Here is a 57,671-nt window from a genome sequence, read left to right on the forward strand (position 1 = left end):
TCGATTCCGACCTAATTATTAACCTGTAACGCACTATTAAATTAGACAGCAAAAAAACTAGCCATCAATCAAGATGATTAGTTTTTTAATCTGCTTTAAAAAATGCCATAAAGCTTACATTACGATTCGATATAAAGTCGAGACCCTAATTCATAGGCCTCCATCCCCTCTACCTGTCTATTTCTAAAAATAATCTCAACATGTTCTAATTGAGTCACTTGAACCTCATAAGTGTCTTGAATCGGGGTAATTATTATTTCACCAAGATAGTTCCCCTGATCATCGTACACCTCAGAGCTAGTCCTCTGTTCCAACTCAAATACATGAGCGGTAATTTTTTTACCATAGTCGTATTGAGCTGTCTGGTCTATCTGACCTTCAATAATAATACTATTTTGGCGAGCAAGTAGCGGAAGAGAAAAATAATCATGTTCTTCTTGATACCATTTACCACCTTCATAAACCTTATTGGTTAAATAGTTCGTCCATCGACCTGCAGGTAAATAGAAGGAGACCTGCCCGTTTTCATTGAAAATTGGAGCCACCATCAATGATTCACCAAGCATGTATTGCTTATCAATTGTATGAACCGTGTAATCCTCTTCAAACTCCAACACTAATGGCCTCATCATCGGTACACCTGTTTTGTGCGTCATAACTGCTTCTTTATATATGTAAGGCATCAATCTATTTTTTAATTTTGAAAACTTCTGAGTCACTAGAGCCGATTCTTCGCCAAAGTTCCAAGGAACACGGTACTCAATATTTCCATGATAACGACTATGAGTAGATAGAAGCCCGAATTGAGTCCAACGTTTGTAAAGATCATGGCTCGTATTTTCTTCAAATCCCCCAATATCATGGCTCCAAAAACCGAAGCCTGAAAGCACAAATGACAAGCCACCGCGTAAAGACTCCGCCATCGAAGAGTACTGAGATAAATTATCTCCACCCCAATGTACAGGAAATTTCTGTGAACCAACAGAGGCCGATCTTGCAAATAGTACCGCCTGTCCTTCGCCCTTGAGTTCCTCTAAAAGTTCGAACACAACTTGATTATATAAATACGCATAATAATTGTGCATTTTTTCAGGGTCAGAGCCATCAAAATAAACAGCATCAGTCGGGATTCGTTCACCAAAATCAGTTTTAAACGAGTCAACACCTAACTCAATTAAGCCTCTAAGCTGTTCTTTATACCAAGCTCGCGCCTCAGGATTGGTAAAATCAATAATCCCTTGACCCGCTTGCCACAAATCCCACTGCCAAACTTCCCCTTTTTGATTTTTAACAAAATAACCTTTTTCTTTACATTCGTTAAAAACTTTCGCTTTTTGGCCAATGTACGGATTGATCCACAGACAAATCTTTAATCCCTTGTCATGAATTCTCTGAAGCAAGCCAGCTGGATCTGGAAACATCTTTTGATCCCACTCAAAGCCGCACCACTCAAATTCTTTCATCCAAAAACAATCAAAGTGAAACACATCAAAAGGAATATCTCTCGCCTGCATCTCGTCGATAAATTGCATGACTGTTTTTTCACTGTAATCAGTTGTAAAAGAAGTTGATAGCCATAGTCCAAATGACCAAGCTGGTGGTAACGCTGGTTTCCCTGTTAAGTCCGTGTATTTTTCAAGAACCTCTTTCATCGTTGGACCATAAATAATAAAATACTCTAACACTTCTCCCTCAACACTGAACTGTGTTCGCGAAACATTTTCCGATGCTACTTCAAACGATACTTTTTCAGGATGATTGACCAAAACACCATAACCTTGATTAGTAATGTAAAAAGGAACGTTCTTATACGCTTTTTCGCTCCCTGTCCCCCCATCTTCATTCCAACTATCTACTGATTGACCATTTTTTGTGAATGGCGTAAATTTTTCTCCCATGCCATACACAAACTCGTAAGGATCTAGCGATAATTGTTCCCGCATATAATGCTTGCCATCATCAGTCGTTATTTCTGCTTGCGCCCGAGGTTTAGATGACGTTAGTAAGCGATTATCACCATAAAATTCAAGTTTAAATGGCCCCTCCTTTGGGACGACCGCTTCTAAATTGCCAGATTTAAATCGGTAATCATCGGCAACTGTAATCTCTCCCTCTGCTTGTTCCTCCTTAAGCTCAAATTTAGGAAATGACGGTGTGACATCATGGTGTACTAAGCTCACTTTGATAATATCAGCTTGCGGAGATTCCAGTCTCATTGTTGTCATGCCAAGATTTAATGTATCTCCTCTTCGCTCAACTTTTTTATAAGGTAAAAATAACTCTAGCATGTGGTCTTCAATTCGGTAATCACAGCATTCTTGAGGATGATTAAGTGTGACCCCGTCCTTCGTTAACCAGTATCCTTCAGTAAATTTCATAAGTTCCTCCTATTTGACTGCTCCATCAGAGATGCCTTTGACGACATGCTTTTGAAGCAGTATGAATAATACAATAATTGGGATAATAACAATCACCAAAGCCGCCAAAGCTAAGTGCCATTGCTTGTTAAACTCCCCAAAGAAATAAAACATTTTTAAAGGAATTGTGTACATTCCTTCTTTGTTAACGCTTAGTGATGGCAACAGGTAATCATTCCAAAACCATAGTGAATTTAACACAATAATTGTCACCGTCGTCGGCTTCAGCAATGGGAAAATAATTTTCCAATAAATTTTCAGTGTACTTGCGCCGTCAATCAATGCTGCCTCATCCAACGATTTTGGTATTCCCCTTAGCGCACCATAGTACATAAATGTTGCCATACTAGTCGCCAACCCTAGATACATGACCATTAACCCAGGCTGATTAAGCATCTTCACTTTACCAAAAAGTGAAATCAACGGAATCATTATCCCTTGAAAAGGAATCAATAATCCTACAGCAATAATGAAATAAATGAGACTACTTAACCTGCTTGTGTTTCGCGATAAGGCGTAGGCTGCAAGTGATGAAACAAGAATAATTAACAGTAATGAACCAATCGTAATCAACAAAGAATTAGCTGCACTGCGGATAAAATCAAGTTTCTCTAAAGCTGTCGTATAGTTACTGAACTCTAAACTTTGAGGTAAATTCAAGGTGTTTTGAAAAATTTCAGTCTTAGTTTTAAATGAATTAATAATAATTAAGAAAAAAGGATAAAACCACAGTGCTGAAAACAATAATCCAACAACTATCACGGTTATTTTTTTAGCGTTTCTTTTTGTTTTCATTAGGCACTTATCTCCTTTTTTCGAGTAATTGAAATTTGTACAATTGAGATAATCACAATAATCACTAAGAAAATGATTGCTTTAGATTGGGCAAAACCCATTTTTCTCATAGCAAAGGCTTCGTTATAGATGTTCATTGCCGTCATTTGGGTAGAGTTAAATGGCCCGCCTTGAGTTAAAGCCAAATTTTGATCATAAATTTTAAACGCATTAGACAGTGTTAAGAATAATGTGACTGTGAAGGCTGGCATTAACATTGGTAATTTAATCTTGAAAAAGGTTTGTATAGGAGAGGCACCATCCATATCTGCTGCTTCTAATATTTCTTCTGGGATATTATTTAAAAATGAGACATATATCAGCATCATGTAGCCACTCATCTGCCAGACGAAGAGCATAACCAATCCCCAAAAACCTGTTTCAGGCGTACTCAACCACCCTTTAAAGAAACCTAGGCCGGTCAAATCACCAATACTTTCAAAAGCCTTATTAAAAATAAATTGCCAAATAAATCCTAGAATAATCCCGCCAATCAAGTTAGGCATAAAGAATACCGTTCGGAAAAAGGTTGTCCACCTTCCTAATTTTTGTGTCACCAATGTTGCGAGTAATAGCGCGATACTATTAATCAAAATAATACTCACAAGTGAAAATTTTGCTGTAAATATCAAGCTATCAATAAACCCTTTATCTTGAAAAGCCCGTAAATAATTCTGTAAGCCAATAAAGTTCCCCACTGTATTGCCATTCCAATCTGTCAGCGAATAGTACGAGCCAACTATTAGTGGAATAAACAGAACCAGTGTCAAACTGATTAATGCTGGTAACAGTAGTAACCAAAAAGATTTCGATTTATTTGTTAACATACGTCTCCTCCTCATTTGTAATTATCGTTCGCTTTCCATTAAATAGGTAGCCAACTTTCAAAAGGATCAGGACAAAAGTCAGCCCAATAATCAGCTATTGCTCGACTTTTGTCACACCACCAATTTTCTCTACTTACGCTCATCTTTCCAAGTCGTTGTAACTGTTTTAGTGAAATCCTTCCACGATAATTGGTCCGCTGTATAACCTTGGACTTGAACACCAATGACATTTTGACCAAATCCATCAGGATAAGAATTATGTACCCATGGCACTGTTTTACCATCAGCCAGATAGGTATAAATCTGATTTGAAAGAGGATCAGTTATGCTGTCGCTTGAAAAATTGGTGTAGGCAGGGATAAAGTCAAAGTCATTAATAATCGCATCCATAGCCTCCTCATTTGTATACATCCACGTTAAGAAATCAATCGAAGCATCAATTTTCTTTTGATCCTTGTCCTTGTTAACACCCCAGTACCATGCAGGTCCCGCAACAATTTTACCTTCTGATTCTTTTTCAACAAACATCGGTACCACAGCCAATTTTTCTTTTGCAAAAGTTTTATCAAGACTAGTTAATGTTGGCACAATCCAGTTCCCTTGATGAATAATTGCCGCCTTCCCTCCTGCAAATAATTCTTCCACAGATGTGCTATAATCCATAGATTCTAAGGGGGAAGCATTGTATTTTGCCGCCAGATCAAGATAGCCTTTCATCTGATTCCCATAGGTAAAAGCAAGTTCAGAAGCTTTATAGGTTTCAACCAAGCTATCATTGAACTCTGGGCCAATAAAGTTGGAACTAAACTGACTAGTTACCCATGTTTCTCCGCCACTAAAAGCAAAAACACCAGATAAGCCAAGCTCTTCTTTCTCCGCATCTAATTTTTTAACAGCGGTTTCAAAATCAGAAAAGGATTGAATTTTTTCACTATCAATTCCTGCTTTTGCAAAAATTTCTTTATTCACTAACCAGCCATAGCCTTCAATATTCATTGGCACGCCTAGTATCTTATCGCTCAGGGTGGCACCTTCTAAGGTTCCCTCCATGGCATTTTCAGCTAATTCTGTTTCGCTCAAATCGTATAATTTATGCTCCCAAGTTTGAGTATCAGATAAGCCACCAAGCATGAAAATATCTGGTTCATCTCCTGATGAGAACTTAGATTGCATCGCAGCTGTGGCATCTGTGCCACCACCAACCGTTGTCATATTGATTTTTATATCTGAATGACTTGCTTCGAATTTTTCAACAAGATCATCCATTTGCTCGGCAGTCTCTGTCTTGATATTAAAAACTTCAATGGTTGTTTTCGCTTCGCCAGATTCATCTCCAGAGCTGCCACACCCTGTCAAACTTAGCATTCCTAAGAGAGTCACCGACACTAATAGTAATTTTTTCATCTTTTATCCTCCAATAGTTTTATTCTTGAATACACTTTCATTATAGTGGGAATTAAGCTATAATGTATTCGCAATATTAATCTAAATACACGAAAATATTGATATTTACTCAGAAAGGATGCTCATAATAATGAATTCAGAACCATTTACACCTAACCCCAGCGAAAAAGATATTGACCCTTCCCTAAACGAAATAACCGAACATGGGAATAGTCTTTTTCCTTTTGCCGTGCATTTTACCACTCATAATTCTCAACGTAAATTTATGATTCATACTCATTGGCATCGTGAAATGGAAATACTTTATATTTCTCGTGGTCAGATGGAAGTCCTTATTGAAGGCAATCATTTCATTGCTCAGGAAGGCGATATCCTGTTCATCCCGCCAAATTTATTACATGGCGCCATTAATTATCAGCAATCTTCCTGCTCCTTTTTTGCGATTGTATTTGATTCTTTTTTTATTGAAAGTCACAGCTCAGATTTAATCCAACAATCATATATTGATCCGATAATTAAACATCCCGCGCAACATATCGTTCATGCAACTCATGACATTCCTAACATTAATTCATTAAGAGGATACATCGCTGAATTGGTTGATGTTTTTGCGTTAAAAAAAGAGTATTTTGAGCTGAATCTAAAAGCAACTATGCTCTTGTTTTTTCAAGCCCTCTATACGGAAAAAGAATTACTCTTTCACTTTGATCAAGCTGATGAAATTAGAAATGATATGACTTCCTATAAGTGCAAGAAAATATTACTTTTTATCGAAGAAAACTACAACACACATATCACTCTTGAAACAATCAGCACTCACATCGGCTTCAGTCAGGAACATTTTTGTCGCTTTTTCAAGAAAAATTTTCGCCTCTCCTTTTTCACTTACCTAAATAAAATGCGCATAATGAAAGCAGAGTATTTACTCTTAAATACATCTCTAAAAATTATTGATATTGCCTTTGAAAGTGGCTTTGAGGATGCCAACTACTTTGCCACTGTTTTTAAAAAAGAAATCGGCCTGACTCCCACTGCCTATCGAAAAAGTCCAAATGATCTCACACTTCTGTAATTTTCTTAATTAATAAACAGTTAAGACTTAGTTAAGAGTTTATTTGAATCAAACTTGTTAAAGTATCCCTATCAACTTAAAAGGGGAGACAAAAAATGAAATTATTAGCGAAAGATAAACAGAATCAATTGAGAGTCATTTGGGGGATTCTATACGGGTTGCTCACGCTCATTACAACGATTGGAATTTCCTTCGCAATTGGCTTTTTTCTATTCGATAAAAGCGAAAATGTTGTCAATATAATGATGGGTATCCTAGGTTCATCTATCGCAATCGCGATGACTTACTTTTTCTTAAAAAAAGGAAAATTTACCAATAAGCTCACTCAATTTGACTATTACAGTAAAAAAGGGATTAAAAAAATGCTGATTGGCAGTCTATTTGGCCTATTACTTTCGCTACCTCCTATTGGTGTGTTACTTCTGTCTAACGATGTCACCATCAATTACCATGGGATTTCATTGTTCACTTTAGTATCAGGAATTTTGACTTTTATCGGGATGGGAACACTAGAAGAATGCATTTTTCGTGGTGTAATAGAAGCAACGCTTACCAAATTTAACTCCTTGTTAACAATTTTACTATCAGCTTTGATTTTCACCTTTTCTCATACGAGATTATGGTCAAATTTTGATTGGTTAGACTTTTTTTCATTAATAAGTGCGGGTATCTGTTTTAGTGTTATTTTAAAAGTAACCAAAAGCTTTTCCTTCACTACTGGCTGTCACTTTGCTTATAATATTACCTCGGCTGTTATTATGGGCGTAGATAGCTCTGACACCGTCTTTTCTACAACTTATGTTGGGACCTATTCAGAAATATTTTTAACTATTCTCACTATTGCTATGTGTCTCATTTTCACTATTGGGTTTAGTTTATACGAAAGAAAAAGCCTTAACTCACAGAACAGAGTTGATTTACCAACTCCTACTGGAAAGTTATTGCCTGAATAAACTAAGCAAAACACTAAATAGAGAGAGGAGAAGTCTCACTATTTAGTGTTTCATTATATATTAAAAAAAACTTTGGCACGTTCTCCTCATCGTGCAACAGATTTAATGGAGAGAATTGCTAATCCGCCAATCATGGCGCAAACGAAAGAAAAGATAAAAATAGCTGAAAAACCAACTTGAGAGATTAAAAAGGCCGCCATCACAGGCGCAATTGCTTGTGTCACAGTGTTGCCTAAATTGTATATACCTAAAAAGAAGCCCACCCGTTCTTTATCAGGAATTACTTTCAAATTAAGTAAATTATCCAATGAGTTCCAAATTCCCATACCTAACCCTGCCATAAAAGCATAAACAGCAACTCCCACATCATTTTGTAAAAAGAATAAACTAAGCGCACCAACTCCGATAAAAATGGTGGACAATCCAACTGGAAATTTCAACAGGTTAAACTTATCAGAGATAGGCCCTGCAATTATCCCCATAACAATCCCAAATACTAACATAATGGTATTAATCAATTGTATAGAATGCTGAGTTGTTGCAGTATCTTTGTTTAGAAAATCAGTCATGATAAACAATAAATAACCTGTCACAGCAAAGTTCGCAACACCTTGGAATAACTTGCCAATCAACGCTAGATAGTAGTCGCGACCAATTGACCACTTAGGAAAAATTGACATTGATTGTTTGAGCGACAACTTATCAGTTGCCACTGCCTCTGACACTGTCTCTCTTTCCCCAACATTGGACGGTTCTCTGACAATCACCGCTGCAATAAGTGTCCCGATGAACGTAATCACACCAAATACGATAAACCCTAAGCGATATTGACCTAAAAAAGCGGCACCTAAGATAGTAAAACCATTGTTTCCAAGCGCCATACCTAAGCCACCATACGCACCTGAAGCCGTTCCTTTCCCACTTTCAGGAGCTAGATCTAACCAAGCTACCATTGGGGCCACGATAAAATTCAATGAGATTTGACTCAACGTCCAACAGATCAACAATAACGGAATTGTGGTTGTCATTGAAGCGAAAATAAGTGAGAGCATAAAAGCAAAGGCTCCTGAAACTAGCCACGGTGTCCGTTTACCAAATCGCGATCTAGTCCGATCAGATAAGTAACCGGCTAGCATGTTAGAAATCGCTGCAACTATCATTCCCACTGTTGAAAACAAAGCAAGTAAATTTATTTTATTATCCGCATCTAAATTTTGAATCATCGAAGGTAAAAATAGACTTGATGCGACAATGTAAGGTCCTAGCCATGATGCTGGCCCTATGATTAATCCAGGTACTAAACGTTTTAACGGTATCTCTTTCACTTTAAACATCCTCCTTGAAAACTAGTTATTTTTTTGTAAATAATAATCAAAATCTGCATAAGAATCATGTTGATGAGCATCAACTGATCCAATAAAATTAAATAGTCCCGTAAAGCCACCGATTTCTCCTGGAGCACCATTTACACCTTCATCTGACAAATACCTCACATCAATGTCATTGACCATATCTTGCCAATCTTCACTCTCGGATAATCGGTAATAAAGAGTCGCCATCCCATTTTTATAACGAATTTTTAATTCGACTCTACCTTCTGGTACTGGGCAAAGAGTCTCAACATATTCAATTCGTTCACCAAGCTTAGCCTGTAAGATAGTTAGGACAGACGAATCCGTACGTTCAGAATAAGTCACATGAAGATACAACCAATTATTAGAATCGTAATACAAGCCTAGCCCTGCTGTTTCAGAATAATGGTTCGGCTGAAACTCAACTTTTGTCTGAATATGATAGTCAAATGAAGTTGCACGTACTGCCAGAATGGCTGGATTAATTTGAGAGAAAAAGGAGTTATTTCCATAAATTCGTAGAAAGCCAGGTCGTTCACTTGTATTAACCCATTTAACCTCTTGGCTTCGGTACGGGGTCATCAAATGAGGATCATAGCTAGCACCATCAAACGTATCATACACGTCATGCGTCACTAGCCTAGATAAAGCCATTCCTTTCATCCCTTCAACTTCCATTTTGGCCAAGTTTGAGCCATCTGCCATTTCTAACCATCCATCTTCTCGCCAGTGCATTTTTTGAATAGATGTTTCTCTTCCCAAAGGGTTCAGCAATGTTCCTTCAAGAGGTCGTGACATCAGATGAGCAAGATACCACTCACCAGTTTGAGTTTCTACTAAAGAACCATGCCCCGCCTTTTGCATAATCGAATTCGGATTATACATCTCAAAATGACCAGCGTCTGGATCACCCAGAGAAAAAAGATGACGAGGTGAAGAAGTAATAATTGGTTCGCCAGAAGGATGAGGCTCATATGGCCCAAAAATTGACTTCGATCGTCCAATTTCGACTCCATGAGCATAACCAGTCCCACCTGCAGCTATTATCAAATAATAATACCCATTTCGCTTATATATTTGAGGAGCTTCGGCGCATCCTCTTGTTGTAAATCCGTGAGTGACTCGGTGCCAATTTCCGATAATCCCCCCTCTAACCAAATCAACTTCAGCAATAACAATATGACCAGGTGCTTGATACCCTTGACGCGTCTCCCATTCAAGAATAGCTAAATAATGCTTCCCATCTTCATCATGATAAATAGCAGGATCAAAGCCAATTGACGTTAGATAAATTGGCGCTGACCAGGGCCCGTTAATAGTTGGAGCTGATAAAACATAGGAATCTGAATTAAACTCCCTACCAGCCATATTGGTCATATGAGAATACGCTAGCCAATAAGTTTTAGTTACCGAGTCATAAGATAAGTGCGGAGCCCAAATGCCTGCTGGCGTATTAGTTCCACGTAAATCAACCTGTCCCTCTTTTAAAGCAAAATCTATCAACTCCCAGTTGGCCAAGTCCTTTGATTGGAATAATTGAATTGCTGGATTCCAATGAAACGTAGATGTGGCAATATAGTACACATCCTCAACACGAATAATTGAGGGATCAGGGGCCATCCCTGGAATAATCGGGTTCTTGATTGTTGTCATTTATTTTCTCCTTCTTCCTTTTGTAGTGATTTCTCTTTTACAATTAACCATCTTTTTTCGTAAAAACACTTACTAATGACGGGACTCCTAACTAAATACACTCATAAAAAAGTTAGGCGTTTTCATTTTATACTTGCTACCTTTTTGCTAATAAACTAGTTGAGATCACCTTCTTTGAAATCGGTTTCTTTTAATGAGTTTATTATAGGTAAAATAATTGGTATAATATATATCAAAAAGCATAATATTTTTACCATTTTTCGTAAAAAGGAGAGCATCTGATGAATGAAAAACCTGCATGGCTCGAAAAAATTGCTAATCTTCCTGATATAAATGCAAATATAAAATCCTTCGGCGGTCATAAACAAAAAGTGTCTCATCAATGGGTAGCAAAGCAAGAAACTCACTTTGCTTTTGAGATTATGATGATCCTTGACGGCACTCAACAAACCATTTTTGATGGCAGAGAATGTCACTTTTCTCAAGGGGATATTATCTTGATTCCACCTGGGATTGCTCATGAAAATAAATGTATTTCTCATGAAGGAATGGAGTATTTCTGTGTGCACTTTGATATTGACGATCCAACGGTTCAACAGCTGCTACTTATGTACTGCCCCGTTTTATTGGATAAAAAAAATCCTGTTTATGACAAAATTGAAACCATACTTTATACCTATGTTGAACTACTCGCCTTTGAAACTTACACAATTAAAGAGAAACTTTTGGTAGAAAAACTATTAATTGAACTGATCAGTTTTTTCTTAGAATATGCTGAACATGAGAAAGGGAAAATTACTAATTCAGATAACTCGACACTTATTTTGGCAAAAACTATCGCCGATACTATCCAAGGCAACTTTAGAAAATTTACAGAAGTCCCTATCGAACGTCATCGCTATCTTTTATCAATGGATAAAATAGCTGACTCATTGAATATCAGTAAGAGTAGTATGCTAAAAACATTTAAAAAAGTGTATCACATCAGTCCAAAACAATATCTAGATAAGTTAAAATATAACGAAGCTAAATTTTTACTTCACCAACCCAAATTATCAGTTGGCGAAATCGCCGAAATTATTGGGTATCAAAATGCGTCACACTTTTCTAGGCAATTTAAATATTGGAGTAGCGTATCACCTAAAGATTACCGAAAAAACTAAGCTCTTCACTCATTTTTGACTCCACACAAGCAAAAAAACCAGAACAATCAGCTATTCCGATTGTTCTGGTTCTTTGATTATTCTGATTATAACATTACGCTCACTCTACCCTCATTCCCATAGGATGTCCCTCACAGAACTGAATTAAATCCCATAAGTTGCCGTATAAATCTTTAAAAACTGCGACCATTCCGTATTCTGCTTGTTTTGGTTCTCTAACAAACTCGATTCCTTTTTCAACCATCTCCACATAATCTCGATCAAAATCATCTGTAGCTAAAAATAGAAACACCCTACCACCCGCTTGATTGCCGACAAACGGCTCTTGTGCTGGCTTTGAAGCTTTGGCTAGCAACAGGGGTGTTCCATTTGTCCCTGGCGGAGAAACAACAACCCAACGTTTGTCTTGCTCCGGTTGATACGTATCTTCTAACAAGATAAAATTAAGCTTTTTAGTATAAAAATCAATAGCTTCGTCGTAATCAGTTACGACTAAAGCTATATGTACTATTGCCTGTTTCATTCCCAACACTCCATCCTTATAGTTAAGCTGCCATGTCCCTTTATTTGAAACCTAGTTCGACTCCCTCACCACCATTTATAACTAACTAAATTAAAATAAAAAAAAAACGTTCACAAAGATTAGTTTTGTGTTATCATATTAAGTATCTTACCCACTCATACTTGGTAAGGGACACTTTTTATGTACTTTAACGTCATTTTTTAATCTCCTTAAATAAACTATCCTGAGCCAATTTAACTATAGAAAAATAATTTCTTTTCCTTTTTCATTATTTAAAGCTCTTCACCGTATTTATTAAGAGTTGCGCTGTAGCCATCCCAGCAATTTATTTCAATGAACTCTCCCAAAATAGTAACTGGCTGCCGGTCGTCCTCGGTCACAAAAATATCACTAGCTCCATATCGCCACTCACGTTCAAAATTAGAAGACAACTTAACCAATTCAAGCTCCCCATAAATCAAATAGCCCTCAGCAAACGGCATGATTTCATAAAATATTCCCCATTCAGAAAACGCTGGATGAATCATTACTTCATATGTTGACAAATTAAGCGTTAAAACCGAACAGCCAAAAAGAAAAATAAACTGGGTATCACTTAACACAACACTGCCGTATGTAAAAAATGGCGCAACTATCAGAACGCTCTTCTCATTTCCACAACTATCAGAAATAACCAGTCGCCACGCAGTGTAGTTATCATTTTTCCGATACTGATTTGGGTTTATCACACAATCTACTGGCCTATTATCGGTTGACTCAAGTGTATATGTTTGATCATTTTCTAACCTAACTACATAGTCTTGATTGGCTAAACGACTCATCACACCTCTCCTTTATCCCATATTTTAATTAATTTTCTTACCAATAGTCATATTTTTACGCCATTGAGGTGCTTCACCAATATCTGCCCAATATTCCTCTAACCGGTGAATCTTATCACCTTTTAGTGTAATAAATGATGTGACAAAAAAGGCCAACTCTTTCGTAAAGACCTTTGACACAGCTACTATTTCCTCTTCTAACTGTATCATCTTAACCACTGCGCCCTCCCATTTTCCCGGGTATTGACACGTTGCTCTGATGTAATCCGACACAGTAAATTGTTCATCAGTACATGGCCATAAAATTTCTGCTTCCAAAGTAAAAAAATCTCCTAATAGCGTTTCATTTTGTTTAACTACACACGCTATAAACTGCTGTGTAAATTCTTGATGAGACATATTTATCCAATTCCTCCCATACTTTAGTTTGTGTTCCCCATTATCTAGAGAATTGAAGTCCACAATCGGCTAACACTGCCTCCATCTTTGGAAGTGATGCTGGTCCAACCCCATGAAAAGCTAGAACCTCCTTTTTAGATAGCCTAGCTAATTTTTCAAATGAATCAATACCATTGTGAAGCAACGCACTTCTCGCAGGTTTTGATAAAGTCGCTAAAAATTGGTCGTATGTCATAAAATTATTCCCCTTCTCTTTAATTTTCATCCATCACTATCTACTTACCCATTATGCTATAAAACGAATAAATCAAACGAATAAATTACTCACTCAGATACTAGCGCCACCTCCGCCGCTACTGCCGCCTCCTCCTGAATAGTCGCTTCCACCTGAAGACCAATCTCCACTGCCACTTGATCTCGAACCCCTAGTCCCATCAGAGTCCCCTCGACTAAAAATCGCACCAATAACAGAGAAAAGAATATAAACACCAAAATCTACCATTAAAATAAATTTTAACACCATTAAAAATACTGTCACAATAGATGGAACTGTCGCCAGTACACTGCTTTTAACTAACGGATGGCTTAATGGCAAGTCACTTAAACTTTCTTTGCCGTCCTCTAGCCGAATCATAGTAGTTAATTCCTGAAAAACAGCTAATAAACCTGCTGTCACCTGTTTTTTATCCTGACTCTTAAGCTTAGCTTGTTGGCTCCTTAACAATTGGCCAGCTAGGCTATCCGTTATAAGCCCTTCTAAACCATATCCTACTTCAATTCTTACATTGTGACTACCACCATTTCGAGCAAATAGTACTAGCAGGCCATTATCAAACTCTTTTTGCCCAATTTGCCAATGATTAAACGTATCAGCTACATACCGATCAAAGTCAGCCCCACTTTCATCAATTAACGCTAATACAACTTGCGGCTTTTCTTGTGTCAACATGAATTGACGGTTAGTTGTCATAACTAAATTTTTTTGTTCCTCATTTAACCAGCCAAGCTCATCCATCACATAAAACTCACTCGATCTATCAGGCAACGCTTTGCCATCCCTTAAAATAAGTGATGAAGAAACAGCGGGTAACTTGTGGACAGGATTAAGAAAAGTTAACTCAGTCAAACTCTCTTCTGTTCTAAAACGGACAATATCACTGATTGTTAAGGACGAATTATCAATCATCGCCTTTCCGATATTGGCTACATATAGACCAACGGTTCCTCCTAAAATAAAAAGAATATGTAGCCCAACAACCACTTTTATTGCCACATTAATTAGACGCTTTTTCCATCGCTTATTTTCTTTTTTTGTCAGCTTCTCGTCTTGCTTTTTAGCTAGTTGCTTTTCCTGTTCTCGTTTGCGCCGTTTCAATAACACTTGCTGATAGCTACTCTCAGCATACTCACTATCACTATCTATCAAATACCCGGCCGCTACTATAGCATCCATGGCAAACATTCCTAAGCCGATTCCCAGCATCCCCAACGGAAAAACCAAAATAACTTCCTGCTCAGCTAAAACCACCCAACCTTGACACCAAATAAAAGCCGATAAAAAAATAAGACTCTTAATTGTCACAGCAGAATAATTAAGATATTTAATCACTTTATCAGTCAGTTTATCCCGATAAACAGCGATTACTCCCTTTAAGACTAAAATAATAACCATCCCTAACAGCAACCAGATTAAGACTTTCTCCACTGCTTTTCCACTATCTAGATAATCGGCCAACCAAAATATTGCTCCCAGAATTAAATAAACACTTAGTAAAAGTGTGCTTCCAAGACTTATCAAAGCGGCTCGTTTAAATCCCGTTTGTTGATAGAGACGCTTACGAATTAATTGGCCTAAACTAATTAAACTAACAACATAACCTAAGATCGTTAGGATATTATGCAAACCGCCCACGACTGGACTACCATTAGTTTCTGCAAAATGCGTCGATTCATACGCTACAAAAACAAGAGCCACAACCAATCCTAACCATAACCATAAATTGCTCGCCAATAATGAGCCTCAACATGCTCATTTCGCCATTTTTGATAGTTTGATATTGGTAGCTTTTTTTTATCTACATGACTTTTTTTTGTTTTATTATTTTTACTCATAACTCACACCAACCACTTCTTTTTTGAACCTATTTTGAACGAAAACGACATGAACCTCTATTTATTCCCCCAAACTACCTCTTCATCACAAAATGACAATTCTTTGATTGTGTTATTATATCATGCTTGCTATAGCGAATGAAAACTTTCTAATAACCACTGACCTTTCAACAAAAACTGTTCAATTTTCATTTCATAAAACCAACAAACAAACTAATCTATCGACAAACAAACATTTACCCTCTTTTTTTACACTTAATATACATATTTTGGTATTGATTGTTTTACCTATCTACCTTACAATTAACTTAACGCTATTTCTACAGTAGCGATCCAATCTCCTCCCTTGCCAACCTCAATGTGCAAGGGTGTTTTGATTTGAGCTTAATAAGGGAAACATAACTTTCAATTTATGCAAAATTTACTTAAAAAAATGATTCGTTACATGACAAGTTCCTGTGATATATTAAGAATATAATTTTGTCTATGAAGTAATTCCCTAGATACTATTTTTCCTAACAACACACTTCATAACTAATTATTTTGCGGGCGAGACAATTGTCTCGCCTTCTTTGGTTTAACCAACCATCAAGTAAAACCGAGATATTTCCTCCTAAATTTAACCTATTTATCCAAACTAAAGTAGCTCTACTTAAAAAATGGCAAAACAAGGAAAAACTCATTAACCAAAACACATAAAAATGGTTGACATTGGCTATTTTAACAGCTATCATAAACAAAACATTACTCTATTATAGCGAAAATCAAGGAGGAATAAGATGACAAGAGCACCATTCAAAAATGATAGTGTCGGTAGTTTTTTACGACCAGAAGTTTTAAAAACTGCCCGAGAGCACTATAAAAACCAGCTAATTTCATACGATGAATTAAGGGCCATTGAAGATGAGGCAATCATTGACTTAATAGAAAAACAAAAAAAATATGGTCTGAAATCAGTCACTGATGGGGAATTTAGACGCCGTTGGTGGCATTTGGATTACATTGTTAACTTGAAAGGTATCACTAAACTCTCTTTAGGCGATGCCACCATTTTCCAAGGGGTCAAAGCTAAAGATGTTGAAAGCTATTACGTTAGTGGCAAAGTTGAATTTGATGCTAATCATCCTTTTTTAGCAGATTTCAAATTTGTTAAAGAACATGCTGGTGAGGCACTGGCTAAGCAAACAATTCCGGGACCATGTATGATCTATTTCTCTGGGGCTTTAGCTTCGAAAGACTACCTAGCTAATCCAACTTATAGTAGCTTAAGCGACTTAGAAAACGATATCGTCCAAACGTATCAAGACGCGATTCAAGCTTTTTATGATGCAGGCTGTCGCTATTTACAATTAGATGACACTGCTTGGGGAGCTTTAACTGACTCAAAATACGACGCTCTATTAGCTGCCGCGGGTCTCGAGCCAAAAGCATTGCTAGAAAAATTTGAAGAATTGACTCGTCGTTCATTAGCCAATAAGCCTGCTGATCTTGCAGTGACCTTCCATACTTGTCGCGGCAATTTCCAATCCTCTTGGTTATATGAAGGTAGTTTTGATCTGATTCTCGAGCATTTATTTAGCATAGAAGAGTTTGATGGTTTCTTTATTGAATACGATTCAGAGCGAGCAGGAGATTTCAAGCCCTTAAATAGCCTCCGTAAGCAAAAAATCGTTCTAGGCTTAGTCACCTCCAAAACACCTGAATTAGAAACAATGACTGACTTAATCGCACGTGTTAAAGAAGCCAATCAATTCGTACCTTTAGAACAAATTTGTGTCTCTCCTCAGTGTGGCTTCGCCTCAACCGAGGAAGGCAACCACTTAACAGAAGACGAACAGTGGGCAAAAGTCCAACTCTGTACTGACTTAGCTAAAGAAATTGAAAAACTTTAAAACTAGGGCGTGACTTTTTGTCACGCTCTAGTTTTGCTTCATATATATTGTACGATAAACACGCTGCAAGAGTTAAGGTATCAAAGTTAACGTAGTGCTCGGAGTAAAACGACTTTTGTCACGGCTCCTTTACTTTCATGACTCAATCGACCTGCCTAGATAAGAGACTTACCTAAAAATGTCATATTATTCCATTCTTCAAAACCGTTCTTTGTGTAGAAATTCACTATATTAGTTATTCTATCAGTTAATAGGTACATGTTATTGACGTCACTATCCTTCAACACACCCTCTAATTCAGCTAGTAATTGACTACCGATACCACTGTGTTGTTTCGTAAAAATAACCCCCATTTCCTTGATGCGAAAATAAGAATCTCCATGCACATCTTCTCGAATCCCCAAAACAAAGCCACATGCTTCTGAATCTATCGAGCAAATCAAACCGTAAAAACCCTCTGAATGAATCAATTGTTTCATCTTATTCGCTGCTGCTTTTAATGTCCATTGATTATGCCAAGGCGGCCCATTAAAGACTGATACATATAATTCTGATAACTCTAAGACATCCAATATACTGATTTCATTAACATCCAATTTCCCGCCCCCTTGTTCATTTTTAACGCTATACAACGATATGATAGCGTTATCATTATAAATCCATAACTTATTATAATAATATATGTTTTCATTGTCAATATAGACACTTTTATTCAGACTAAAAACAAAATAGAAGGGGACAAAAGTCCTCCCCTTCGTTTCACAAATGCAATACAATTCTTACTCTAAACTAAATCACATAGGGGGTTCAGTCGATTGTTCCTGAGCCGCAGTTGGAACCGCCCCGGCCAATTTTTCCCTAACCTTTAGTGGCAACTCTTCTTGTGACACCTCTTCCCATGTTTTGACAAACTTCCCTTTAGCCTCTAATTTTAGAAAAGCCCCTTCTCTCAGCTCATCTCCAGCATAGAATGACACTTTATAACTACTTCCGTCTTCTTTATAAGCATCCTGATAATACATGTAACCACCTGGCTCTTGCTTAGTTCCATGCTCATTCGCCGTTAACACATAAACATCCTCCTTTGAAACAAAGGGATTAAATCGATCTATTTGTTGAGCCAAATCATTGTCAGTTGTTTGCTCATCTGGAAGCAATGCCTTTCCAATAACCAAAACGGCGACCCCTAATACGATGATTGATACAACAGCTTTAATTAATTTCATTTTTATTTCTCCTTCTATCACTTGATATATTTATTATTAACTATCTCCCTTTTCTTTTCATCAAGCCAGAGGCGGACGCTAAAATCCACCTAGAGTCTTAATCATCAACGCTATCAAGAGATGACAGGGCTCTCTTTTTTGGCGCCTTACAATAATGTTAGTTTTTCGTTATATTAAACACACCTAACCCATTTAAAACATTAAAATTCCACACATATAAAACGTTATATTAAAACGTTTTTTGAATAAAAAAAGACCGCCTCCTTTGCAAGAGAAACGGTACTTATAAATTTTTATTAATGTGAATCCTGAATTCGTTTAAACATCTTTTCCATATCAGTATTATTAAAATGAATCAACACAGGCCGACCATGAGGACAATTAAACGGATTCTCACATTTGGCCAAATCCTCTAATAAAATCCGTGCTTGCTCATCATTTAAATAATGATTGGCCTTAATCGATTGCTTACAGCTCATCATAATCGCTGTATCTTCGCGAAACTTCGCAACACTAGCTTGACCAGTCGTTAAAACTAAATCAATCATTTCGCGAATAATCGTCTCCTCTTTCCCACTTGGATACCACGTAGGATGAGCCCTAACAATAAAACTGTTCTGACCAAAGGACTCCAAGTGAATCCCAACTGATGCCAGATTATCCGTTTGTTCTTGAATTTTCAGCACATCACTATTAGGATAATCCAAAACAATCGGGACCAACAACTCCTGTAAATCTGTCCCTACCTCACCAATTTTTTCACGAAAATACTCATACTTAATCCGTTCCTGAGCCGCATGCTGATCGATGATATACAGCCCTTCAACGCTTTGAGCAAATAGATAAGTTCCGTGCATTTGCCCAAAATACTCTAACTCTGGGAAACGCCCGTTTGACGTATCTTGAGTCTCCAAGTCTAACTCTAGAGTTTCTTCCACTTCTGGACCAAAAGGCAGATCAAATTTCTGATTATCTACATGCCCTAAATCGACAATTTTAGCAGGTGACTCTGCTTCAAGAACTGCTGTTGACTCTGATACCACTGTCACATCCTCCTGTGGTCTATTAGCTGGCGTCCCACTCTCTAACTGAACAGGAGCTTCAACAGCCTTAGACTCCTTATCAGGGACATAGAAGCGCCCTTCTGCAGCATCATAGGCTAATCCTTGCTCTTTAAAACTTGGGGGACGATGACTTTGATGACGGCTAATGCCCGTACTCTCAATCGCTGTCGTCTCCAATGGCATCCGAATTTGCTCTAATTTCTTTTCCTTCGGCGCTTGACGATTAAATCCTAGATTATTTGCAGCATTAGGAATTAGCTGTTGTTCCCCTAAAGCTTCTTGAATCGCTCTAACAATCAATGCCATCAGCTCTTTTTCTTTACTCAACCGAACCTCTTGCTTAGTAGGATGAACATTCACATCCACTAACAGTGGGTCCATCTCAATTTTAATCACCGCTAAAGGAAAACGCCCTACCATCAACTTCGAGCCATACCCCTCAACAATTGCCTTATTTAATAAGTAATTACGAATATATCGACCATTAATAATGATTGATAAATAGTTACGACTTGCACGTGTTAATTCAGGTAATGACACAAAACCAGAAACATTAAAATCCAGATCCTCCTGCCCAATCTGCATCATCTTTTTCGCCGTTCCCACACCATAAATCCCGGCTATCGCCTGTTTAATATCACCATTTCCTGTTGTACTTAACATTTTATTGCCATCATGTACCAACCTAAAGGCAATTTGAGGATGACTCATCGCCAATCGATTAATAATATCTCCCACATTAGCTAACTCGGTTTGAATTGTTTTAACATACTTCAACCGAGCAGGAGTATTAAAAAACAGGTTTTCAACCGTGATTTTTGTCCCTTTCCGCAGTGCATTGGGCTTGTGTTCCAGAACCTTGCCACCTTCAAGACGAACAAAACTTCCCTCGCCTTCACCTGTAGAGGTTTCCAAGGTCATTTCCGACACAGAAGCAATACTCGGTAAAGCCTCCCCGCGAAATCCTAATGTCCGGATTCGAAAAAGATCATCACGGGTGTGAATTTTACTAGTTGCATGACGCTTAAACGCACTCAGCACATCGTCATTTTCAATCCCATCACCATTATCAATGACCTGAATTTTTCGCAAACCTGCTTCTTCAAGATAGATATCAATCTGACTGCTATTGGCGTCTATCGCATTTTCAACTAGCTCTTTAACAACTGATGCCGGTCTTTCAACCACTTCTCCTGCCGCAATCTGATTCGCTAGCATCTCTGATAATTCTTGAATTTTACTCATGTCATCGAGCTCCTTTCACCCAGACAGCTTCACTTCTCGCAATCACTCTTCTAGAATAGCTTCACGAGTTCTCCCGTGAAGCCTCATAAACATATATATATAGACTAGTCCCTAGCCTCTTAATTAAATCCTTTTTTGAAGCTCATACAGCATATTCAGCGCGTCCATCGGGGTCATCTCAAGTAAATTCATCCGTTTAACCGTATCAATGACGCTCAACTCCTCAGTAGAAACCTCTGAAAACAATGATAACTGTCCAGCTTCTTTCTCTACAACAGGCGACGCTTGACTTTGCTTAGGAGCCTGAGCACCTGCTTCCAATGACGTCAAAATCATTGAGGCACGCTCTAATAATTCAACTGGCAACCCCGCCAACTTAGCAACGTGAATCCCATAACTTTTATCGGCTGGGCCATCCATCATCTTATGAAGAAAAACTACCTCACCGTCTTTTTCAACCGCGCCCACATGGACATTCACCAAGCCCTCAAGAGACTGATCCAGCTCCGTTAACTCATGGTAATGGGTCGAGAAGAGGGTTTTAGCCTTCACATTTTGATGAATGTATTCAATAATCGCCTCTGCTAACGCCATCCCATCATACGTCGCCGTTCCTCGGCCAATTTCATCAAAAAGAATCAAACTATTTTTAGTCGCATGACGTAACGCTTCATTTGCCTCCATCATCTCAACCATAAATGTACTTTGTCCTGAAATCAAATCATCCGATGCACCGATTCGCGTAAATATCTGATCAAATATTGGCATCTCTGCAGACTCCGCGGGCACAAAACACCCCATTTGAGCCATCACAACTGTTAGAGCCAATTGGCGCATATACGTACTTTTACCCGACATATTCGGACCAGTAATTAAGAAAATAGTCGTCTCTGGTGCCATTTTCACACTATTTGGTACATATTCTTGATGCCCCATCACTTTTTCTACTACTGGATGGCGTCCCTCAACTAATTGTAAATTATGACTATTGGCTTTCATAATCGGACGAGTGTATTGATATTTTTCACTCACCGTCGCAAAGCTCTGCAAAACATCAATGGCTGCCACCGATTTTGCTAACTTTTGAAGTCGCCCAATCGACGCTTTAATTTTCTCACGAACCTCTAAAAATAATTGATATTCCAGATCTTGAGACTTTTCTTCTGCTTCTAAAATCAAGGTTTCCGTCTCTTTTAATTCTGGTGTAATAAAACGCTCAGCATTAGTCAGTGTTTGCTTCCGGTCATAGCGGCCTTCTGGCAAATTAGCCAATTGACCTTTCGTCACCTCGATATAGTAACCAAACACGCGATTGAACCCAATTTTCAGGTTTTTAATCCCTGTATCCTGTCGCTCCTTAGCTTCCATCTCAGCAATCCATTGCTTGCCATGACTCATTGCATCACGGTACGTATCCAACTGTTTATTATAGCCATCTTTAATAACACCGCCATCCATAATTGTCAGCGGAGCCTCATCAATAATCGCCGTATCAATCAATTCAACTACATCCGTTACCGGATCTAAATCGAGCAACAAATCATTCCATTGCCCCTGATTAATCCCCTCAATCAGCAAACGAATTTGTGGAATCTGCTCAAGCGATGTCTTCAACTGAATCATATCACGACCATTGACACTACCGAAAGCAACCCGGCCAGCTAAACGCTCCAAGTCATAAACTTTTGTCATAGCCGCCTGTAAATCAGCACGCTCAAAAAACGCCTCAATTAGACTTTGAACCATTTCCTGACGCTGATTAATTTTTTGTTCTTGAATCAACGGACGATCTAGCCACTGCTTTAGTAAGCGTCCGCCCATAGCCGTCTTCGTTTCATCTAGTAACCAAAGCAAGGTCCCTTGCTTCTTTCCTGTCCGAATCGACTGAGACAGCTCCAAATTAAATTTTGAATAATGATCCATCTTTAAAAAATGCGCAGGTTGATAATTTGCCGCTTTTTGGATATGTCCTAAGCTACGTTTCTGCGTTAAGCTCAAATATGCCAATAATTTATTAACAACCTCTTGCTCCAACTCAGACGTTAAATCAGCGGTAATAAAGCTAGATTCAGCGGTGTCAGCCACATCAAATTGTTCAGAGAAAATCACCTCTAATCGCTGCGTCAATTTATCCTTTAAGCTCTCTGACAACTGACTCCCTAAAACAACTTCACGAGTTTGCAAACTTGACGCTTCATTCAGCACACTTTCCTCATCAAAAAGAGTACTCGCCTTCAATTCCCCTGTACTTAAGTCAACATAAGCAAAACCAAATTGTTGATGACGTTCATCTGCCACAATCGCAGTTAAATAATTATTTTCCTTCGCATCCAGACCCTTTGATTCCATAACAGTCCCTGGCGTTACGAGTTGAACTACCTCACGCTTCACCATACCAACAGTCGTTTTAGGGTCTTCAACCTGCTCGCAGATTGCCACTTTATAACCTTTTTCAATCAATGAATCAATATAGCCTTGAGCTGCGTGATGAGGAATACCACACATAGGAATCGGATTATCCGCATTACGATTGCGACTAGTCAATGTCAACTCTAATAACTGAGAAGCATTAATTGCATCTTCATAAAACATTTCATAAAAATCACCTAATCGATAAAAGAGGAACGCATCTTCATAGTCCTTCTTAATCGCAAAATATTGCTCCATCATCGGCGTATGTTTTGTTTTTTCTGCCAAAAATCATTCACATCCTTAATCGTTTGGTTCCAACTGCGTCTTCAATAAATCTTCGTAAGTTAAGTCCAACTGGAGATTGACCTGAGCTTCCAATAAATGAGTCAAATGCTGCAATAAATCATTAGCTTCAATCAATTTTTCTCGATAGCGAATAACTAGTGGATGATCATCAAAAGTCATCGTCAATTCATCCGCTTTTTTTATCGCCTGCTTTTCAGCCTCTGGTTTTCCATAATGAGCGAATTTAACCGCTTGTTTCTGGTACTCTTTTATCTCATCAGTCATTGCCACCAACCCTTGGTGATCTTGAACCTTCGCTTCAATTTTTTTATAATCTTGAATAATATCACTCTTATCCAACAGCAACAATAAGCGATTTAAGGCTTGTTGGACCTCTTCATCCATTACGAATCCAGTCTCTCTCTTCATTCGTATTACCTATCTTCCTTAATCTCTGAAGGGATGATCATCATTAATCTGTCCCACTTCAATGTTTTTAGCTTTACCCGTCGCATCATCTAGCTCAATCACACAATAAGAAAGGTTGCTACGACCACTTTCAACTACCTCAAAACGATGAGGTAAAGCTGTTCGGAATTTACCTATTACAGGCTCCCGCTTCATCCCTAAAATACCATCAAAAGGTCCAGTCATCCCTACATCCGTTAGATAGGCCGTCCCTTCAGGTAAAATCCGAGCATCATTCGTTTGAACATGGGTATGTGTCCCAACAACTGCTGACACACGACCATCTAAAAACCAGCCCATCGCTTGCTTTTCACTCGTTGTTTCTGCATGAAAATCAACAAAAATCAACGGTGTCCGTTGACGAGCTTCTGCCACAAAATCATCAATCACTTTAAACGGATCATCAATATCAGCCATAAACACTCGGCCTTGAAGATTGATAACAGCTAGCTCCACTTGATTAACCTTCACATAGACAATCCCTTTACCTGGCGTCGTCGCTTCTGGAAAATTAACTGGGCGAATCATCTTTTTAGCATCCTCAATAAACTCGAAAATATCTCGATTATCCCATGTATGATTTCCTAAAGTAACCACATCTACCCCATCTTGTAAAAACTTCTTATATATTTTTTCAGTGATTCCGCGACCTGCTGCCGCATTCTCACCATTTAAAATTGTGACTTGTGGCCGGAATTTTTTCTTTAATTTAGGCAAATACAAACTGACCGTATCTCTCCCTAAAGAACCGACAACATCTCCAACAAATAATAAACGCATAACTGCTTCCTCTTCTCTATATAAACCAATTGTTTTAGCATCTTTCTGCTTGCATAGTCCTTTATCCATTTTAACAATAATTAAGGCTAAAAGAAAGTAAATCAGCAATCCCTACAACTTCACGACAAGCTAGCAGAACAAATAAGGCAAGCCTTCTTGAAAACACCTTTCTAGAAAACTTGCCTCTTTATTCAATTAATCTCCCCAACTAAGGCGCTGCCGCCACCGAAACATTTAATACTTGCCCCTCGTGAAGCACATCATCAGCTAGACTGTTCGCACTTCTCAACTCATCCAATGTCATCCCATTAATTGCGGCAATCGCAGATAAAGTATCCCCTGACTGAACAATATAGGTTTTAGTCCCATTAGGATTTGGTGTAACCACTCCACCTGCTGGATCTGCCTCTGGTTGTGGCTGCCCCTCCACTGGAGTTGCTTCTGTCGCTTGGCTCTCTGTCGTTACAGGTTTCAACATCTTTGAATCATCTGTTTCTTGAACATTGCCTGTATTAGGCAACCGCTGTTCGATTGACATCATTTGCTGCTCCATCGCCTCATACTTTTTCTCATGTCCAAGCGATAAATAAATCAAAAAGCTCATGCCAGCTGTTAATATCAGTAAAAATAAAATCAAAACTGTTCCTAAAAGTCCCAGTCCTGATTGAGAGTGTTCACGCTCATTATGATTGCTATTAGTTGTATTATTCACGTTAGCATTAGCGATTCTCGCTTGAGCACGGCTCGCTCGTGTTGCTGTAATCTCTTCTGCTTCAGGCACTTCAAATTGTTCTTCGTCCACGTCACTAAACTTCCTTTCCTACTATATCCACATAACTACAACAAAAAATAAACGTTATTTGATTATTATATTAAACACGATACACGTTCCAGTTTATCATTTTCTGCCTCATCAAACAACTGAAATTTTCAGAATCCCCCCTCGTTCCCAAGCAAAATAACCTAGAAAACATAAAAAAATAGTTGACGAGAGACCTTTGCCTCTCGTCAACTATCAATTAGTTATTTTGCATAATCAACTGCTCGTGTTTCACGAACAACTGTTACTTTGATATGTCCTGGATAATCAAGCTCTTCTTCAATTCGTTTGCGAATCTTACGAACAAGAATCGTTGACTCATCATCAGAAATCTCCTCTGGTTTAACCATAATACGCACTTCACGACCCGCTTGAATCGCAAAACTTGAATCAACTCCTGGGAAGTCATTAGAGATACCTTCCAAGCGCTCTAGACGTTTGATATAGTTTTCCAGAGATTCACTCCTAGCACCTGGTCGCGCCGCTGAGAGCGCATCTGCCGCCGCTACAAGGACGGATATAACAGATGTTGCTTCTGTATCACCATGGTGAGAAGCAATCGCATTAATAACAACTGGATGCTCTTTGTATTTCTTAGCTAATTCAGTACCAATTTCAACATGGGAGCCTTCAACTTCGCGGTCAAGAGCTTTCCCAATATCATGCAAGAAACCGGCTCGCTTAGCCAAATCGACATCTTCGCCTAATTCAGCAGCCAGAACAGCCGTTAATTTGGCCACTTCAATCGAATGATTTAGCACATTTTGACCATAGCTTGTACGGAAACGTAACCGCCCCATAATCTTAATCAAATCTGGATGTAAGGTATGTGCGCCAACTTCAAAGGCCGCATTTTCACCGTATTCACGAATTGTTTCATCCATCTCTTTACGTGCCTTGTCAACCATTTCTTCAATCCGAGCCGGATGAATCCGACCATCTTGAATCAGTTTTTCAAGAGCGATTCGAGCCGTCTCGCGACGAATTGGATCAAAACCTGAAAGAACTACCGCTTCTGGCGTATCATCAATGATTAAATCAATCCCTGTCAAGGTTTCAAGCGTCCGAATATTACGCCCTTCTCGACCGATAATACGTCCCTTCATCTCGTCATTTGGTAATGTGACGACTGAGACTGTCGCTTCTGACACTTGGTCTGCTGCACAGCGTTGCATTGCTAAAGATAAGATGTTTTTCGCTTGACGATCCGCATCCTCTTTCAATTTACGCTCACTGTCTTTGACCATGACGGCTACTTCATGAGTTAATTCATCTTCCGTAGTCTTCATAATAATATCTTGGGCTTCTTCTCGTGATAAGGCCGCGACTTTTTCTAGTTCTTTTTGTTGTTCTTCAATTAGTTCTGATACTTTCTGTTCTCGTTCATCAATCAATTGTTGCTTCGAATCGAGTTTTTCTTCTTTGTCTTCGAGTGAGTGTTCGCGCTTAACTAACGTCTCGTCTTTACGATCGAGATTAGTTTCACGTTGCAATAAACGATTTTCTTGAATTTTTACTTCATCTCTTCGCTCTTTCAACTCACTTTCAATTTCTAGCCGATACTTCTGATTCTCTTCTTTGGACTCTAATAAAGTTTCCTTTTTCAAGGTTTCAGCTTCTCGTCTTGCTTCTTCTATAATACCAGTTGCTGAGCTTTTGGCGCCTTCAATCGCTTTTTCATGACGACTTTTAGCAATGTAAAACCCTACGCCGAGACCGACAATCAATCCGATGATACCGAGGAGTAGACCAATAAATCCTGTACTCATTTGTACACCTCCGTATAATCTTGTATATATGTGTAGTTTTTAGTTGATAAAACACAGATTACTATCAATATGCCCTACTTGCATATTTGTACAACTTAAATCATTATACAACTTTTATTCTAATATTTGAAGGAGGGTGTGTCAACTTTAAATTACGCTAGTGGACTTAAGTGACAAGCTTTTTGTAAGAAAATGAACCGTTTACTGTGACACAGCAAGCGATTCATGAGTTTCAGCTTTTTGAATAAAAATAATCGACTTTTTTCAAAAACAAGTCATTTTTACCTAAAATAAAAAAAAGCCCTCAATTTAATGAGAGCTTCTACTTACTATTCATCTAAATCCAAGGGTACTTCGCCAATCTCTTCAGCCTCAGTAACTTCTACTGCTTCGCCGATTCCATATTCATTTCTAACACGAACTGAAATCTCATCATACATTTCAGGATGTTCCTTGATGTATTTTTTAGCATTTTCACGCCCTTGACCAATACGCTCCTCTTTGTATGAATACCACGACCCACTCTTATCAACAATGTCACGATCAGCAGCCATATCAAGCAACTCACCTTCACGAGAAATGCCTTCACCATACATCAAATCAACTTCTGCTACTTTAAAAGGTGGCGCCACTTTATTTTTAACTACTTTAATTTTCGTACGGTTCCCAATAATATCCGTCCCGATTTTTAATTGTTCCGCACGACGAACTTCTAACCGAACTGTCGCGTAGAATTTAAGAGCACGTCCACCAGGAGTGATTTCTGGGTTGCCAAACATCACGCCGACTTTCTCACGAATTTGGTTGATAAACAACGCAATCGTTTTAGTTTTGTTAATTGAGCCTGATAATTTACGTAGAGCTTGGGACATCAAACGTGCTTGAAGCCCAACGTGAGCATCTCCCATTTCACCGTCAATTTCTGCACGAGGAACTAAAGCAGCTACCGAGTCAACGACAACAATGTCAATCGCGCCACTTGAAACTAAAGCATCAGCAATTTCTAAACCTTGTTCACCTGTATCTGGTTGTGACAGTAATAGCTCATCAATATTGACGCCTAAATTTTGAGCATATTTTGGATCTAAGGCATGCTCTGCATCAATAAATGCTGCCGTTCCACCAGCACGCTGTACCTCAGCAATAGCATGCAAGGCGACAGTTGTTTTACCTGAACTTTCTGGACCATACACTTCAATAATACGCCCACGAGGATACCCACCTACACCTAGAGCAACATCTAAGGCCAATGAGCCACTCGGAATAGTCGAAATCTGAGTATCAATTTTTTCGCCTAATTTCATAATAGACCCTTTACCAAAGTTCTTTTCTATTTTCTTTAACGCAGCATCTAAGGCTACTTTACGATCGTCTGCCAATATATAAACCTCCTAATTTGTTTACACAATTTTCCCACTACATGTAAATCCCGCTTTTGAACCAAACCATCTCAGTTTTAAAAGCTTTTTATTAATCATACTTTCTTTTGCAACAAAAATCAAGCAAAAAGCGAATGTTTGTTCGCTTTTTTTGAAATTATTTTTTATTGTAGCTTTTCTCTTAGAATTTGCTTACGTAATAAGTCTAAACCAGCCATCACTGCGCTATGCCGAATATAGTCACGGTCACGATTAAATTGATATAACTTGGCGTATACACCCGAGTCTTTTGATGCTACACCAATCCAAACAGTTCCAGCAGAGTGTCCTTCTAATTCATCTGGACCCGCAACTCCCGTAAAGGAAATTCCATAATCACTATCAAAGGCTAAACGAGCCTCTTCAGCCATCGCCATCGCAACTTCCTGACTAACCACCCCATGTTCGGCTATCAGACCTGCAGGGATCCCTAAAAGGGTCTCTTTTGCTTGATTGCTATATGTCACAAAACCACCTTTATAAACTTCTGAGACACCAGGAACACTACCTAAAGTACTTTGAAATAAACCAGCAGTTAAGCTTTCAGCACTCGTCACTGTAAGCCCAACTCGACGTAATTCTTTAACCGTTTCTGCCACTAGGGAATTATCATCGCCATAGCCATAAAAATACTCACCAACCAATGTCATCACTTCAGCTTCAATACCATCTAACATAACCTGAGCAGTTGCCTCATCTGCCGCTTTTGCCGTTAAACGAAGAGTTACCTCATTAGGTTGAGCATACGGTGCAATAGTTGGATTACTTTGACCATCGATTAAGTCCGCCAGCTCCGTCACTAAACGAGACTCCCCGATCCCAAAGAAGCGCAATACTCTCGAACTTAATAACTCTTGCTGAGGTAACAGCTCTGCTAAAAGCGGTCGCGCATTTTGACGAAACATCGGAATCAACTCTCCTGGAGGGCCAGGTAACAACAAATAAGATGCCTGCTCGCTTTGGTATAACGTCCCCGCAGCCAAACCATTAGGATTTTGAATTACTCGTCCATGCTCAATTGACAGTGCCTGACGACGGTTGTTTGCCGTCATAGGATGGCCTCCTCGATTAATGTGTCGCTCAATTTTTGCCATTGCCTCTTCATCTGTAAACAGACCTTCACCGACATGCTTTGCCACTACATCCCGTGTTAAATCATCATCTGTCGGACCTAAACCACCACAAAGTACAATTAACTGACTGCGCGAGGCTGCAAGCTCTAGCAACTCTTCAAGCCGCGCCGGATTATCACCTACAACTGTTTGGTAATACACTTCAAATCCCAATGTCGCTAACTCCGCTGAAAGAAAGGTCGCATTTGTATTCACTACTTGACCCAATAATAGTTCTGTTCCAACCGCAATTATTTCCGCCTTCACATAATCACTCTTTCACTCTTAGTATAGTATTCGCTTTCTGTCCTTAATTCCGTTTAATTATATCATATTTTTTACATCGTCTTCCTTTTAAACAACTTTACTTAGAAGTTCGATTAATTAACTGGCCTCCCTCATAATACCAATTTTGGCCAGGATCGACAGCTAACCATGTCTCGACATTGTCGTAATTAATTGTTGGTTTAAATTTAAGCCAAGCAACATAAAAAACAAACTCTTTCAGCCCATTGACACGCTCTCCTTCTAACTGAAGAGCATGAGGCTGATACCGACTAATTACCCCATCCAACTCACCAAAGGTTCCGATATGCATCATGATTGTCCCAGTTTCAAGTTGAATCGCAGATAAACCTTGACCATTATCTGAGGATGAGGAAATTTCTATCCCTTGGTCAGGAATAATCCCGCATTCAAGTAATTCTAACAACGAATCGACTAGAGAAACGCTGATTTCATAACAGCTAGTTACTTTGTAACGATGATCAAATATTGGTCGGATCTCATAAGTATATGGCGCATCTGCCTTGAGATAGAGCCTACCAAAAGGCGTTGCTAAAAGTACTGTAATCCTCTCATGATTCTGCTGTTTCATCCTCTCTTCCCCCCTCTAGCACTAAAAATAAATAGAGGGCAAGACAAAAGCAACCCCCCCTTTTGTCCTACCCTATCATCAATAAATAACTATTACTTACATTGACCCTTTAAACACATGAGAATTTTTAATAAAGTAATCCACTCCAGAATAAATAGTAAAAATCAAACAGGCATAAAGTAAAATCTGAGCCAAAGGAATCCCTAAAGCTTCAAATGGAGCATTGTTAATCATAATGAAGATAATTGCTAGCATTTGCGTCGCCGTCTTAACTTTTCCAGGCCATGCCGCAGCCATAACTTCACCATCTTCAACAAGCAATAAACGTAGCCCCGTCACTGCCAACTCACGACAAATAATGATTGCCACAACCCAGCCAGGTGCCTTTCCTTGTTCAACTAACATAATAAATGCCGTCATAACGAGCATTTTATCTGCCAAAGGATCAGCAAATTTACCGAAGTTTGTAACTAGCCCTTGCGAACGAGCAATCTTGCCATCCAACCAATCTGTTAAACTAGCAACCGCAAAAATCAGCATGCCGATAAATTGAGTCATCTCAACAGATGTCCCAGCAATGGAAAGCGAGCCCCATTCAAAATTGACCCCTACTACCACGATAAAAATAGGAATCATACAAATACGGATAACTGTTAACTTATTTGGTAAATTCAAACCATTCACACCTTCCACTTACTATTAGCTTGACACATTCAAGCCGATTCTACTCTGCTGTTTCACCAGCATAATTGATAGTTAAATTAATATTACGTTTAATTGATCCAGTGTTATTCGGATTAAACGCTAACTCTTGACCATTAACTTTAACCTTTGCATTGTCAGACGCCCCTAAAACAACTGTCGCAGTTCCTTGATTAGGCGCTAAATCTGTCGAAACCGTTTCACCTGGATTTAGCGTATAATCATAAACATAATTACCGTCCACAATCACACCAATCCAACACGCACCATTAACCCCTTCAAATTCTAGCTTCAAAGGACTCGTTGCTTGATTAATAGTCATGCCAATCTCAGCCCCAGCTTCACTATCAAAAACAATATCCATCCCATCTTTTTTACTAGATTCTGGTGTTGTACTTTCCGTTGTTGAATTAGCAGTAGGTGCACTAGAAACAGATGTTCCTTGATCAACTTCAACCTCTTTCGGTTTATCAATCATACTCTTTTTATCGCTTTCTCGTAAAGTCAAATAGCCGATTCCACCAATGATCAGTGCCGCTACAATAAAAAGTAAAATCATCGGGATCATGCCCTCGACGCCGCCTTTTCGCGAACTACCATGCTTTTCTTGATACAATTCCGATCGCGATCCTCGAACAATTTCTGGCGGCTTCATATTCTTTGTTGGCTTACCATCAAAACGATTGACTAAATAATCGCCATCAACCCCTACCTCATTCGCATATTGCTTGATAAATGAGCGCGCGTAGAAAGTGCCAGGTACTTGATCATAATCATTTTCTTCTATTGCTTCAAGGTAGCGTTTTTGAATTTTTGTTATTTGTTGTAGCTCATCGATGGTTAGCCCTTTAGCTAGTCTTGCTTTTTTTAAAATTTCTCCAATAGATTCCACTTGCTCACCTTTTTTTCTATATTGTTAAACTTTCCAACCACCTGAAATCGGAATGGTTGTACCTGTTATGTAGGCACTCTTATCTGTTAATAAAAACTCTACTACATTGGCTACTTCCCTGGGCTCAGCCATCCGTCCAAGTGGAATCTCAGCTAAAAGATCCGCCATCTCAGCTTTAGTCCAATCAGCATTCATGCGAGTAGCGACAGCCCCAGGTGCTACGGCATTAACCGTTATTCCTAAGGTCGCAACCTCCTGAGCATAGGCCGTCACAAAGGCTTGCTGAGCACCCTTCAATGCACTGTATGCCACTTCCATCGCACTACCAGAGCTTCCATAAATCGACCCAATAAAGACAATTCTCCCTCGTCTATTTTGCGCCAATTTCCCTTGAAGTTGCTGACAAAGTAGCATCGGAGCCTTCAAGAAAACTCGCCATAGCTCCTCCATCTCTGCGGCAGTTGTTTCAGTCAATAATTTGTAAACAGTCCCGCCGTTAGCAAAAACAAGCGCATCAACTTGAAACAGCTGTTCCACCACTAAAGCGATTGTCTCATCAGCCGTTGTCATATCCCATTTGAGAGAGAAAAAATCTTGCTCTGGGTAGGCATTTTTTAACTCATCTACCAATTCTGTAATCGTTTCTGCTTGATGATGGTAATGACAATACAATGACCATCCCTCTGCTGCTAATTTTTTCGCACAGGCTTTACCAATATCACCACTAGCACCTAAAATCAGCGCATAATTCATCTAATTATCCTCAGTTGGATACATATAAAACTGACTCATTGCCTCTTCTTTAATAAACTGATCAATAACACCACGAATATCCGTCATTTCAATGCTTTCAATGACCTCAGCCATATCAAAAAGAGTCGCATCACCAAATTGCATTTGGCTGAACTGATTAGCAATATATTCAAGCGAATTAAGAGACTGTAAATACTTCCCTAATAATTGCTTCTTCAACAACGCTAGATTCTCTTCCGTCAACTCCGAACTTTCCTGAGCTGTTAACAATATCTCGCGAACACGAGCAATCATTTCTTCAGGACGATTGCTGTCTCCGCCAAAATCAGCAAAATAAAATTCACGATCTAAATTGAATTCATAACCAAAACTATCGTCAATCAAGCCCTCATTATACATAGCTAACTGATTAGCCGATGTATCCCCAAAAAGAAGCTGAAAGAGCAGACTAGCTGCTGTTTTAAAGCGCATTAACTCAATGCCTTCTGCCGGTAATACCCCTAAACCTTTAATCCCCAAAATTCCTTTTGGTCGACTGACAGGCATTCTCACCTGCGATTCTTTAATAATATCAGCATGATCTTCACTTGGAAAACGACGTTGAATTGAGGTCGCTTGCGGAAACTCTTTTCCTGACTGATTATCACGAATCAATGACATCATCGCTTCAGGTTCCATCTTCCCTACTACCAATAGATTCATATTACTTGGATGATAAAACGTGTTGTAGCACTTATATAAATCCTCAGCAGTAATCTCAGCAATACTCTCAATCGTCCCTGCAATATCAATATGTAGCGGATAATTAGGATAAAGATTGCCAATAATACCGAAAAATAACCGCCAATTAGCATCATCTTGATACATTTGAATTTCTTGACCAATAATCCCTTTTTCTTTATCAACTGTTTCCTTAGTAAAGTAAGGCGCTTGAACAAAATCCAGAAGCGTTTCAATGTTTTGTTCAACTTGTCCCGTACTAGAAAATAAATAACTTGTCCGCGTAAAGCTTGTAAAAGCGTTAGCTGATGCGCCTTGTTTACCAAAAAGTTGGAAGACATCGCCATCCTCTTTTTCAAACATCTTATGCTCTAAGAAATGAGCAATCCCATCAGGAACTTCTGTAAACTCAGACTCACCAATCGGCACAAACTGATTATCAATCGAACCATAATTGGTTGTAAAAAGACCGTACGTCTTATTAAATCCTGCTTTTGGTAGAAGGGTCACACGCAAACCATTAGCCAATGTTTCAGTATACAAGATTTCATCTAAAATCGGATAAACTAGCTTTTCCATTAGCCTTGCCCTCCTTCCATAAAGTAAACAGCTTGTAGCTTAATTTTTTCCGCAACAGCTTGGACATCCGCTAGACTCACCGCGTCAATCGCTGCTAACCACTGCTGATCTGACAGCTGTGAATGAGGAAACTTACTATCAATATAGGCAGCCTCTGTCACCGCACTCGGATTATCTAAAGCAAGTAGATAATGATTTTTCAACATCTCTTTTGTTTGCGCAAGTGCCTCGCTCTCAATCTCGCCAGCAACTAAACTCGCCAATTGCTCATCAACCAAAGTCAACACACGATCTTTATTGGCACCATCGATCCCAGTTTGAACTGTCAATAACCCGCGGAACGTATCAATTGAACTAGACGCATAATAAGCCATACTTTCTTTTTCACGAACATTCATAAATAACTTAGAATGAGGGAAACCACCAAATAAACCGTTAAAAACTTGTAAGGCAAAATAAGCCTCGTGGTGGTAATAAATACTCGTTTGATAGGCCAAATTCAATTTAGATTGAATAACAGGCTGTACCTCAACCTTCTTAAGCACTTCTGGTAACAGCTCTTGTTGATAAAATGGTTGCTCATAAGCCTCACGATCAGTCAACGGCCACTCTTTAAAGAGCCCTTGAATCACCGCTTCCTCAACATCACCAATCACAATAATATCTAGGTCATCCTGCGCAATCATCTCATCATAATAGTCTTTAATTGAGACAGCCGTTTCCGCTGAAACAGCATCAATTGTCCCAAAGCTTGGCACCTTCTGTTGAGCTGCTTGACCAAAATATAACTCCTGTAAAGCTAATGAAGCATAGCTTTGTTTATCATCATAAACAGACGCAATATAATCAATCAAATTCTTTTGCTCACGATCAAAAGTCGCTTGCTCAAATTGAGAGTCAGTCATATTGGGCTTAAATAAAATATCCTTTAAAAAGGCAATTGCTTCAGGTAAAACAGCCTCTTCATTAGGTAAAAACTTATCATTAACAACATTTAAAATAACACTCAAATAATGGCTATCGCCTTTTTTATTGACATTAATACCAAAGCTAGCGCCATATAAATCGGCTAATTTTTCACTTAACTTCGTCTGAGTTGGGTAGTTTTGACTGTTGGTTTCGAGAAGACTGCTTAGCAGTGTTCGCTTGCTGATGGTCTCCGCTAATAAAGGAGCCGCAAAACGAATCATAATTCGAATAGTTTTATACTTATCTGTGGGGATGACGTGCAAATTAACTCCTTGTTTCAAGGCAATACTCATCTATTTATTCCTACTTTCCGCTATTCTCTCTTTATATAATAGTAGATTAAAAATCTAATGACAAAGGTCTATAGTTTTCTTAAGGTTTTCCTTACTAATTTTAGCATGAAAACCCGAATAATCTAGTTACAGTTTCATTACTAATAATAGCATAAGTCTTACCATTATGACACTCTCAGCTTTGTTCATTTTACGAAATCAATTCGTACAATTTATCAATTAAGTACGGTTTTCTTTGGTTTTTTTGTCATCTTTTGTATAATCAACTTATATACATTGAGAGGAGTTTAGCTATGATAAAAGAATTTAAGGAATTCATCATGCGTGGTAATGTTTTAGACCTAGCGGTTGGGGTAGTAATTGGGGGCGCCTTTACAGCCATCGTCAACAGTATCGTAACAGGGTTAATCACCCCTATCGTTTCCCTAATTATCAAATTGATCACAGGCAGTAAAGATGGAAAAATTGAGGGCCTAAGCCTGAAGTTTAACGGTGTCACCTTTGACTTTGATTTAGTTATATCTGCTATTATCACCTTTATAATTACAGCCTTTGTTGTTTTCATGCTAGTCAAAGCGGTTAACAAAGCCCGTGATTCTATTACTAAACCTGTTGAAGAAGAGCCCGAAGATGAATTTGAGCAAACAGAGAAATTGTTAGCCGAAATTCGTGATTTATTAATTCAACAAAATCAATCAACAACCGTTTCTAAAAGTAACCCAACAGACACACCTGACTAAACAAAAAACCGTGAAAGCGACTGATTAGCCACTTTCACGGTTCTTTATTTACATTCAAAACAATTAACTGTTATGCTTTTGTTCAAATAACGGACTAACAGGTTTGTTTTCATGGATACGCTTGATGGCATCGCCAATCAACGCTCCGACACTGACTTCTTCAATTTTCTCAATGCGGTTTTCCTCAGGTAAGTAGATTGAATCTGTGACAATCACTTTTTCAATCGGTGAATCCTGTAGACGTTCCATAGCTGGACCAGATAGAACTGGATGAGTACAACTTGCTAAAACTTCCACGGCGCCCGCTTCTTTCAACGCCTTAGCCGCAAGAGTAATCGTTCCTGCTGTGTCGATCATGTCATCGATAATAATACATTTTTTGCCGTCAACATTTCCAATGATATTCATTACTTCTGCCACATTTGCTTTCGGGCGACGTTTGTCGATAATCGCGATTGGCGCTTTTAAGAACTCTGCCAATTTACGCGCACGCGTCACACCCCCATGGTCAGGTGACACAACGACTGTGTCGTCTCCTACATAGCCATGAGTGATAAAATAATCAGCTAGAAGAGGTGCTGCCATCAAGTGGTCAACAGGAATATCAAAGAATCCTTGGATTTGAACCGCATGCAGGTCAAGTGTTAATACACGAGTTGCTCCTGCTGCTGTCAGCATATTTGCGACCAGCTTAGCAGTAATCGGTTCACGAGAACGAGCTTTACGATCTTGGCGCGCATAGCCATAATAAGGCATCACGATATTGATCGTCTTCGCACTAGCTCTCTTTAACGCATCAATCATAATTAATAGTTCCATTAAATTATCATTGACAGGGTAGCTAGTTGACTGAATTAAGTAAACATGATCACCACGAATACTTTCTTCAATGTTAATTTGAATTTCGCCATCACTAAATTGACTTACTGATGATTTGCCTAGCTCAACCCCGACAGCCTCCGCTATCTTCGCCGCTAACTTCTTGTTAGAGTTGAGTGAAAATATTTTCAGTCTTGGATCAAAGTAATGTTTTGACATGAGGACCTCCGCTTTCTTTTGTTGAGAAATTATTTGCTTCCCTATAAATAGTAGTCATTTTCCGAATGAAAATCAAGGGTAAACCATGAAATTATTGAGAATATGGCAATTTTTTTGCATAATTCTCTTTATTTACTTGGCGCGCTCGCCCAATCGCAAGAGAATCAGCTGGCACGTCTTCTGTAATCGTAGAACCAGCCGCAGTAAATGCTCGATCGCCAACTGTGACAGGTGACACGATCCCTGTCTGACACCCAAGAAACACATCGTCACCAATCACCGAACGATGCTTTGTATGACCATCATAATTCACAAAGACTGTTCCACAGCCTACATTAACATTCTTTCCGACTGTTCCATCGCCAATATAACTCAAGTGCCCCACTTTAGTCTCCTCACCAAGTGACGCGTTTTTAATCTCAACAAAGTTACCAACATGGACATGAGTAGCTAAGACCGCTCCCGGACGCAAACGCCCAAAAGGCCCAACATCACTGTGGTCTCCTACTTGAGCTTCTTCGATATGCGACGAACGAATGTTGACCTCATCACCAATAACACTATTAATTATCTCCGTATTAGCTCCAATAAAACAACCAGAGCCAATCGTCGTACTCCCTTTAAGCTGAACTCCCGCCTCGATTAACGTGTCATTGCCAATCACGACATCAGCATCAATATACGTCGTCTCTGGGTCAATAAAAGTCACACCATTTATCATGTGTTGACGGTTAATCCGACGACGCATAGTAGCTGTCGCCTCAGCTAAAGCCAAACGATCATTAATCCCAATTGAATCCTTTAAGTCCGCCATCTTGTATGCCGAAATAACGGCTCCCTGTGACTGTAAAATGCCAATCACATCAGGTAGATAGTACTCACCTTGGGCATTGTCATTGCCAACTTGATCTAAGGCCGCAAACAAGGCTTCATTGTCAAAACAAAAAGTCCCCGTATTAATCTCTTGGGTCAAGCGCTCCTCTGACGAAGCGTCTTTTTCCTCGACAATCTTGACGACTTGCCCTTCACTACCACGGATAATCCGACCATAACCAAATGGATTTTCCGCATGAGCAGTCAAAATAGTCGCTTTAGCGCCTGTTTGTTCATGCTCAGCGAATAAGGCATCAAGTGTCTCAGCCGTAATCAAAGGCGTATCCCCACAAATAACTAAAGTCGTCCCTTTTTTATCAGCCAACTGGTCCTTAGTCATCAACACTGCATGACCCGTTCCTAATTGCTCCTCTTGTAAAGCAAACTCCGAACGTTCGCCTAATTTTGCCTTAACCTTTTCCGCACCAAAACCAACCACAGTCACAACCTTCTCAGGCGTTAATTGCTCCACATTTCCTAAAACATGCTCCACCATAGATTTTCCTGCAATTTGATGTAAGACCTTATACGTTTTTGATTTCATCCGTGACCCTTGGCCTGCGGCTAAAATAATGGCATATCGTTTATTCACTGCTTTTCCCCCTTATTGACAACTATCTGAGTGTTTGAGCGCCACTACTTGCACTCTTAATTATTAATGACGATGTCTGAAAACAGCTCATAATCACCCGACCCTTTATTAAAATTGGTCTAGATGATTATAACCGCTCATTATCACTCTCTATTTTACTCAAAATACGTTCCAGGGACAACCTTAATTGTTTTGGTATGGGTGTCAACGTCTTTCACACACAGCAATGAGTTATACTCATCAATCACACGACGTCCGCTAAACGTTGATTCGGCAAAAACAGTGATTCCCACTAATTCAGCTTCAAATTCCTCAATCAAGCCTTTCATACCATTCACAGTTCCGCCGCCCTTCATGAAATCATCCACGACAAGCACTCGCGATCCGCGTTTCAAGCTACGCTTAGACAGCTCCATTTTTTCAATCCGTTGCGACGAACCAGAAACATAATTAACACTTACTGTAGAGCCTTCTGTAATTTTTGAATCACGACGCACAATCACAAACGGCGCATTTAAATGATAAGAAACAGCTTGAGCAATCGGAACACCCTTCGTTGCAACCGTCATAACAGCATCAATCTGTTGATCTTTATACTTAGAAGCGATGATTTGCCCAACCTGCCTTAATAATTCTGGTTCACCCAGTAAATCAGATAAATAGACATAGCCCCCAGGAAGCAAACGATCTTGCTCTGACAAACGCTCACACAGCCCATCAATAATTTCTTTGGCCTGATCTGGAGAAATCTCAGGAATAAACCGAACCCCACCAGCAGCGCCAGGAATTGTTTCTAACACACCAGTCCCACGGGAGCTGAATGTCCGCTTAATAATACCTAAATCTTCACTAATTGACGATTTGGCTGAACTATATCTTTTTGCAAAAAAAGTTAAAGAAATTAATGTATGCGGATGTTCCAATAAATACTGCGTCATGTCAATCAATCGCTCACTTCTTCTAACTTTCATAACTGTCACCTCTTCTACTTTATTATTCACATCATATTATATGATTAATTTCGGGAAAATCCTAGTCTTTTCTCTATTTTCTTATAAAACGTTCGCCAATCCTAATTTTATGCTTAATTCTATACCGAAAACGTTCACTGTTAGTTACTTTTCACCCTAAATAGACATTTTTCTACAAAAAAACTCTGAGCGGTTAATTTTTCATAACCGCTCAGAGTATCTTCTATAGTAATAGCTAACTTAACCTTTCTTTTTAACGAGCACTTTCTTTAGCATCATCACCACTAAGAACATGAAAATGAAAATCAGTGTAATCGTTGCTCCCGGTGGTGTGTCAACCTGATAAGACATCACCAAACCTGATAACATCCCAACCAACCCAATAACCACACTAATCATTAACACACGATTAAAGCTACGTCCAATACGCATCGAAATCGCGGCTGGTAACACCATAATCGCCGATACTAATAACGCACCCGCAATCGGAATCATCACCGTAATCGCAATTCCAGTAATCACATTAAATAATAATGACATCCAACGTACTGGTAAACCGTCAACATGAGCCGTATCCTCATCAAAGGTCAGCACATACATCGGTCTCTTAAAGAGCACAAAAAGAATCACAAGGGCAATTAAAAGAATCCCTAAAATAACCACTTGATCCCAACTGATCGTCACGATTGAACCAAACAAATATTGCTGAATCCGCATAGACGAATTTCCCTTATTCGCATTCATCAACACCAGAGCAGTCGCAAGACCACCAGACATCAAGATCGCAGTAGACACCTCCGAATAAGTGCTGTAAACCATTCGTAAATATTCTAAAATAACAGCTGAAATCACCACCACGATTAGCGTTGTAATAGTAGGATTTAAATTGATAAAAAAGCCTAGCGCAATCCCTGCCAAAGAAACATGAGACAACGTGTCTGCTAACAATGACTGACGTCTAACCACTAGAAACACACCTAACATCGGAGCAATCACTGCCATAAAACTAGCCGCTAAAAGCGCCCGTCTCATGAACTCATATGAAAACATCTCCATTCTGAGTCCTCCTTCCTAACTAACCGAATATGGCGGTCTGCATAATTTTTAATGTCCTCATGATCATGGGTAATCATTAAAATCGCTTTCCCGTGATCGTGGGCATTGTGCCGAAGCAACTGATAAAAATCACCACGAGACCCCTCATCCATCCCCGTTGTCGGTTCATCCAAAACAAACAAATCTGGATCTGTAGCAAAAATTCGTGCCAAACAAATTCGTTGCTTTTGACCACCAGATAATTCGCCCACTCGCTTATGACGCATCTCCCACATGCCAACTGATTTTAGCGCTTTTTCCACATGCTGATGATCCTTGTCAGAAAACTTTTTAAACCACTTGCCACGCTGATAACGACCTGACTGAACCAACTCCAATACCGTACTTGGAAAGCCCGCATTAAATGATGCCACTTGCTGAGGAATGTAACCAATGCTTAGCGTCTCCCCCTGAGTATTCTTTTTAGCCAGCGTAACCGTTCCTTCAGTCGGCTGTAACAAACCTAATGTGTTACGTATTAGCGTAGATTTAGCCGCACCATTTTCACCTGTTAAAATAACAAATTCTCCTGGATCAACATAATAGGAAATATCTTGTAAAACTGGTTCTTCACCATAGTAAAAAGTCAGATTATTAACTTCTATGTAATGTGCCACGTATTAGCTCCTTTCTTCATCCTTATTCACAAAACGTAAAGATTACGTTTTAAACCCAATTAGTAGAATACCATCTTATCGACCAGATAGTCAAGCACTTAGCACCCAATCACTTATAAAAAGCGATAACTAAACAAGACTAGCACATGATTGTCCTAGCCTTATTCCTTCGCTATACTCAATTAATCTTGCTTAAGCGTCCGAACGATATGGACATCTTTACAAAACCCCTTCAATCCATTACTCACTCGTTGCGCCCGTGAATATTTTTCGCACAAGGCGAAAACTGTTGGCCCACTACCACTCATCAACGCCACATCCGCACCAAATTTGATCATTTTAGTCTTAATCTGCTGAACGATCGGATGTTTTTGAATCGTAACAGACTCCAAAGAATTGCCTAGATGCTTGACCATCTCATGATAATCATGAGCAACAACCGCTGCTTCAATCGCGTCAATATTAGGATGCTCAACCTCATTAAAAGACAGGCTTCCAAAAACAGTTCGCGTCGACACGCTTATCCTAGGCTTCACCATCACAACCCAACACTGAGGCATGGCAGGAAGCGGCTTTAAAATCTCCCCACGACCACTGACAACTGCCGTATTCCCTCGCACACAATAAGGAACATCTGAGCCGACCTCTACTGCTAACGTCGCTAACTCATCCAGACTCAAGTCCAACTCCCACAAACGATTAAGTCCTCTGAGAGTAGCCGCTGCATCACTGCTACCACCAGCCAAACCAGCCGCTACAGGAATTCGCTTACGGACATTGACATAAATCCCCTTATCAACATTATATGTTTCTTTTAATAAACGCGCAGCCTGATAAATATGATTTCGTTTATCCACTGGTAAAAAACTACTATCTGTTTCAATGATAATTTCATTATGTGGCAGTTCACGAAAGACTAATTTATCAGCCAAGTCGACGCTTGACATAATCATTTTCAATTCATGATAGCCATCGTCTCTCTTATATAACGCATCCAGCCCCAAATTTATCTTGGCTGGTGCCTTTTCGATTATCTCCATGCTTTTCACCTAACTTTTCAACTCATAATCCTACATATTATACCTTATCTCGCAGAAAATAGAAACGTTAGATGTCTAGCAATTAACCGAAATTAATCAGATTACAGCAGAAAAGAAGCTGAGATATAACTCTATCACACCTTCTTTTCTCGCCTTATTATATATAGAAGTAATTAAATCCCCACTGTATTTAATCGAATTAATTCAATCAGTGTTGCCACCGTTTTTTCCATCGCTTCTACTGTAATAAATTCATATTGGCCATGAAAATTCTCGCCACCAGTGAAAATATTAGGCGTAGGAATCCCTTTAAATGAAATCTTAGAACCATCTGTCCCACCTCTAAAAGGCGTTACAATAGGTGTAATACCTTGATTCTCCATCGCTTTAAGCGCCAATTCCACGGGATAAAAATCTGCCTGGATGATCTCTCCCATATTATAGTACTGATCCTCGATTTCGATCTGAATACGAGGCTTATCCAAACTAGCATTAATTGTTGCAACCTGATCCAGCAAAAATTGCTTGCGGGAGGCAAAAAGTTCCTTATCATGATCACGGATGATGTAAACCAATTCGGCCGAATCAACCGTTCCTTCAAATTTGTGTAGGAGATAGAACCCTTCGTATCCCTCTGTCTCCTCAGGAACCTCCATTTGAGGTAGCAAGTCATCCAGTTGTTTCCCAAGCTTAATCGCATTAATCAAGCTATTTTTAGCCGTACCAGGATGAACACTCACCCCATCAATTTTCAGAACAGCTTGCGCCGCATTAAACGTCTCGTATTCCAAATGACCAACCGTACCACTGTCAACTGTATACGCATATTTAGCTCGAAAATGAGCCACATCAAACAAATCTGCCCCACGCCCAATTTCTTCATCAGGTCCAAAAGCCAGCCTGATCTCACCATGAGGAACCTCTGGATGAGTTAAAAAATACTCCACTGCGCCAATGATTTCCACGATTCCCGCCTTGTCATCTGCGCCTAAAAGAGTGGTACCATCTGTTGTAATCAACGTCTGGCCTACATAATTCTTAAGATTAGGAAAATCCGCTACAGATAGCACCAAGCCTTTTTCAGCATGTAAAACGACATCCTGTCCATCATAGTTAGGATGAACTTGCGGCGAAATATTTTCTGCACAATAATCAGCCGTATCCACATGAGCAATCAACCCAATAACAGGACCAACCGTAGGCCCGTTAGCTGGCAAGGTTGCCGTAACAAAGCTATTCTTCTCTAAATATTCAACGTCTGACAACCCTAATTCGCGCAAATCCTCTGCCAAAAGCTTAGCAAACGCCACCTGACTTTGTGTCGTCGGTACCGTCAAACTCGCCGCATCAGAGCGAGTATTAATTTTAGTATATGCAATAAATCGTTCTAGTAACCCCACTGAATTCCCTACTTTCTATTCAATTACCCAAAGCCTACACTAATCAACATAAGCACTTCTAAGACCAAAATAGTTCCCATAAGTAGGGTACGCAATATCTTTAATTTTCGGATTGATCAAGTAGTTAGACGCACTTTGATATAAGGGTACTTGAGCTGCGCCCTCTTCCAATAAAATCTTTTCAGCCGCTTTGTAGTCAGCAAATTGTTTGTCCACATCATTGGCATTCGTCGTTTTAGCTGAAATAGCTAGCTTATCATACTCAGGATTTGAATAGCCACCATAGTTATAGGCAGAATCTGTTTCATATAAAATAAAGAACATCCCTAAGTTGTTATCGCCGGCATTCCAACCAGAAATAGACAATTCATAATCCTTGTCACGGCGAGATTGATTCACATTATTTTTCGGTTGCGGGGTAATCGTGATGGTTACACCCTCAAGTGTTTCTTGAATCTGATTTTGAAGATACTCTGACACTTTTTTACCATTATCATCATCAGAAACTAATAACTTCAATTCTACCTTATCGCCAACTTCTTTTTTAGCTTCTTTCCAGAATTTCTTCGCCTTCTCTTGATCGAAAAGAACGTAATCACCACTGTACTTGCGGAAGTCCGTCTCTGTTTTTTGATTCACGAATAAGTTTTCTGGGATTAAGCCATTTAAAGGTTTAGCCCCATCGTTCAGTGTGCTTGCAGATAACGGCTCTTTGTCAATTGCATAAGCAATTGCTTTACGTAAATTAACATTAGCTAACGGCGTTCCTTCTTTCTGATTAAAATCTAAAAAGAAATTAGAAATATCAGAATGTGAGACAAACGCCTCATTATCAACATTTTCTGCCACAAAGGTTCCACTAATACGAGTTAAATCCAAATCCCCTGTTGAAAACAAGTTAATACCTGTATTTTCTTCCTTAACGGTAGTTCCAGTCACTTCTTGAAGCTTAACTTGCTCCTTATCATAGTACTCAGCATTTGGTTTTAGTGTCCATGTGTCGCTTCCTAACTCCCAATCAGCTAACGCAAATGGGCCGCTATACAAAATACGGTCACTATCTGACGCATAGTTGTCGCCCTGCTCCGTCACATACGCTTCTTGTTGCGGCGCTAACCACACAATCGAAATCAATGTTAGGAATGACGCCTGTGGGTTAATTAATTCCACTTTAAACTCATCTTTAGCCGGCGCTGAAATACCTAATTCTGCAACTGGCTTGTCGCCTAAACGAATCTCTTTACTATTTTTAACATTATCTAACAAATAGGCATTCGGCGCACCCGATGCTGGATCAACCAGTCGTTTCCACGCAAAAACAAAATCCTCTGCCGTAATCGAGTCACCATTACTCCACTTAGCGTCTTCTCTAATTTTAAACGTGTACGTCAGCCCGTCTTCACTAACCGTCGCTTCTTCTTTAGCCAGTCCAGGAACAGGCACGCTCTTTTCATCTAATCGATACAATCCTTCAAATAAGTGCTGCGCTATCGTAAATGTATTTTTATCTGTTGTTTGTGTTGTATCCAATGTCACTAATTCCGCTGGTAGGCTAATCGCAATGGCTTGCTCCACCTTTTCGTTAGAACTCGTCCCTGTACTTGCTTTCTTTTCTTCCTTGCCGCAAGCTGCTAAACTAATCACGGCTATCAGAGATAGCGCGACGCCCCACTTCTTTACTGTTGCTTTCTTCATCCTTATTTCCCCCTGTTATGACTGCCTAAGCCTTCATTTTATTTTTTAAAATCAAAAAAACTCCCGTCCTCTACCCTAGATTAACTAGGATAAAGGACGAGAGTCATTAACTTTCGCGGTACCACCTTCATTGATTATTTTACAATAATCCTCTTAACCAAGCACACAACTTCTATGCTCTGACGCTATAACAGGCGTTCCTGTATCAGCCTAAATAGGTTCGACTGATAATGCTCTGAGGCCATTTTCTTTTTCATCCCACTGCTCCTTCACACCAATCAGAGCTCTCTTTGAGTGTTTCCTAAAAAATACTTTCCTCTTCGTTGCATTGACTATTATTAAATTGCGATTAAATTTATTATAATTTTAATTTAATGGTTTGTCAATAACTGATTGGATCAAGATTCCTATAAAGCAAAATAAAACTATTTTAATCCCCATACAGTAATAGTAGCTAAAAGAAATACGAAGAATAAAGAACAGATTCAGAATAAACCGTTATCCTTATAAAATTTTTTTATCATTACTGATAAATTCAATTGATACAACGTGTAGTAGTATTTGTTATTCTGTAACAAACTCTTACTCCGTAAAAAGGAAGAAGATATTTTCAGAAGTGTTTCTATCTCATATACTGGGATTTCTGCCTGACAAAAAATGAATTAATTAACTGTTCTTAAAAGATGCACCGACTATTTTTAATAGTTTCACGCCTATACTAATAATAAAATACAAAACTATAACTGATAACACATAGTACATTAAATCAAATTGAACCTTTTTCAGTTCATTAAAGTCTAACAATAGAAAACTATTTGAAAAAATCCCCTCATAGCTTCTATACCATACAAAATGAATAGGAAATCCCATTGTGTATGTAGGAATACCTGTTGAACTAATTTTAATAGGTGGAAGAATAAACAAACTAATAATAGGTATTGAACTGCATATTAAAAGACGCTTTCTATTCAAATTTTTCATTTACACTTCCCCCTTGCTCAATCTATTACCTAAATTTTATGCGAAACATTCCAAGTACCGTTTATTTTAGCTCCAACAGTAAAGCCATTTATTTGAAATCCTAGTAAACTATACCCATTGACTTTAATTTTTGCAGTATCATTAGCTGCACTAGTTTTCACAAAATTATAAGAAGAACTTGTTTGTTTCCATGACACAGCTATTTGAATCCCTGAGTAGTAAGAATTAATTCCTGACACTTTAGTAAATTGATTTTTACCATTCACTTTCTTATAATCATATTTAAATGATACATTTCTCCAGCAAGCCATTCCTGTCATCCCATACCCACTGAATGGAGCCCACTGGCTTATATTTTTACTACCTGCTGCTCTTGATTGTAATACATTTGTTCCAGGCAACTCAACAGTATCATCAAAGAAAAACTCTGTTTCATTGTTTGTTTTAATTTCTTCAAGAATGTCTTCCAATTCATCTACACTATCTAATTGTATTAAATTATTTTCGTCAATATTTTCTATTGGAACTAATTCAAAATCATATTTATTAGATTTTTCAAGCATTTCGATTTCTTGTTCTACTGTTTCATTTTGAATTTCCTGTTGTAGTTGCTCTGCAGCAAATGTAGTAACTGTTGATAATAAGCCACCTCCTAACGTAACACTGCTCATTAATAATACTGTTATCTTTTTCAATTTTTTATTCATAATTAATCATCCTTTTCGTTTTGTATTTTTAATTATATTCTCATTTGATTTGACTATTTTATCTGTAATAACCGTAGTAAGCCCCACTATCGTATAATGTGTAAACCAATCGTTTGCCGCCAAGAAATTTAGGTGGTTTTGTTTTTCCCGTTTTTACCCTAACAGTATAAAAAATTCCATTAACAACGCCTCTTGCTTGTTTGATATTAGTACCACTTTCAACTAATTCAATTGTGTTCTCTGTTTGATCGGACAACTCTGATGCATGCGCCTGAGACCCTCCCAAACCTGTAAATAAAATTGCGCTACATACCATTCCTACTAAAATTTTCTTCATTTCTTTTCTCCTCCTAAAATTTATTTGTTGTTGATACCTTAATATTACTCAATTATTTAAATAATCTACGTATTCAGCATAAACTAGAGAATTAAATGCATTAACGTAATAAAGTTATAAAAAAAAACGATTTTGATATCAAAATCGTCTTTTTTCAGATAATTCTCTGCTATAATTAAAAAGACTTGAAAAAAGGAGCAATAAAACATGACGGAATTTTTAATTACTTACGTTAGTTTCGCCCATCTATTTGGGTTTACACTTGCATTTCTTTTGTTAGATAAATTTTATCAAAAGCCCAAAAGAAATTATGGCTTAATTATTTTAATTTTAGGTTTTAGTATTTATGTCGGCCAATATTTTTCAAACATTGATATTCTAATTTTATATGTTTTTTTCTTACTTCTATCGCTCAAAAACTCTATAAAAAAAAATGTTGCACATTCCTTATTAGTTGTTTCTATTTCCTATCTTCTCGAGCTGATTACCTCCGAACTCGTAAATCCACTCTTTTTTAAAAGCCTTGAGGTCGATCAGCCGATTAAACAATTTCTTTATTTACTACTCATGTTTACAAGTACTTTTATCCTAATCACCATCAGTTCATTGGGAATTAATAAATGGATTTTACCTAAAATTAATGGCGGAAGAAAAGAAGCGCCTCTTTCTTATTTGCTAACTCTCTGTTTATTAGGCTATCAAACATATTTACTCTTAACTTTTTACGCAAAAAGCTTTCCTTTTTTAAGCGAGTTTATCTTAGTTTTTTACGTCATTTTAACCGTTCTCATTATATCGGTCATACAGACCTTTACTAAAAATGAAGAATTAAAATTTCAAGCACAGCAGCGGAAATTAGAATATGATATGATGAGTAAATACGCAGAAGAAGTCAAAAAACAATACCAGGACATACGAAAATTCCGACATGATTATGTCAATATCCTGTCCTCAATTGAATACTATTTAGACCAAGATAAAATAGAAGAGCTCAAACAGTTCTATCACACAAGTGTGAAACAAACAAAAGCCTTATTTAAGACAAATATGATTCGTTTAGATGATCTTCAAAAAATCGATTCCATTGAAGTAAAAAGTATTTTAACTACAAAATTGATTACCGCTCAAGAAAAACAAATCGATGTCCAAATAGAAGTGAATGAAAACATCTCGACAACTTTATCTGTTGATCCTGTGATTCTGATTCGAATTTTAGGCATTTTACTTGATAACGCGATTGAAGAACTAGAATTATTGAATGACGGTAAACTATTGGTGGGCATTTTCATCATGGAAGGGGATCTAATATTTATCATACAAAACACTGTTCGAGAAAATGTTGAGCCGCTGCATTTATTAAAAAAGGAAGGTTTTTCCACTAAAGGGGAGAATCGGGGACTTGGATTAGCTAATGTTGAGGAGCTTATTCTATTAGAACCACGGCTACTATTAGAAACAACTATTACAAATGACGTTTTTATTCAAAAAATTACCATTATGAAAGGATGATTTTAATATGCTATCTGTTTTTATTTGTGAAGATGATGATGCACAACGCTCTAAAGTAGAAACTATCATTAAAAATTACATAATGATCGAAGAGTTTGATATGGAACTCACGCTAAGCACACATAATCCATATGATATTATTAATCACTTAGACAGTCATACTGGCGTAAGAGGCGTATATTTTCTTGATGTTGATTTAGGCTATGATATCAACGGAATTCAACTCGGATCCCATATTAGAGAGAAAGATATTGATGGTAAAATTATTTTTATTACCACTCATAGTGAACTCCTTGTTTTAACCTTTACCTACAAAGTAGAAGCGATGGATTATATTTTAAAAGACGATACTGACATTATTCAAAAAAGGATCTATGAAGCATTGAAACAGGCTCAAAAGCATTACCAATCTGGAACAAGTCCCGAAAAAAACAGAATAAAATTAAAAGTAGGGAATCAGGTTCGGGTCTTTCCTCTTGAAGATATCATGTTCTTTGAAACATCTCCGATCCCTCATAAACTGACACTACATCTAACGAACAGCACCATCGATTTTTATGGCAAAATTAACGAGATGGAATCTTTAGCTACAGTTCTGTTTAGAGTTCATAAATCGTATGTCATTAATACCGATCATATTAAAAAAATTGATAAAACTAATCGTGAAGTGACGATGTCAAACGGTGAAACTTGTCTATTATCAGTCCGACAATTAAAAAAATTGGAAACAACGATTATGACTAAATAACATCCGTTTAAGAACGTTTAATCTATTTCTCCCATATTTCTTATATACTAATTCTTATAGAAAACACACAGGAGGAATGATTAAAATGAAAAAAATAATAATAAGTCTAGCGTTGGGAATATCTTTAGTTGGAACTACACAAGAAGTTTTAGCCACAGAAAGCTTACCGACTCCCTATTTTGAAACTAGCGAACTATCAACTAGAGCCGCCCCACAAAAAGTTTGGTTTAAATCCATCCCTCCCTTGAAATATCAGGGTAAAACCCGAATCAAATACACTCCTTCCAAAAACGGTTATATAGGTACTTACTTATAAAAAAAAAAGCCTGTTTAGTTGGTTGGTTGCTAGTTTCTATTCTTTCTTTCCTATTCAGTATTGCAGAACCCTTTGGTTGGCTTTCATTTTTAGGATTACTGCTATTCCTACTTATCGATAACATATTATAAAACAAGGTGGGGGATGAGACTTTTGTCTCATCCCCCACCTTGTTACCTAATTCATTGCATAAGTCTTCCAACATTGTCTCGTCTACGTCACAAAGAAAAGCAACTCATTCATTAATGTCTAATCGGTATTTCGACATAGGTATCATCAACATCCTTATCAACCAATACCGACTCCACATACCGACCTAAAAAACTATCAGGATGTTGTTGCAAAAGCTGATAGCCCTCATCCGCCAAAATTTCAGCCATCTCTTGTTCCTTGTAATAATCCAAGCCCTCAAAATAACGGACATTCATACGGCCAATAAAATCAGCCACTTTATCCGCCTTTTTTTCATCGTACCAGCCCTCTTCATACATCTGGCGATGAGCCATGCCTATCCCATCCTCATTAAACAATCTCTGAGAGTACTCACTATAGCTCAATAACTGATCATCTGTCTGCCCAGTCGCCTTGGCCCACTCATCCATCAACAAGTGCTTTTTCTTATAGACAAGTGCCTCTGATTCAAGAGTCAACTCACCAATCGGATTCGACAAGGTCGCAAAGCTTCCCGTCGCTATATCATGAATCGTCTGATCTCCTTTAGTAACTGTCGCAATATCCTGTGTATGAATATGCCCTGTCAACACTATATTAACCTGATTCTTAAAGAAAAAATCTTGAACATTCTCAGCTTGATCAATGGTAAAACCTTTATTCACTTGTGAATTATGATCAGTCAAATTATGATGCATAACAGGGATCACAACCGCCTGTTCTTCCTTCGCTTGAGCAAAAATAGTTTTCAGCCATTTATACGTATTTGCTCGCAGCTTGCCACTCGTCTGTGGATTAGAGCCACTCACATCGTTAATGTATTTATTGGTATCAATCATCACCAGCATGACATCTTTAAACGGCCGAACCGCATAGCTCAACGAATCCTCATCTCGAGAGAATGCCTCCGAATACCCCATATCTGCAAAAATATCCGCAAACTCCCTTGGCAAAATTTGCTCCGTACGTTCCATTTTATCGCCCTCATAGCGACGCGCCCAGCCATCTGCAATATCATGATTTCCCGGAATAACGTAAACCTGTGTCCCCAAAGACTCCGCTCGTTTAAAGTAATCTGCCAACTCTTTAGCACTTTGTTTTTCCCCATTTAACGTTAAATCACCACTGATAATTAGCGCCTTAGGCCGTTCCTTCTCAATCTGCCATAACAATGCCTCTAAACGCTCCTTGGGATAATCCAAATCCTTCCCCGCAGAGGTTTTCTTAATAAACTGAAACTGTTCCCCCTGATCGTGTAACTTATCAGATAAATAATGCACATCAGAAATAACCCAAATCTTGTCTGACGACGTTAATGAATGGGAACTCGCCTGTTCGCTAGTAGTAGTCATTTTTTCTTTGCGATTATTTTTAACAATTAGACTGCCAAAGCCCCCAATAATTAGCACAATACAACTAAGAGCCACTATCAATATCTTTTTGGAGTTAATGAGACTCACCCACTTATCTTTTTTCTAATACTTAGTATTATAGCATGGATGATAAAGAAGAGAGGCCTACTTTACAGAATGTAACTTTCCCAAAATCACGCACTAATAAAAACCGATCTAAAGCCACTAAACTGTCATGAATAATTAGATAACTGATTTTTTAATCAGCAACGTTACACCTCAAAAAAAGAGTGAGGCAAATGCCCCACCCTACAAATTTTATACCACAACTCACTATTTTAACTTAAACTGGACATTACTTCTTGCCGTGTCGGCATGCCTGTTTGGGCACCAAATTTCCTGACTGATAAGGATGCGCCTTTAGTCGCCATAATAACAGCCTCTCGTAATGAAGCCCCTTGAGATAATTCCGAAGCCAAGATGCCATTGAAGGTATCCCCTGCCCCTGTTGTATCTACAATATCCGTTTTAAAGGCCGGAATTGTCATTAACTGGTTGTTCTCTACATAAGAAGAACCCTTTCCACCTCTTGTCACAATCAGCTTTGTCTTATGGGTTAGCGCCCATGATAGCATCGCTTCTTCCAATTCATCATCGGAGCCAAATGACAGCCCCATTAAACTGGCAAATTCCGTTTCATTCGGCGTAATGATATCCACATACGGTAGAATATCTACAACCTCCTGACTAAAAGGTGCTGGATTTAAAATGGTCAACTTGTCAGATTTTTTAGCTAACTGAAACCCTTTTTTCACAGCCTCTATCGGGATCTCTAACTGAGAAAGGACAACATCTGCCTCCTCTATTACCTCAATATGTGACATTAAATAATCGTCATCCACAAAAGAATTAGCACCAGGAATAACCACAATTGCATTGTCTTCTGGCATTTTAAAAATGGTCGCAATCCCTGTAAACATGTTATCAATTTTCTTGATATGAGACAGGTCCATTTTTTCTTGGCCTAAATGCTTTAATAACTTCTCACCAAAGGTATCTGCGCCTATACATCCCAGCAGCGTCACCGCTTGACCCATTCTTGATGCCGCTACCGCCTGATTAGCGCCTTTCCCCCCAACCATGTAGTCAATACTTTCACCCAAAATTGTTTCACCCACTTGAGGCAAACGAGTCGTCCCCATGACTAAATCCATGTTTAAACTTCCTAATACAACAATATTTCCCATACAAGTGTCCTCACATTTTCCTACATTCATCTTAACAATTTAAGATACTCAAAAAACAAACCTACTTCTAGCCTAGCTGGGTCCAAAAATTCTCCAACCTTCTCAAAATTATTTTTTGAAAATACTTTCTGCATCATTAAATTATTTTTACTTGTAGATGAACTCAATTTATTTATGCTATTCATTTTAGCAAGCTTCTCAATCTCTATTAGAAGACGGCTCGCCAAACCTTTACCGCCTTCTAAAGGATTCGTCATTATTCGTTGTAGCCGATATTCTTTTTCTTCCAAATGCTCCACCAAGCAGATTGAGCCTGCACTTTGAATTCTAGAAGTTGAATCTTTCAGTATATACAATCGTCCCTTATCAACATCATCGGTAATAATAGCGTTAGAAGGGTACTGCTCATTCCATTGCGCGAGCCCTATTTTAGCCATCGCCTCTTTACTTGCTATTAACAACTCATTTAACTGAAAAATATCACAACTCGTTGCTTTCGTGAAAGAAACCTCCATCTCTTCACCAGCCTAGTAAGGTAAAATCAACAACGATAACACAACAACTGCAATAATTCCGATAATCGTTGGAACACTTGTCCGTTTCAATAAACGCACTGGACTCACACCAACAGACGATGACACAATCATAACTACTGCCGCAACAGGTGAAATAGTTCTAGCTAAGTTAGCAATCATTTGCATCGGTAATGCAATCAAAATTCCATCAATTCCCGCTTTAGTTGCAATATCTGGGATCAACTCTATAACCGCGTAGAACATTGCCAATCCGCCACCACTTAAAATACCGAATAAAGCAGTTGCCCCACTAAACATCAAGGTTGTCAAAACCCCTGCTGATTGAGAAGACTCAACCGTCGCCATTAGTGAATCAATTACGCCTAATGCTTGGATTGCGGTTGTAAACAATGAGCCACCTACTACTAGCATGACTACCTGACTAAACCCTTGTCCCATGCCTTTAAACATTTCTAAAGCAGGCTCTTGAGCAATCTTGAATGATTTTTTACGAAGAGACTCAATAATAAGAGCAACAAAAAATGAAACAAACGTTAGGACAAAAATATCCATTGAAATCTTACTGTTAAACATGCCGGCAATCCCGACAATGAAAATGAGAATTAATGGTAACAAAGGTAGAATAGCATAGTACTGGGGAACAGCCACTTCCTCTTGTTGTTGTAGCTTCGCGCTATCAATTTCAACAAACGCTGCACTACCCTCTTTTTTATCACAATATTTCTGCCAAAAGAAATGAGCAACTGCAATGATTACCAACGCTGGAATTGAGACACGAGCATGATAACCAACATAGCTTAAAACATCATAGCCTAACGTTTCAGCCGCTATAACATTATCCGCGCCTAAAGGTGTAGGCATAATTGTAGCTGTCATCGCAATAACACCTGCTGCTGTTAAAGATGAAATACCAATTCCTTGTAACAATGGATAAAGAATTGCCATCAAAATAATTGCTAAACTAGAAGCACTTGGCACGACTAATGACATTAAATTACCTAATAGAAACACAATTGGTACAAACAATGCTTTGGATTTTATCTTTGTCATTGGTTTTACTAAAATACTCACTGATTTTTGATTCGCACCTATGACATTCATATACGCTGAATAACCAAATAAAATCATAATTACTAAGCCAGCTGACGTCAATTGATTGATCACTGTATCCTTCAACTTTAAAAAGATGTCAAAAAAAGCAAAACCTGTTCCTTCACCGGCTTCATATAACGGATGTCCCATTAAAACAGCCATAACTAGTAATACTAACGCACCACTTATTAAAATTAAAACAGGGTTATATCCTTTGATTATCAAATAACCAACAATTCCTAAAACAACTAATACTACTATCGACTCAATCATATTTTTTCCCTCCTAATTATCTAAATACACTGCTCAATTGATTCCATAAACCATTGTTTAAATGCGTTTTCATCGATATCCACACAGACTTTGGCATTTGAAGGTTGATTCAAATAACCTTTAAGATCAACAACTGTCGCCCCGCTCGTATAGGTGCCATTTATTTCCACGCCAACAAACGTTTCTTGAATATCAAACATCTCTGGTGCCAATAAATACGCAATCGCACAACTATCATACATTTTCAAACCAGTCTGGAAGCTACCTCCACGATATTTTTTAAATAAATGGTACATCATATCGCCAGTTCTATTCATTTCTTTAATTTTTTCACTGTCCTCTGGATAGACAAGCGCTTTTAATCCAACATCTAACCCTGCCATTGCGATTGGCAAACCACTCTCAAAAACGATTTTCGCTGCTTCTGGATCCACCGCAATATTAAATTCTGATAAAACGCCTTTATTGCCTCGAGAAACTGATCCTCCCATAAGAACGATTTCATCAATTCGCTCTGTCAACTCTGGATACATCCGCAATAACAAGGCGACATTTGTAAGAGGCCCAATTGCTACGATTGTTGTTTGACCTGCATTTTCTAGTAATTTATTACGCATCTCAATTACAGCATGATTTTCAGATAACAAATGACTCGCTTCTTTAGGGAAATCATACCCATCCATCCCTGTACTACCATGAACATCGCTTGCATCAATCGGAGCTTTCAATAATGGTAAAGCCGCACCCTTCGCTACAGGTATCTCTTTTTCAAAAAAAGCGAGTAACTTAAGTAAATTTTTTGTCACTTTTTCCAAGCTAACATTTCCCATTACTGTCGTAAATAACTGAACATCTAATTTCTTAGAACTCATTGCTAAAGCGATTGCAATTGCATCGTCAATTCCAGGATCTGTATCCAAAATAATGGCTCTACTTCCGTTTATTCCACTAGTATTCACACGTTCACTTCCTCTTCTTTTTGGTAAAGCGCTTTATCACTAGTTATTTTTTTACCAAAGAAAAACCTCTCCTTTGGTAAAGCGCTTTATCAAAATATACCATTTTATACCAATTGTGTCAACAGTAAAAAAATTAAATGGGTGTCACCGTATCCTTAATTAACAAAACAGGCTCTAATTCTGTTTGAATTGTTGCTTGACCAGTCCCTAGTTCCGCAAGCAGTATCCGAACAGCTTCTATGCCTAAAGCACTCATATCTTGTTTTACAGTGGTCAATTGTGTATCCATGATTTCGCCAAATGCTAAATTATCATACCCAATTATCGATAAGCTCCCTGGAATTTTACGGCCCAGTTCTCTGGCTCTTTTCATCACACCAAAAGCCATTAAATCATTCGCACAGACAATAGCCGTTAATTCTGGTTGCGCTAATAACAGCTCACTAGACTCGTAGCCACCCTCGTACTTAAAGTCGGACTCCACAGACCAGTTCTCCTTAATCACGTAACCTGCTTCTATCATGGCATCTTGATAGCCTAGATACCGATTATTGCCATTAAAAATCTGTTCAGGAGCTTTTACAAACCCAATATTTTTATGTCCTGAATTGATTAAGTAATTAGTGGCTAAATACCCTCCCAAGCGATTGTTATAATACACCTTATTACAAACCAAATTAGGATACGTCCGATCGACTAAAACATAAGGAATATTAAGGTTTTTCAATAAGTCGGACATTTTTTCCTTGTGTAAAAATGATTCATTCGACAGCGTCATCAACATGCCATCAACTCCACTGTTAATAAGCAGCTGTAGTAACTCCTTTTCATTTTGATGATTGTCATTTGAATTGACAATAAACGTTAAATAGTTATGTTTTCGCAATTCATCCTCTACCGATTTTGCCAAGCCCGAAAAAAAGGGATTCTCCAAATCTGGTATAATCAACCCGATTGTTTTAGTCGTATTACTTGCTAAATTTTTAGCGGCTAAGTTAGGACGATAATTATTTTCTTTGGCAATTCTGCGAATTTCTGCCTGCTTTTCTTGAGAGACGCGCGTTGGTTTATCATTTAGCACCAGGGAAACAGCTGTTTCTGAAACATTCGCTAACTTCGCGATATCTTTTAATCTAATTTTCATAAGTCTGCTCCTATTCATATCTTTTACAATCTATTCCACTATTATAACAGTTATTTTTCATTGAAAAAGCGGTTCTGTTACAAACTTATAAAAAAGAAAAGCCAGCGCTTCTCAGAGGCTGCTGAAAAACTGATAAAATAATAAATCTACATTTTTGAGTATTTTTAAATCCCAAAATCAATTCAATTTTCAAGTGTTTTGGGAGAATAAATTCTATTATTAAGCTTAAACATCAATCTATGTGGTGAAAAAATAAAAGTCCCAATTTTCTACCACGGCGAAAAAAATACGATGAACATCTGGCAACCTTCGGTGCTCGTAATAGTTTTTCAAAAACAGATACAGATGCGACGTTTATGCGAATGAAAGATGACTACATGAAAAACGGTCAGCTAAAACCTGGTTATAATTTACAAATTGCTACAGAAAAAC

The 57,671-nt window shown here is 38.4% G+C and carries 53 protein-coding genes, 1 pseudogene and 1 other annotated feature (1 of these 55 only partly in view); of the genes and pseudogenes, 9 read left to right on the forward strand and 45 right to left on the reverse strand.

What is annotated here, in order from left to right:
- Nucleotides 1-119: 119 nt before the first annotated feature.
- The 4 genes from yicI to AC5KOD_RS00300 all read right to left on the reverse strand — a co-directional run bounded on the left by yicI (nucleotide 120) and on the right by AC5KOD_RS00300 (nucleotide 5,482).
- Complete coding sequence (gene yicI / locus AC5KOD_RS00285; RefSeq protein ID WP_496912552.1) at nucleotides 120-2,378, reverse strand: alpha-xylosidase; 2,259 nt, start codon at nucleotides 2,376-2,378, stop codon at nucleotides 120-122.
- A 9-nt stretch (nucleotides 2,379-2,387) separates the two neighbouring features.
- A complete protein-coding gene (locus AC5KOD_RS00290) occupies nucleotides 2,388-3,212 on the reverse strand; it encodes a carbohydrate ABC transporter permease (RefSeq protein ID WP_496912553.1) in 825 nt (274 codons plus the stop codon).
- Nucleotides 3,212-4,078 carry a carbohydrate ABC transporter permease gene (locus AC5KOD_RS00295; RefSeq protein WP_496912554.1) on the reverse strand — a complete coding sequence of 289 codons (867 nt, stop codon included), beginning with the start codon at nucleotides 4,076-4,078 and terminating at the stop codon, nucleotides 3,212-3,214. The genes AC5KOD_RS00290 and AC5KOD_RS00295 overlap by 1 nt, the downstream gene beginning before the upstream one ends.
- Nucleotides 4,079-4,207: 129 nt before the next feature.
- On the reverse strand, nucleotides 4,208-5,482 hold the full coding sequence (locus AC5KOD_RS00300) for an ABC transporter substrate-binding protein (protein WP_496912555.1): 1,275 nt from the start codon (nucleotides 5,480-5,482) through the stop codon (nucleotides 4,208-4,210).
- A 130-nt stretch (nucleotides 5,483-5,612) separates the two neighbouring features.
- On the opposite strand from AC5KOD_RS00300, the gene AC5KOD_RS00305 reads away from it, so the two are divergent.
- Both AC5KOD_RS00305 and AC5KOD_RS00310 read left to right on the forward strand, forming a co-directional pair.
- The gene (locus AC5KOD_RS00305) at nucleotides 5,613-6,554 is read left to right on the forward strand and encodes a helix-turn-helix transcriptional regulator (protein WP_496912556.1); all 942 of its coding nucleotides are present in this window, start codon (nucleotides 5,613-5,615) and stop codon (nucleotides 6,552-6,554) included.
- Between the two features lie 95 nt (nucleotides 6,555-6,649).
- On the forward strand, nucleotides 6,650-7,507 hold the full coding sequence (locus AC5KOD_RS00310; RefSeq protein WP_496912557.1) for a CPBP family intramembrane glutamic endopeptidase: 858 nt from the start codon (nucleotides 6,650-6,652) through the stop codon (nucleotides 7,505-7,507).
- 86 nt (nucleotides 7,508-7,593) lie between these two features.
- On the opposite strand, the gene AC5KOD_RS00315 is transcribed toward AC5KOD_RS00310, so the two are convergent.
- Together AC5KOD_RS00315 and AC5KOD_RS00320 are read right to left on the reverse strand one after the other, a co-directional pair.
- Nucleotides 7,594-8,832 carry an MFS transporter gene (locus tag AC5KOD_RS00315; protein ID WP_496912558.1) on the reverse strand — a complete coding sequence of 413 codons (1,239 nt, stop codon included), beginning with the start codon at nucleotides 8,830-8,832 and terminating at the stop codon, nucleotides 7,594-7,596.
- A gap of 21 nt (nucleotides 8,833-8,853) precedes the next feature.
- On the reverse strand, nucleotides 8,854-10,512 hold the full coding sequence (locus tag AC5KOD_RS00320) for a glycoside hydrolase family 43 protein (protein WP_496912559.1): 1,659 nt from the start codon (nucleotides 10,510-10,512) through the stop codon (nucleotides 8,854-8,856).
- A 281-nt stretch (nucleotides 10,513-10,793) separates the two neighbouring features.
- On the opposite strand from AC5KOD_RS00320, the gene AC5KOD_RS00325 reads away from it, so the two are divergent.
- Nucleotides 10,794-11,675 carry a helix-turn-helix domain-containing protein gene (locus AC5KOD_RS00325; RefSeq protein ID WP_496912560.1) on the forward strand — a complete coding sequence of 294 codons (882 nt, stop codon included), beginning with the start codon at nucleotides 10,794-10,796 and terminating at the stop codon, nucleotides 11,673-11,675.
- A gap of 100 nt (nucleotides 11,676-11,775) precedes the next feature.
- Here AC5KOD_RS00325 and AC5KOD_RS00330 read toward each other — a convergent pair whose 3' ends face one another.
- From AC5KOD_RS00330 to AC5KOD_RS00355, 6 genes are all read right to left on the reverse strand, one after another.
- Entirely contained in the window at nucleotides 11,776-12,198 is a 423-nt protein-coding gene (locus AC5KOD_RS00330; protein WP_496912561.1) for a VOC family protein, read from the reverse strand.
- Nucleotides 12,199-12,470: 272 nt separating this feature from the next.
- Nucleotides 12,471-13,019 carry a hypothetical protein gene (locus tag AC5KOD_RS00335; RefSeq protein WP_496912562.1) on the reverse strand — a complete coding sequence of 183 codons (549 nt, stop codon included), beginning with the start codon at nucleotides 13,017-13,019 and terminating at the stop codon, nucleotides 12,471-12,473.
- A 24-nt stretch (nucleotides 13,020-13,043) separates the two neighbouring features.
- Nucleotides 13,044-13,418: a nuclear transport factor 2 family protein gene (locus AC5KOD_RS00340; protein ID WP_496912563.1), complete on the reverse strand. Its 375-nt coding sequence runs from the start codon at nucleotides 13,416-13,418 to the stop codon at nucleotides 13,044-13,046.
- Between the two features lie 40 nt (nucleotides 13,419-13,458).
- The gene (locus AC5KOD_RS00345; protein WP_496912564.1) at nucleotides 13,459-13,683 is read right to left on the reverse strand and encodes a helix-hairpin-helix domain-containing protein; all 225 of its coding nucleotides are present in this window, start codon (nucleotides 13,681-13,683) and stop codon (nucleotides 13,459-13,461) included.
- A gap of 63 nt (nucleotides 13,684-13,746) precedes the next feature.
- On the reverse strand, nucleotides 13,747-15,429 hold the full coding sequence (locus AC5KOD_RS00350) for a TPM domain-containing protein (RefSeq protein WP_496912565.1): 1,683 nt from the start codon (nucleotides 15,427-15,429) through the stop codon (nucleotides 13,747-13,749).
- Nucleotides 15,402-15,530 carry a hypothetical protein gene (locus AC5KOD_RS00355; protein ID WP_496912566.1) on the reverse strand — a complete coding sequence of 43 codons (129 nt, stop codon included), beginning with the start codon at nucleotides 15,528-15,530 and terminating at the stop codon, nucleotides 15,402-15,404. The genes AC5KOD_RS00350 and AC5KOD_RS00355 overlap by 28 nt, the downstream gene beginning before the upstream one ends.
- A 779-nt stretch (nucleotides 15,531-16,309) precedes the next feature.
- On the opposite strand from AC5KOD_RS00355, the gene AC5KOD_RS00360 reads away from it, so the two are divergent.
- A complete protein-coding gene (locus tag AC5KOD_RS00360) occupies nucleotides 16,310-17,422 on the forward strand; it encodes a 5-methyltetrahydropteroyltriglutamate--homocysteine S-methyltransferase (RefSeq protein WP_496912567.1) in 1,113 nt (370 codons plus the stop codon).
- A gap of 155 nt (nucleotides 17,423-17,577) precedes the next feature.
- Here AC5KOD_RS00360 and AC5KOD_RS00365 read toward each other — a convergent pair whose 3' ends face one another.
- The 16 genes from AC5KOD_RS00365 to yfmF form a co-directional block, all read right to left on the reverse strand.
- Nucleotides 17,578-18,018 (reverse strand): GNAT family N-acetyltransferase, encoded by a 441-nt coding sequence (locus tag AC5KOD_RS00365; RefSeq protein ID WP_496912568.1) that lies wholly within the window; start codon nucleotides 18,016-18,018, stop codon nucleotides 17,578-17,580.
- A gap of 198 nt (nucleotides 18,019-18,216) precedes the next feature.
- Nucleotides 18,217-18,648: a YxeA family protein gene (locus tag AC5KOD_RS00370; RefSeq protein ID WP_496912569.1), complete on the reverse strand. Its 432-nt coding sequence runs from the start codon at nucleotides 18,646-18,648 to the stop codon at nucleotides 18,217-18,219.
- Between the two features lie 296 nt (nucleotides 18,649-18,944).
- Complete coding sequence (gene mutL, locus AC5KOD_RS00375; protein WP_496912570.1) at nucleotides 18,945-20,957, reverse strand: DNA mismatch repair endonuclease MutL; 2,013 nt, start codon at nucleotides 20,955-20,957, stop codon at nucleotides 18,945-18,947.
- A 123-nt stretch (nucleotides 20,958-21,080) separates the two neighbouring features.
- A complete protein-coding gene (gene mutS, locus AC5KOD_RS00380; protein WP_496912571.1) occupies nucleotides 21,081-23,654 on the reverse strand; it encodes a DNA mismatch repair protein MutS in 2,574 nt (857 codons plus the stop codon).
- A 15-nt stretch (nucleotides 23,655-23,669) separates the two neighbouring features.
- Complete coding sequence (locus tag AC5KOD_RS00385; RefSeq protein WP_496912572.1) at nucleotides 23,670-24,083, reverse strand: YlbF family regulator; 414 nt, start codon at nucleotides 24,081-24,083, stop codon at nucleotides 23,670-23,672.
- A gap of 18 nt (nucleotides 24,084-24,101) precedes the next feature.
- A complete protein-coding gene (locus AC5KOD_RS00390) occupies nucleotides 24,102-24,902 on the reverse strand; it encodes a TIGR00282 family metallophosphoesterase (protein WP_496912749.1) in 801 nt (266 codons plus the stop codon).
- A gap of 208 nt (nucleotides 24,903-25,110) precedes the next feature.
- On the reverse strand, nucleotides 25,111-25,704 hold the full coding sequence (locus AC5KOD_RS00395; RefSeq protein ID WP_496912573.1) for a LysM peptidoglycan-binding domain-containing protein: 594 nt from the start codon (nucleotides 25,702-25,704) through the stop codon (nucleotides 25,111-25,113).
- 221 nt (nucleotides 25,705-25,925) lie between these two features.
- Nucleotides 25,926-27,491 carry a ribonuclease Y gene (gene rny, locus AC5KOD_RS00400; protein WP_496912574.1) on the reverse strand — a complete coding sequence of 522 codons (1,566 nt, stop codon included), beginning with the start codon at nucleotides 27,489-27,491 and terminating at the stop codon, nucleotides 25,926-25,928.
- Nucleotides 27,492-27,820: 329 nt separating this feature from the next.
- Complete coding sequence (recA, locus tag AC5KOD_RS00405; protein WP_496912575.1) at nucleotides 27,821-28,870, reverse strand: recombinase RecA; 1,050 nt, start codon at nucleotides 28,868-28,870, stop codon at nucleotides 27,821-27,823.
- 164 nt (nucleotides 28,871-29,034) lie between these two features.
- Nucleotides 29,035-30,288, reverse strand: a complete 1,254-nt coding sequence (locus AC5KOD_RS00410) for a competence/damage-inducible protein A (protein WP_496912576.1) — start codon at nucleotides 30,286-30,288, stop codon at nucleotides 29,035-29,037.
- Nucleotides 30,289-30,385: 97 nt separating this feature from the next.
- Nucleotides 30,386-30,898 (reverse strand): hypothetical protein, encoded by a 513-nt coding sequence (locus AC5KOD_RS00415; RefSeq protein WP_496912577.1) that lies wholly within the window; start codon nucleotides 30,896-30,898, stop codon nucleotides 30,386-30,388.
- A gap of 96 nt (nucleotides 30,899-30,994) precedes the next feature.
- Nucleotides 30,995-31,573 carry a CDP-diacylglycerol--glycerol-3-phosphate 3-phosphatidyltransferase gene (gene pgsA / locus AC5KOD_RS00420; protein ID WP_496912578.1) on the reverse strand — a complete coding sequence of 193 codons (579 nt, stop codon included), beginning with the start codon at nucleotides 31,571-31,573 and terminating at the stop codon, nucleotides 30,995-30,997.
- 49 nt (nucleotides 31,574-31,622) lie between these two features.
- Nucleotides 31,623-32,492 carry a helix-turn-helix domain-containing protein gene (locus AC5KOD_RS00425; RefSeq protein ID WP_496912579.1) on the reverse strand — a complete coding sequence of 290 codons (870 nt, stop codon included), beginning with the start codon at nucleotides 32,490-32,492 and terminating at the stop codon, nucleotides 31,623-31,625.
- A gap of 24 nt (nucleotides 32,493-32,516) precedes the next feature.
- Nucleotides 32,517-33,245: an elongation factor P 5-aminopentanone reductase gene (gene ymfI, locus AC5KOD_RS00430; protein WP_496912580.1), complete on the reverse strand. Its 729-nt coding sequence runs from the start codon at nucleotides 33,243-33,245 to the stop codon at nucleotides 32,517-32,519.
- Nucleotides 33,246-34,544 (reverse strand): EF-P 5-aminopentanol modification-associated protein YfmH, encoded by a 1,299-nt coding sequence (yfmH, locus tag AC5KOD_RS00435; RefSeq protein WP_496912581.1) that lies wholly within the window; start codon nucleotides 34,542-34,544, stop codon nucleotides 33,246-33,248.
- Nucleotides 34,544-35,806: an EF-P 5-aminopentanol modification-associated protein YfmF gene (yfmF, locus tag AC5KOD_RS00440; protein ID WP_496912582.1), complete on the reverse strand. Its 1,263-nt coding sequence runs from the start codon at nucleotides 35,804-35,806 to the stop codon at nucleotides 34,544-34,546. Before yfmF ends, yfmH begins: the two co-directional genes overlap by 1 nt.
- Nucleotides 35,807-36,099: 293 nt before the next feature.
- Between yfmF and mscL the strand changes: the two genes are divergently transcribed.
- On the forward strand, nucleotides 36,100-36,546 hold the full coding sequence (gene mscL / locus AC5KOD_RS00445) for a large conductance mechanosensitive channel protein MscL (protein ID WP_496912583.1): 447 nt from the start codon (nucleotides 36,100-36,102) through the stop codon (nucleotides 36,544-36,546).
- Between the two features lie 63 nt (nucleotides 36,547-36,609).
- Here the strand turns inward: mscL and AC5KOD_RS00450 are convergent, their stop codons facing one another.
- The 11 genes from AC5KOD_RS00450 to AC5KOD_RS00500 form a co-directional block, all read right to left on the reverse strand.
- On the reverse strand, nucleotides 36,610-37,584 hold the full coding sequence (locus tag AC5KOD_RS00450) for a ribose-phosphate diphosphokinase (RefSeq protein WP_496912584.1): 975 nt from the start codon (nucleotides 37,582-37,584) through the stop codon (nucleotides 36,610-36,612).
- A 91-nt stretch (nucleotides 37,585-37,675) separates the two neighbouring features.
- Complete coding sequence (gene glmU / locus AC5KOD_RS00455; protein WP_496912585.1) at nucleotides 37,676-39,049, reverse strand: bifunctional UDP-N-acetylglucosamine diphosphorylase/glucosamine-1-phosphate N-acetyltransferase GlmU; 1,374 nt, start codon at nucleotides 39,047-39,049, stop codon at nucleotides 37,676-37,678.
- Nucleotides 39,050-39,204: 155 nt separating this feature from the next.
- On the reverse strand, nucleotides 39,205-40,020 hold the full coding sequence (gene purR, locus AC5KOD_RS00460) for a pur operon repressor (protein WP_496912586.1): 816 nt from the start codon (nucleotides 40,018-40,020) through the stop codon (nucleotides 39,205-39,207).
- Between the two features lie 240 nt (nucleotides 40,021-40,260).
- On the reverse strand, nucleotides 40,261-41,076 hold the full coding sequence (locus AC5KOD_RS00465; protein WP_496912587.1) for a metal ABC transporter permease: 816 nt from the start codon (nucleotides 41,074-41,076) through the stop codon (nucleotides 40,261-40,263).
- Nucleotides 41,049-41,732 carry a metal ABC transporter ATP-binding protein gene (locus tag AC5KOD_RS00470; RefSeq protein ID WP_496912588.1) on the reverse strand — a complete coding sequence of 228 codons (684 nt, stop codon included), beginning with the start codon at nucleotides 41,730-41,732 and terminating at the stop codon, nucleotides 41,049-41,051. The genes AC5KOD_RS00465 and AC5KOD_RS00470 overlap by 28 nt, the downstream gene beginning before the upstream one ends.
- A 182-nt stretch (nucleotides 41,733-41,914) precedes the next feature.
- Complete coding sequence (ispE, locus tag AC5KOD_RS00475) at nucleotides 41,915-42,772, reverse strand: 4-(cytidine 5'-diphospho)-2-C-methyl-D-erythritol kinase (RefSeq protein ID WP_496912589.1); 858 nt, start codon at nucleotides 42,770-42,772, stop codon at nucleotides 41,915-41,917.
- A gap of 173 nt (nucleotides 42,773-42,945) precedes the next feature.
- Entirely contained in the window at nucleotides 42,946-44,172 is a 1,227-nt protein-coding gene (gene pepT, locus AC5KOD_RS00480) for a peptidase T (protein ID WP_496912590.1), read from the reverse strand.
- A gap of 39 nt (nucleotides 44,173-44,211) precedes the next feature.
- Nucleotides 44,212-45,867 carry a peptide ABC transporter substrate-binding protein gene (locus AC5KOD_RS00485; protein WP_496912591.1) on the reverse strand — a complete coding sequence of 552 codons (1,656 nt, stop codon included), beginning with the start codon at nucleotides 45,865-45,867 and terminating at the stop codon, nucleotides 44,212-44,214.
- Nucleotides 45,868-45,956: 89 nt separating this feature from the next.
- Nucleotides 45,957-46,200 (reverse strand) — a binding site (T-box leader).
- Nucleotides 46,201-46,533: 333 nt separating this feature from the next.
- Entirely contained in the window at nucleotides 46,534-46,848 is a 315-nt protein-coding gene (locus AC5KOD_RS00490; RefSeq protein WP_496912592.1) for a hypothetical protein, read from the reverse strand.
- 29 nt (nucleotides 46,849-46,877) lie between these two features.
- Nucleotides 46,878-47,555, reverse strand: coding sequence for a hypothetical protein (locus AC5KOD_RS00495; protein ID WP_496912593.1), 678 nt, complete (start codon nucleotides 47,553-47,555; stop codon nucleotides 46,878-46,880).
- A gap of 58 nt (nucleotides 47,556-47,613) precedes the next feature.
- Entirely contained in the window at nucleotides 47,614-47,892 is a 279-nt protein-coding gene (locus AC5KOD_RS00500; protein WP_496912594.1) for a hypothetical protein, read from the reverse strand.
- A gap of 207 nt (nucleotides 47,893-48,099) precedes the next feature.
- Between AC5KOD_RS00500 and AC5KOD_RS00505 the strand changes: the two genes are divergently transcribed.
- From AC5KOD_RS00505 to AC5KOD_RS00515, 3 genes are all read left to right on the forward strand, one after another.
- A complete protein-coding gene (locus tag AC5KOD_RS00505; RefSeq protein ID WP_496912595.1) occupies nucleotides 48,100-49,401 on the forward strand; it encodes a GHKL domain-containing protein in 1,302 nt (433 codons plus the stop codon).
- 7 nt (nucleotides 49,402-49,408) lie between these two features.
- Nucleotides 49,409-50,149: a LytR/AlgR family response regulator transcription factor gene (locus AC5KOD_RS00510; protein WP_496912596.1), complete on the forward strand. Its 741-nt coding sequence runs from the start codon at nucleotides 49,409-49,411 to the stop codon at nucleotides 50,147-50,149.
- A gap of 85 nt (nucleotides 50,150-50,234) precedes the next feature.
- Nucleotides 50,235-50,465 (forward strand): hypothetical protein, encoded by a 231-nt coding sequence (locus AC5KOD_RS00515; RefSeq protein ID WP_496912597.1) that lies wholly within the window; start codon nucleotides 50,235-50,237, stop codon nucleotides 50,463-50,465.
- Between the two features lie 242 nt (nucleotides 50,466-50,707).
- Here the strand turns inward: AC5KOD_RS00515 and AC5KOD_RS00520 are convergent, their stop codons facing one another.
- The 6 genes from AC5KOD_RS00520 to AC5KOD_RS00545 form a co-directional block, all read right to left on the reverse strand.
- Nucleotides 50,708-52,063, reverse strand: coding sequence for a metallophosphoesterase (locus AC5KOD_RS00520; protein WP_496912598.1), 1,356 nt, complete (start codon nucleotides 52,061-52,063; stop codon nucleotides 50,708-50,710).
- Between the two features lie 263 nt (nucleotides 52,064-52,326).
- A complete protein-coding gene (gene rbsK / locus AC5KOD_RS00525) occupies nucleotides 52,327-53,235 on the reverse strand; it encodes a ribokinase (protein ID WP_496912599.1) in 909 nt (302 codons plus the stop codon).
- A 26-nt stretch (nucleotides 53,236-53,261) separates the two neighbouring features.
- Nucleotides 53,262-53,750, reverse strand: a complete 489-nt coding sequence (locus AC5KOD_RS00530; protein WP_496912600.1) for a GNAT family N-acetyltransferase — start codon at nucleotides 53,748-53,750, stop codon at nucleotides 53,262-53,264.
- A gap of 12 nt (nucleotides 53,751-53,762) precedes the next feature.
- Nucleotides 53,763-55,136 carry a C4-dicarboxylate transporter DcuC gene (gene dcuC / locus AC5KOD_RS00535; protein WP_496912601.1) on the reverse strand — a complete coding sequence of 458 codons (1,374 nt, stop codon included), beginning with the start codon at nucleotides 55,134-55,136 and terminating at the stop codon, nucleotides 53,763-53,765.
- A gap of 20 nt (nucleotides 55,137-55,156) precedes the next feature.
- Nucleotides 55,157-56,095: a ribonucleoside hydrolase RihC gene (rihC, locus tag AC5KOD_RS00540; protein WP_496912602.1), complete on the reverse strand. Its 939-nt coding sequence runs from the start codon at nucleotides 56,093-56,095 to the stop codon at nucleotides 55,157-55,159.
- A 133-nt stretch (nucleotides 56,096-56,228) separates the two neighbouring features.
- Nucleotides 56,229-57,239, reverse strand: coding sequence for a LacI family DNA-binding transcriptional regulator (locus tag AC5KOD_RS00545; RefSeq protein ID WP_496912603.1), 1,011 nt, complete (start codon nucleotides 57,237-57,239; stop codon nucleotides 56,229-56,231).
- A gap of 263 nt (nucleotides 57,240-57,502) precedes the next feature.
- On the opposite strand from AC5KOD_RS00545, the pseudogene AC5KOD_RS00550 reads away from it, so the two are divergent.
- Nucleotides 57,503-57,671: pseudogene (locus AC5KOD_RS00550) on the forward strand (transposase) (its annotated part continues 704 nt past the right edge of the window); the annotation flags it as partial.

The sequence above is a fragment of the Vagococcus sp. WN80Y genome (assembly GCF_059621045.1).

Excerpts from the sequence above, each read along its gene's own strand:
- AC5KOD_RS00490 (WP_496912592.1), bottom strand. The coding sequence starts at position 46,848 with ATGAAAAATTTGAATAGAAAGCGTCTTTTAATATGCAGTTCAATACCT.
- mscL (WP_496912583.1), top strand. The coding sequence starts at position 36,100 with ATGATAAAAGAATTTAAGGAATTCATCATGCGTGGTAATGTTTTAGAC.
- AC5KOD_RS00390 (WP_496912749.1), bottom strand. The coding sequence starts at position 24,902 with ATGCGTTTATTATTTGTTGGAGATGTTGTCGGTTCTTTAGGGAGAGAT.
- yfmH (WP_496912581.1), bottom strand. The coding sequence starts at position 34,544 with ATGGAAAAGCTAGTTTATCCGATTTTAGATGAAATCTTGTATACTGAA.
- AC5KOD_RS00530 (WP_496912600.1), bottom strand. The coding sequence starts at position 53,750 with ATGGAGGTTTCTTTCACGAAAGCAACGAGTTGTGATATTTTTCAGTTA.
- AC5KOD_RS00290 (WP_496912553.1), bottom strand. The coding sequence starts at position 3,212 with ATGAAAACAAAAAGAAACGCTAAAAAAATAACCGTGATAGTTGTTGGA.
- yicI (WP_496912552.1), bottom strand. The coding sequence starts at position 2,378 with ATGAAATTTACTGAAGGATACTGGTTAACGAAGGACGGGGTCACACTT.
- AC5KOD_RS00295 (WP_496912554.1), bottom strand. The coding sequence starts at position 4,078 with ATGTTAACAAATAAATCGAAATCTTTTTGGTTACTACTGTTACCAGCA.
- AC5KOD_RS00450 (WP_496912584.1), bottom strand. The coding sequence starts at position 37,584 with ATGTCAAAACATTACTTTGATCCAAGACTGAAAATATTTTCACTCAAC.
- rny (WP_496912574.1), bottom strand. The coding sequence starts at position 27,491 with ATGAGTACAGGATTTATTGGTCTACTCCTCGGTATCATCGGATTGATT.
- AC5KOD_RS00495 (WP_496912593.1), bottom strand. The coding sequence starts at position 47,555 with ATGAATAAAAAATTGAAAAAGATAACAGTATTATTAATGAGCAGTGTT.
- AC5KOD_RS00355 (WP_496912566.1), bottom strand. The coding sequence starts at position 15,530 with ATGAGTAAAAATAATAAAACAAAAAAAAGTCATGTAGATAAAAAAAAG.
- AC5KOD_RS00485 (WP_496912591.1), bottom strand. The coding sequence starts at position 45,867 with ATGAAGAAAGCAACAGTAAAGAAGTGGGGCGTCGCGCTATCTCTGATA.
- AC5KOD_RS00325 (WP_496912560.1), top strand. The coding sequence starts at position 10,794 with ATGAATGAAAAACCTGCATGGCTCGAAAAAATTGCTAATCTTCCTGAT.
- AC5KOD_RS00465 (WP_496912587.1), bottom strand. The coding sequence starts at position 41,076 with ATGGAGATGTTTTCATATGAGTTCATGAGACGGGCGCTTTTAGCGGCT.
- AC5KOD_RS00330 (WP_496912561.1), bottom strand. The coding sequence starts at position 12,198 with ATGAAACAGGCAATAGTACATATAGCTTTAGTCGTAACTGATTACGAC.
- AC5KOD_RS00320 (WP_496912559.1), bottom strand. The coding sequence starts at position 10,512 with ATGACAACAATCAAGAACCCGATTATTCCAGGGATGGCCCCTGATCCC.
- AC5KOD_RS00340 (WP_496912563.1), bottom strand. The coding sequence starts at position 13,418 with ATGTCTCATCAAGAATTTACACAGCAGTTTATAGCGTGTGTAGTTAAA.
- AC5KOD_RS00385 (WP_496912572.1), bottom strand. The coding sequence starts at position 24,083 with ATGAAGAGAGAGACTGGATTCGTAATGGATGAAGAGGTCCAACAAGCC.
- AC5KOD_RS00305 (WP_496912556.1), top strand. The coding sequence starts at position 5,613 with ATGAATTCAGAACCATTTACACCTAACCCCAGCGAAAAAGATATTGAC.
- AC5KOD_RS00505 (WP_496912595.1), top strand. The coding sequence starts at position 48,100 with ATGACGGAATTTTTAATTACTTACGTTAGTTTCGCCCATCTATTTGGG.
- AC5KOD_RS00415 (WP_496912577.1), bottom strand. The coding sequence starts at position 30,898 with ATGAAACAGCAGAATCATGAGAGGATTACAGTACTTTTAGCAACGCCT.
- AC5KOD_RS00310 (WP_496912557.1), top strand. The coding sequence starts at position 6,650 with ATGAAATTATTAGCGAAAGATAAACAGAATCAATTGAGAGTCATTTGG.
- AC5KOD_RS00545 (WP_496912603.1), bottom strand. The coding sequence starts at position 57,239 with ATGAAAATTAGATTAAAAGATATCGCGAAGTTAGCGAATGTTTCAGAA.
- AC5KOD_RS00300 (WP_496912555.1), bottom strand. The coding sequence starts at position 5,482 with ATGAAAAAATTACTATTAGTGTCGGTGACTCTCTTAGGAATGCTAAGT.
- AC5KOD_RS00360 (WP_496912567.1), top strand. The coding sequence starts at position 16,310 with ATGACAAGAGCACCATTCAAAAATGATAGTGTCGGTAGTTTTTTACGA.
- mutL (WP_496912570.1), bottom strand. The coding sequence starts at position 20,957 with ATGAGTAAAATTCAAGAATTATCAGAGATGCTAGCGAATCAGATTGCG.
- AC5KOD_RS00510 (WP_496912596.1), top strand. The coding sequence starts at position 49,409 with ATGCTATCTGTTTTTATTTGTGAAGATGATGATGCACAACGCTCTAAA.
- AC5KOD_RS00345 (WP_496912564.1), bottom strand. The coding sequence starts at position 13,683 with ATGAAAATTAAAGAGAAGGGGAATAATTTTATGACATACGACCAATTT.
- AC5KOD_RS00370 (WP_496912569.1), bottom strand. The coding sequence starts at position 18,648 with ATGAAATTAATTAAAGCTGTTGTATCAATCATCGTATTAGGGGTCGCC.
- purR (WP_496912586.1), bottom strand. The coding sequence starts at position 40,020 with ATGAAAGTTAGAAGAAGTGAGCGATTGATTGACATGACGCAGTATTTA.
- AC5KOD_RS00515 (WP_496912597.1), top strand. The coding sequence starts at position 50,235 with ATGAAAAAAATAATAATAAGTCTAGCGTTGGGAATATCTTTAGTTGGA.
- AC5KOD_RS00500 (WP_496912594.1), bottom strand. The coding sequence starts at position 47,892 with ATGAAGAAAATTTTAGTAGGAATGGTATGTAGCGCAATTTTATTTACA.
- yfmF (WP_496912582.1), bottom strand. The coding sequence starts at position 35,806 with ATGAGTATTGCCTTGAAACAAGGAGTTAATTTGCACGTCATCCCCACA.
- ispE (WP_496912589.1), bottom strand. The coding sequence starts at position 42,772 with ATGGAGATAATCGAAAAGGCACCAGCCAAGATAAATTTGGGGCTGGAT.
- rbsK (WP_496912599.1), bottom strand. The coding sequence starts at position 53,235 with ATGGGAAATATTGTTGTATTAGGAAGTTTAAACATGGATTTAGTCATG.
- AC5KOD_RS00335 (WP_496912562.1), bottom strand. The coding sequence starts at position 13,019 with ATGAGTCGTTTAGCCAATCAAGACTATGTAGTTAGGTTAGAAAATGAT.
- ymfI (WP_496912580.1), bottom strand. The coding sequence starts at position 33,245 with ATGAATTATGCGCTGATTTTAGGTGCTAGTGGTGATATTGGTAAAGCC.
- dcuC (WP_496912601.1), bottom strand. The coding sequence starts at position 55,136 with ATGATTGAGTCGATAGTAGTATTAGTTGTTTTAGGAATTGTTGGTTAT.